Origin of the sequence: Clostridium sp. NSJ-49 (assembly GCF_014287725.1) — a bacterium.
GTDB classification, from domain to species: domain Bacteria; phylum Bacillota; class Clostridia; order Clostridiales; family Clostridiaceae; genus Clostridium; species Clostridium disporicum_B.
On sequence record NZ_JACOOP010000031.1, the window covers coordinates 1 to 44,747 of the forward strand.

Genomic DNA, 44,747 nt, shown 5'->3' on the forward strand with positions numbered 1-44,747 from the left:
AATGCAAATCCTATTTGTTGCATAGGAATCACATTTTTTGTGAAGTTTTTCATATTATTACTATGCGCAAAAAAGGAAGTTCAAATTCGAACTTCCTTTTCTTTATCGGCAAATATCAAATTTTTTTTGATACAGCCCCCTCTATTTCTTTACTAAATCATTTTCTTCTATTTCTTTTTCTTGTACTTTCAGATTCTTATTTTTATTTTCTACATTTTCCTTCCATAGTGGTTCTGCTCTCTTAGCCCAAGTTAATCCATAATTTATAGTTTTCTTACATAAATCATCTACATCTTCTGGATCTATAAACTCTGTTGATTTAGCTCCTGAATTTTTAACCATCTCTGCAATTTTAGGTGCATTATCTAATATCGGACAAGGTCTAAACTGATTATTATTGAATGGTTGATTTTTTTGATATTCTCTAAACAAAGGTTGTCCTAGAGCTTCAAGTAAAGATACCTCTTTTATATTAGCATTTGAATAATGACAGAATACACAAGGTTCTACATCTCCATTAGCATTTATATGGCAGTATCTTCTTCCCCCTGCAACACATCCACCAACATATTCTGCATCATGCCAGAAATCCATATTAAATATAGGTTTTGTATTACGCCATGCTCTTATAGTTCTATACAGTTTTTCTCTTTGGTCTGGGGTTGCCATCAATGAAGTATCTGTCTTACATCCTATTGGCATAAATGTAAAATACCAAGAGAAATAAGCCCCCTTATCTATCATTAAATCTATAAATTCTTCTGATAATACGCTATCACAGTTTGCAGTTGTAAAACATGTTGAAAAACCAAAAGGTATTCTATTAGATTTCATTAAATCCATAGCTCTCATAATGTCTTTCCATGAACCTTCACCTCTTCTACCATCTGTGGCATCATCAAAGCCCTCAACACTTATTGTTGGCACTAAATTTCCAACTTCTATTAAATCTTCACAGAATTTTTGGTCTATTAATGTACCATTTGTAAAAAACATAAATACACAATCATTATGTTTTTTTGCTAATTTTAATATGTCATTCTTTCTGACTAATGGTTCTCCACCAGTCATTATATAAAAATATATTCCTAACTCTTTACCGTCTGTAAATAGTTTATCTAATTCATCATAACTCAAATTTAATGATTTATTATAATCAGCAGCCCAACATCCTATACACTTCTTATTACAAGCTGTAGTAGGGTCTACTAATATTGTAAACGGAGTTTCATACCCATACTTTTCTTTACTTTGTGCAACTACTGACCATCCCTTAATTGATGCATTTAATAAAAAGTTTGTAAATACAGTTTCAACTATATGAGGGTCTACATTATTAACTAAATTACACATAAGTCTTGTCCAATTGTTATCTGGGTCTTTTAAGTATTCATCTACCATATCATATTGAATTGTATATAAATTCTCAGTATCGAATTTCCTAAGCCATGATACAACCTTTGGTAAATTTTTTTCAGGGTCTTTTCTTAAATATCCTAGAACTTGCTTTATAGCTAATTGTTGAATTTTAAATTTTGGACTTATCATAAATACACCTCTCCTTTAAATAATTTGAAAATAATTTAAAATAACTTTTATACCAATACTTAATAAAATAATACCACCACAAATATCAATTTGTTTCTTATATTTATTACCGACGCAGTATCCTACCCACAGTCCGTAAGCAACCAACATCGTAGTTATTATAAATTGAATAATTATAGTACTTATAAATCTAGTTTGCAATAATCCTAATCCAATTCCTAAAATAAGTGCATCTAAACTTGTTGCTAATGCTAAAGTTACACTACCTTTATACCCAAAAAACTCTTCCCTTCGTTCATCTATATTCGTATTTACGAATGCATTTTTAAAAAACTTAAAAGCTAAGAAAAATAAAATTATTGCTGAAAACCACTGATTCATCGATATTATTTTTTGATTTTCTATATTTAACATCGGGAATATAGCAATAAGCATTCCTATAATTAACATCAAAGTCTGAACTACACCAAATATAATCCCAACTATAATAGCATTTGATTTTTTTAAGTTTCCTTGATTAGATCCCCTACATATAGCTACCGTAACTGAATCAAGGGCTAATCCAATGGCTACAACAATAACTTCCCATAAATTCATCTCATCTAATCACTCCTTTCTATTTCATTATAGATAGTCATATATTTTTTCTATACATATGATGTTTCTAAAATGTATTTAAAAATAAACAAAAGGACGGCTTTGTAGCCGTCCATATACAAAAATACTAAATTGTATTATCTCTCCATGGTTAATTCATCTTTATTAATACATTGAATCCTCTCATGTATGATATCATCTAATGAATTAGTAACTAATATCTCATATTTTTTTGTTAAAGCCTTTGCCGATACCTTTATTCCATCTTCAATCCATCTCTTTATTATAAAGGTTAATCCTCTTGAATAATATTCAGCAATATCATCTATAGTAAACTGTTCTTCATGATTTATTGTGTTATTACCATATTGATCAAATAATTCTTTAAACATTTTTGTTAGATTACTACTTATTATTTCCTCAAAAGAATTTTGACCAGTCACTTTTATTGCTTTAAGGTAAAATTCCTTATTATTTTCTATCCTAGAAAACATATAATGAATAGCTTCATATGGCATTTTATTATTTATAAGCATTTCACTACCTTTAAATATGTCGTTATAACATATTTGATCTAAAACCTCATATTTATCAGCAAAATGATTATAAAATGTTGGTCTAATAAGACCTGCCTCGTCAGTAATCATTTTAATAGTTATTTTATCAAAATTATTTTTCAATATTAACTTTTTAAAACTTTCCAACAATGCTTCATGAACATCTTCTCGTTTGCTATTCATACCTCACCTACACCTATATAAAATCTAATTCTTCTATAATTAAAGTCTAATAATTAAATGTTACTTGTTTATATTAAACCATATTTTGTAATTAACAATCAACATTTCAATAAATTTAACCATATCAAATACTAGTTTAGTGATTACTTAGTATTAATATAATTTTTATTAGTTTAAAATTAATTTTATACTTATAATGCTGTAATTCCATTATCAACTATAGTTAAACCAACTATATCATTACTATTATCTAATAACTTTAAGAACATCCTAATAAATATAATAAATCTAAAATTATAAAAATAGAGTGTTGAAATTTCATATTTAATAAAATTTCAACACTCTTAAATTAAAGTTTAAACTCTATTTATATAATTATTTTAAGATATATTTAGCAGCTTCTTCACCAGATATTCTTCCGAATACTACAGCAGCACAGTAAGCAGCACTTGAGTTAGCAACTTCACCAGCAGCATATAAACCTTCAATAACTTCATCATTGTTGTTTAATACTTCTGCCTTTTCGTTAGCAGCAACTCCACCTTTAGTCATGTGAACACCAGCTTCGAACTTAACACCATAGTATGGTCCTTTGTCTATCTTATCAGATAAAGCTTTTTCTCTGAATGGATCAGCTATTTCACCATCAACAGCTTTGTTAGCAGTTTCAACAGTCTTAACTAAGTTTTCGGCATTTATTCCTAACTTTTCAGCTAATTCTTCTAAAGTATCAGCTTGTACATGATATCCTAAAGCATTGTGCTTTTGTAATCTGTATGAATTTTCATATAAATCTTGATCGTAAATGTAGAATGCTCCACCTTCTTGATCTAATACAGCGTTACCTAAAGTTAATCCACCCTTAGTTTCGTCTATGAATCTTTCACCGTTCTTGTTAACATATATAGTAGATCCACCACCAGTTAAGTCTCTTCTACCACTTATGATGTTAGGGAATATTCTTATGTTGTCCATTTTTTCTAACTTAATATCATTTTCTATGAATACTGGAATGAAATCACCAGTAGTACCCATTTGGTTAGAAGTTTCTAATCTTTCTGTTCCTGGAGCGTATTCAGCTAATAATTCTTTATTGTTAGAGAATCCACCTGTTGCCATTATTACAGCATCAGCTTTTATGTCATAGTATCCTTCTTTACATTCAACCTTAACACCAGTAGCTTTTCCGTCTTCTATTATTAAATCAAGACCCTTAGTACCTGTTCTAACATCTATTCCTAATTCATTAACCTTTTCTTCCATCTTAGCTTGGATGTGTTCCCCAGCATAAGCATCAGCTTCAGCCATGTGGCTTCTTCCTGAATAGTTGTAGTTTAAGTTAATTCCCATTTCTTTTAACCATGGTTCAAGTTCATAAGAACCTTGTGCTTGAGCCATTAATCTTTCATCTGTATCCCAAGCTCCACCATCTTTTAAATCAGCTACTAAAGCTTCTGGAGTATCTTCTATACCGTTAGCTTTTTGAGCTTCTGTGTTTATTAAGTCATAGAAGTTCATATCGAACTTACCGTTACCACTTAATATATCTAATTTTTCTATAACTATTACATCTTCAACACCATTTTGTTTAGCTTCTATAGCAGCAGATAAACCAGCAGGTCCTCCCCCTACAACAACTAATTGTGTCTTAACTTCTTCTAAATCTTTCTTTTCAACTTCTGGACCTTGAGTATCGAATGATATTTTGTATTCTCCCATTCCAGCTTCTTTCATAGCTTCAGCTACTGCAGCTTTAACACCAAATGATGTGAATGTTGCACCTGATACGCTATCTACTACTGGGCTTTGAGCTTCGATTATTCTTTCTGTTAATAATGGTAACGCTCTGTCAAATACAACTGAAGTTTCATGGTTAGATACAACATTAATACCTGTTATCTTTCCGTCTTCAGTAGATAATTCAACCTTAATTTCTCCGCCATAACCGTGTCCAGTTCCTTGGCTTGTCTTAGCTCCTTGGCTAGTTGTTGAACAACCAGCTAATAATAAAGAAGCCATTGTTACTAAGCAAATAATTTTTTTCATAGTTCCCCCTAAAAAATACCTTTTCTCTTTTATTATGTTAAATTGTTCACAAACGAGAACATTTTACAGAATTATATTACCATAAGTTTAGACAAAGTCAACAAACTTTCCACATTAACTATAGCTTTAATACATCCATTTTTCATGTTTAATTATACTTTTTTTAATAAACCAATAATACTTTTAGTTATTATTTTAACAAATCATTATATTTTTTATATATTTTTTATTATAATATCAAAAAAGAGTATGAAAAACATTCATACTCTTTTACGCTAAAATTATTATTTGTTTAAAATATGTTTTGCAGCTTCTTGTCCAGAAATTCTTCCGAATATTACTGATGCTGAGTAAGCTCCTGATGTATCAACAACTTCACCTGCAGCATATAAACCATCTACAACATTTCCATCATTGTTTATAACTTGTGCTTTTTCATCAGCTACAACTCCACCCTTAGTCATGTGAATAGCTGTTTCAACTTGAACTCCATAGTATGGACCTTCAGCTCCAAATGTTTCTGTGAATGCTTCTTTTCTAAATGGATCAGCAGCTTCACCAGTTACTCCTTTGTTGTAACCTTCAACAGATGCTTTTAAGTTTTCAGCATTAACACCTAATTTTTCAGCTAACTCTTCTAAAGTATCAGCTTTTACGTGGTATCCTAAGTCATTATGTTTCTTTAATCTGTAAGCTGAATCATATAATCTTTGATCATAAATGTAGAATGCTTTTCCACCTTCTTGATCTAAGATAGCATTACCTACCGCCATTGAAGCAGAGCTTTCGTCAACGAATCTTTCACCATTCTTGTTAACTAGTAAGAATCCATCTCCAGCACCAGTTAAATCTCTTCTACCACTGATTATAGTTTTGAATACACTTAGTTTATCCATGTGATCCATCTTTATATCATGATCTTGGAATACAGAAACGAAATCTCCTGTAGCACCCATTTGGTTAGATGTTGCAAGTCTTTCTGCTCCTGGAGCATACTCAGCTAATAATTCTTTATTATGAGAGAATCCACCAGTTGCAACTATAACAGCATCTGCCTTTATATCATAAGTTCCTTCTTTAGATTCAACCTTAATACCAGTAGCTTTTCCATCTTCCATTATTAAGTCAAGACCTTTAGTTCCTGTTCTAACGTCTACACCTAACTCTTGAACTTTCTTTTCTAAGTTATCTTGAATATGTTCTCCAGCATAAGCATCAGCTTCTGCCATATGACTTCTTCCTGAATAGTTGAAGTTTAATTGTATTCCCATGTTTCTTAACCAACCATCTACAACAGAAGCTCCTTCAGCTTGTGCTTGTAAACGCTCTGCAGAATCCCAAACTGAATCCTTTTTGTCTTCAATAAACTTTTCAACTGAATCTTCAATACCGTTTGCTTTTTGAGCTTCAGTATTTATTATATCAAAGAAGTTCATGTCGAATTTACCATTACCACTTAATATATCTAATTTCTCAACTAATATTACGTCTTCAACTCCGTTGTCTTTAGCTTCTATTGCTGCTGAAAGCCCTGCAGGACCTCCCCCTACGATAACTAATTGAGTTTTAACTTCTTCTAACTCTTTCTTTTCAACCTCTGGACCTTTAGTATCCATAGATATTTTTTCAACTTCTATTCCAGCTTCTCCTAAAGCATTAGCAACAGCACTCTTAACAGCAAATGATGTAAAAGATGCTCCTGATACGCTATCCACTACTGGAGTTTGAGCTTCTACTATTCTATCAACTATTATTGGTAGAGCTCTATTACTTACTGGTGCAGTTTCATGATGTTCTACTACTTCAATTCCTTTTATAGTTTCACCTTCAACTTCAACTGCTACTTTGACTTCTCCACCATAACCATGTCCTATTCCTTCATAAGTAGCTAATCCTGACCCTGCATTTGTAGTTGTACCGTTTTCAGTCTTCGCACAACCAGCTAAAACAACAGAACTCATAATTAATAAACAAATAAGTTTCTTTTTCATAATTATCCCCCTAAAATTACGTTCTAAACAATTAAATTTTCTTTCATTTCAGAACTAGATATTGTTAATTATTATACAAACAAATCCGTAAAATAATATTTTCTTATCTATCTATAATGTTACATTGTTCAAAACTTTTTTTATAGTTGTCAAAAGTCCTTACTATAAAAAAAAAGTCCCTTAAATTAGGGACTTTTGCCTTATCCAGTACATAGCAGCCTCTGTTCTATTATCTACATTAATCTTCTTTAAAATAGTACTAACATAGTTCCTAACTGTCTTTTCTGCCACATATAATTCAATTGATATCTCTTTATTTGTCTTACCTTCACTTATTAATTCTAATATATTTCGTTCTTGTTTCGTTAATAAAATATCATCGTTATCAGTATTTTTGTCCTTGTTTTTAACTATATCTATAAATTTATTTAAAACATTTTGATCTAATATTTTATTACCATTTACAACATCTCTTATAGATGAAATAATTTTTTTACTATCTATATTTTTTAGTAAATATCCATCAGCACCTACTTTAATAACTTCTACTATTAACGAATCCTCGCCATATGCAGTAAGTACAATAACCTTCGATTCTGGTGAAAGCTTTTTAATGTTCCTACACCCTACTATTCCATCTCCATCAGGTAGCTTCATATCTAATAAAACAACATCTGGTTTTATCTCTTCAATAATCCTGTACCCACCTTCTAAAGTGCCACTTTCTCCGCATACTATCATATCTTCATTTTTTTGAATTAGAGTCCTAATTCCTAATCTTACGATATCATGATCATCTATTAATAAAACCTTTATTAAATCATTCGTCATCTTTTATATCCTCCCATGGGACTATTAAACAAACTGTTGCTCCATTTCTTTTACCATCAATACTTAATACCCCATTAATTGATGTAGCCCTTTCATTCATGGATAGTATGCCACAATGTCCTTCTTTTCTTATGTTATTATTATTTAATCCAATTCCATCATCTTTAACTATCACAACTAATTCTTCTAATGTAGATTGTATCTTTACACAAATTCTACTTCCTCTTGAATGCTTAATTGAGTTACAAATCGCTTCTTGAATAATATAATATATCTGCTCTAAGGTATTAGATGATAGATTTCCTATAGTAGCTTCAGAAACTTTATAGTTAAGCTTTATTTCTATATCACTAATATTACTCATTTTTTCAATGAGCCCAGCTATCTTAATTTTAAAATCATTAATTTCAAGCTTTTCTAATGATGATTTACTAATAAATCCTCTTATTTCACCTATTACATTATTGAGAGTTGACTTAACATATATTAAACTTTCTTTTTCAGTTCCATCTTTATCTTCTATAATGCTTTCTAAAGCTAATCCACTTGCAAATAAATCCTGAATAACTCTGTCATGCAATTCATATCCAACTTTTCGTCTTTCTTGCCATATTAACTTTTGCTTAGTTAGTTTCTCAATTTTATATTCTGCTTCCCATATAAAAATATCTATTACATTTATAAATAATAAAGCTATTACTACAGCTACAATAGTTCTTGAAAGTTCAAGTCTAAATCCATATCTACAATAAAAAGTTTCAGTATTTATTATTCTAACTGGATATAAATCAACATTCGAAACCATCAATCCTGCTAATATACTATATAGTCCAAAAAATATTGATAGAATTTTAAACTTAATTACTACCTTTCTAGCCTTTATCTTACTCATTATTTTACCATTTCTATAAAGTCCTATACATACAGTTATCCCTGCTGGTAACCCTATAAAGTATCTACCTATAACTCTAAATACATAAATATACTCTACAGAACTCTGATATTTAAATTTATAAAATAAAAAATATAATATAATCCAAATTCCTATAACTATAAATGGTATTAATCTATAGTAACTTATTTTATTATACTTTTTCTTAAAAAGCCTTGTACCAAATATCCATAGTAAAGTAAATGCTATTGCATTTAGTAAGTTCGTAAAAAATAGCATATACATAACCAAACTATTATTTCTATCAATCATAATAAATATTAATAACCATTCTCCTAGTCCATGAATTACTCCAAAAGCTCCTAATATTTTAATTGAGTTTAATAAAGGAATATCTGTATCTTTAAGAGCTCTTTGTTGAAGTGCTGAAATCCCTAAAGAAAAGAATGATAGCCCATATATAAAAAACAATATACTATAAATGTCCCTACTAAACATCAAGTCCTCCTAAGCTGCTCATTAGAAAAGAAAAACCATGATTTAACGTGGTTGAGTATCTAAAATAATAGATATACATTCTTCTAAATTATTAATTACATGCTTTGTTTCTTTTTGTACATCTACTGGTGAATAAGTAAATGTAAATGAATTTTCTATAGTTTTAAACATCGGTAAATCATTCCAAGAATCACCTATGCAATTCATATTATCCTTATCAATTTTATAATAATCCATTATCATTTTTAAAGCATTGCCTTTTGAGCAACCTTTAGGCGCAAAATCTAAATTATTAACATTCTGATAAACGTCAATTATATCATTATATTTTTCAATTATATCATTATATTTTTCAATTATATCATTATAAACCTTTGTAGTTTCATCTATATCTTTAAAATGAAATGCTAATCCTTCTATCTCATCTTCATTAATCTCATCCATTGATGAAATTTCAATAATTTTTATAGGCCAATTATTTTTTCTATTAATAGCATAAAATTGATTATCTATAATAAATGTAACTTCAACTGAACTATCTACTTCATCAACAACTTTCTTTGCTACCTCAGTTTTTATTACATTCTTTTGAATTATATTTTTATCTTTATCTAAAATAATTGCCCCACTATTTACTATATAAAAATCATAATTCACTCTATCTCTTGTAGGCTCTATTATTCCATTTAAATGCCTTCCAGTACATATTCCAAATAAATTCCCTTCATCTTGGAACTTCCTTATAGCCTTTAAATCCCTAATTCTCATATCATCCTTTTCACTATGAAAAAACAGTGTTCCATCAAAGTCACTTGCCAATAACTTCATAATATTCATCCCCCTTATTGTTAATACCTTGTACTTATATACTATCATTTACTAAATAGATTTCGCTAGAATAATTTTTTCTTACCAATTTTATTTTTCATAGCATTAACAATTTATCCTATAAATTATTTCTTAATTAAAAAAGCTACTTTCTCAGCAGTAGATTGTAACAAATCATTCATTACATTCGTTCTTTAACAAGTAAAGCTACGTTCTCAGCAGTAGGATTCAGCAAATCACTCACTTTGTTCGCTCTTTGGCATCCCTTGCATGGAACGTGCTAATTACTTCTCTTCGTCGTTATCTCTCCTTGACAAGTAAAGCTACGTTCTCAATATGAGCTGTATGTGGGAACATATCTACTGGTTGAACCTCTAATGTCTTATAGCCATTTTCATCTAGTATAGCTAAATCTCTAGCTAAAGTGCTTGGATCACAGCTTACATATACTATTCTCTTAGCATCTATATTGCTTATAGCATCTAATAGTTTTTTATCGCAGCCTTTTCTTGGTGGGTCTACAACTACCACATCAGCTTTTACACCTTTATTTATTAAGTCAGGAATAACTACTTCTGATTCACCTACAAAGAATTCAACATTATCTACATTGTTTTCTTTAGCATTTATCCATGCATTATCTATAGCTTGAGGTATTATCTCTACCCCGTAAACCTTCTTTGCATTTTTTGATAAAAATAACGTTATAGTTCCAGTTCCACAATATGCATCAAATACAGTTTCATCCCCAGTAAGTTCAGCAAATTCTAAGGCCTTTGAATATAAGACTTCTGTTTGCATAGGATTAACTTGGAAAAATGATAATGGAGATATATTAAATCTAAAATCTCCTATGTAATCTGATATTGTATCTTCTCCCCAAAGAGTTTTTGACTCAAGTCCTAATATAACATTAGTAGGCTTAGAATTTATATTTTGAATTATACTTTTAATTCCTGGTATATTTTTACTAATCATTGATACAAACTCATCTTTATATGGTAACTTATCTCCATTTGTAACTATAACAACCATAACTTCATTAGTCGTAAAGCCACGTCTTATCATAATATGTCTAAGTATTCCGCTCTCATCATATTGCCCATCTACATTATATGGTTTTATATTATGTTTAATTATCCATTCTCTAGTTAATTCAACTACTTTATCTGCTATATCATCTTGAATAAGACAATTCTGCATATCTATTATTTCATGACTTCTCTCCGCAAAGAATCCTATCTTTATTTCTCCATTAACTAAACCTATAGGTAATTGCACCTTATTTCTATATCTCCAAGGCTCATTCATTCCTAATGGATACATTACTAATTCTGGGTTTAACTTTCCTATTTTATCTATACAATCTTTAACTCTCTCATGTTTAAAATCTAACTGAGACTTATATGTACTATGCTGAAGCTTACATCCTCCACATCTCTTATATACATCACATTTTGGAACACATCTCTCAATAGAAGCTTCTAATACTTCTAACAGCTTACCATATGCATAATTCTTCTTAGCTTTAATTATCTTTACCTTTACTTTTTCACCAACTAAAGCCCCTTGAATAAACACGGGAAAAGTTCCATCAATTTTAGCGACACCTTCTCCTTCATATCCTTGAGATACTATATCTAAAATATATTCCTTATTCTTTTCGATCATATATATTTCTCCTTTGAAATAAATTGTGTACTAAGTACACAGTCCAAAAATCAACTTCGTCGAGTACAATAGTGCCTACTGCACCCCAAGATATTTACTTTGTAAATGTCCAAAAGCGTTTTTAATTCATTACTATTGAATATTATAAATCTCTTGGCCGTCACAAAGTTATCTCTTGGACTTTGACGTAGTCAAACTTTTCACCTGCGAGTCTTAGCTCGCATTTTTATTCTATCATATACTAATATCCTTCTCTACTGAATTTACACTATTCTAAATTTTGCATAAAAAAAATACACCCTACGGTGTATCTTTCGGAATCAGTTGCCACACTGTTACCACTTTAATCTCTCGCGAAATTTCAATGATATTAACATTATAGCCTAAAATTACACTTTAAATTGTTAACATTCTGTTAACTTTTTATATTTTTAGTATTTTTGACATATAATCCTTCATTTTTAAATAACAACAACTTAATTTATGAAATATTTCATTCATTTTTTTGTTTTTATTTAGTATCCATATAAACTTAGTCCTTTAGTAAGTAGATTATATAAAAGAATTGCTAATATAATTAATCCTCCAATCAAAAGTAACTTACCTTGCTTTTCAACTACTGTTTTTTCTGTACAAACAAATTCATTATTACTTATTTCAAAATCAATATTATTTTCCTCAAGTTTTTTTATTATATTATCCTTACACTCTATAGTATTTTCAATAATTTTTTCTTTTAATTCTAAGGTATTTAAAGTTAAATATATCCACTCTTTATCGTTATATATAACTACCTTATTCTCTACTTCATAATGTCTCAAGTATTTGAAGTATTGTGCGGTTTCTAATAATAAAAGTCTTTTATTGGTTTTTATTAAAATCATTGCTGAACTCCAATCAAATATAGGATGCGCTATTGCACTTCCCGTACCAGCAACTATAATTCTAGTTGTATCAGCTTTATAATCACGTCCTATTATTTTTTCCTCTATATATTCATCTGATTCTAAAGATTTTCTTACTTCATCTAATGCCTTATTTAATAGCTCTTTATAAATTATATTAGCCTTTTTATTTTTTATTTTAGTTTCTATATTTTTATCAACTTCAACATTTTCAATATCTTTCATTTCTTCATCTGATACATATTCAACTTTATTATTCATATAAACTCTCCTTTACATATTCATTATTTATCAATTCTCTTACCCTCTTTTTAAGCCTACTTATCCGTTTATACATTACATTTTCACTTACTTTATATTCATTACATAATTCAACTGTGGAATTATTTAGTATATATTTCTTAACAAATAACCTTTTCTCTTCATCATTAAGCTTACTTAAAGCTTCATTTATAACATTTATCTTATTATTATTAAAAAACTTTTCTTCTGAACTTTCCTCATTTCCATAACTCTCACTTATATCATCATAAGAATAATGTTTTTTTAACTTTCTTTTATAATCTAATGCTTTATTTTTTGCTATAGTTGCAACCCAAGTTTTAAAAGATGCTTTATATTCAAAACTACTACATTTATCTAAAATTATCATTATGACATCATCATAACATTCTTCTATATATTCTTTTTCATATGGTTCATTCAAAACATAAGTTATTACTTTTAATATCAATGTTGAATAATCATCTATAAATGTTTCTAGTGCCTCTTTCTCTCTATCAATAAGTCGTTGTATTAACCTTTTTACCGTCATTAATTCTTTCCCCCTTTGCCTTTCATCTATATAGACGCATCCTTTTTCTAATTCTGACATAAAAGCATAAAAAAAAGAAGTACAGAAATTTCTGTACTTCTTCTCTTATATGAATTATTCTATTACACTTACTTTTAATAGGTTAGTTGATCCAACTTGACCCATACCAGCAGCTATAACAATTGTATCACCTTTTTTAGCGAATCCATTTTCTACTGCTAATTCTGTAGCTCTTTCTATTCTTTCATCCATAACCTTTTTGTGCTCAGCAACTATTGGGTATACTCCAAAGTTGAACGCTAAGCTCTTAGCAACTTTTTCTGTTTCAGTTACAGCAACTATAGCACAGTCTGGTCTGCATTGAGAAATTCTTCTTGCAGTAGCTCCACTCTTAGTTGAGCAAACTATTGAAGCAGCTTGTAATTCATTAGCAGCGTTGCAAGCAGCTCTTGAGATAACTCCTGATATAGCAGGAATGTGCTTCTTAGCTTTTGAAACAGCTGTTTCATAGCTTAATTGTCTTTCAGTTTCAACAGCTATCTTAGCCATAGTTTGAACTGATTCTACTGGCCAATCTCCGTTAGCTGATTCTCCTGATAACATTATAGCATCTGTACCATCTAAAATTGCGTTAGCAACGTCAGAAACTTCTGCTCTTGTTGGTCTTGGATTTCTCATCATTGAGTCTAACATTTGAGTTGCAGTAACAACTATTTTTCCAGCATGATTACATTTTTCGATCATCATCTTTTGAACTGCTGGTAATTTTTCGAATGGTATTTCAACTCCTAGGTCTCCTCTAGCAACCATTATACCGTCTGAAACTTCGATAATTGAATCTATGTTGTCAACACCTTCTTGGTTTTCTATCTTAGAGATTATTAGGATGTGTTCTCCACCATTTTCGTTTAATATCTTTCTAATAGTTTCAACGTCTGATGCTTTTCTTATGAATGATGCAGCAACAGCGTTAACTCCCATTTCACAACCGAATTTTAAGTCAGCTATATCTTTTTCAGTTAAAGCTGGTAACTTAATTGATACTCCTGGAACGTTAACTCCTTTGTGAGTAGCAACAAATCCTGTATTTTGAACAACACAGTGGATTTGATTTCCATCTATTGATTCAACTGTTAATCCAACTAAACCGTCATCTATTAATATAGTATCTCCTGGTTTAACATCATTAGCTAATCCAGCATAAGTTACTGAACATTCTTGAGTGTTACCTATAACATCTCCACCTGCGTGTACAGTGAATTTATCTCCTGCTTTTAATTCAACCTTCTTAGGCTCGAATTTACCAGTTCTGATTTCTGGTCCTTTAGTATCTAACATAACAGCAATTTGCTTATTGTGCTTCTTAGCTAATTCTTTAACTAAGTTAATTCTATCTGCATGCTCTGCGTGATCACCATGTGAAAAGTTGTGTCTTGAAACGTTCATTCCTGCTTCAATTATTTGTGATAATACTTCTGGTTTTTCACTAGTTGGACCTATAGTACATATTATTTTAGTTTTTCTCATGTAAATAACACTCCTTCTTGATTTAGTTTTATATCTATTAACAAAGCTTGTTACTTCGATATTTCCTCTGAAATAGAGAATAATTTATCATCAAATTTTCTACCTAAAGCTAAAGCTTCATCTATATCTTGGTCAAAAATTTGGTTTTCCTTAATTCCGATAACTCTTGAAGTTTTTCCTTCTAATAATACCTCAACAGCTTTTGATCCCATTCTTGAAGCTAACACTCTATCAAATGCAGATGGTGATCCACCTCTTTGAATGTGACCTAATATAGTTGCTCTTGTTTCAATTCCTGTTTGTGCTTCAACATATTTAGCTAAGTCATAAGCCCCGCCAATACCTTCTGCTAATAAAACTAGGTTATGAATTTTTCCAACTTCTTTACCTTGTTTTATTACGTTACATAATTCGTCTTTATCGAATCCTTTTTCTGGAGTTATTGTGTATTCAGCTCCACAAGCAACACCTGCATAAAGAGCTAAATCTCCGCAGTTTCTTCCCATAACTTCTACGATAGAAACTCTTTCGTGAGAACTTGAAGTATCTCTTATCTTATCTACACCTTCTATAACAGTATTTAAAGCTGTATCAAATCCTATTGTGTAATCTGTATAGCTTAAATCATTGTCAATAGTTCCTGGTAGCCCTATAGTCTTAACACCTAGTTTAGATAGTAATTTAGCTCCCATGAAAGAACCATCTCCACCTATAACAACTAAAGCGTCAACACCATTTTTTGCTAATAATTCAGCAGCTTCTTTTCTTACTTCTTCTTGTTTAAATTCTAAACATCTAGCAGTTCTTAATATTGTACCACCTCTATGGATTATGTCTGATACTGATGATCTATCCATTTCAAATAATTCACCATTAATTAATCCTGCATATCCTCTTTGAACTCCAACTACTTCTAGGCCATGATGTAGTGCAGTTCTAACAACAGCTCTTATTGCTGCGTTCATTCCAGGTGCATCTCCACCACTAGTTAAAACAGCTATCTTTTTGATACTCATAAAATATTCCTCCTCGTCACCATGGTGGTCTGTGCATGTCCCACCTAGTTTGAAATATTCCTCTATATTATTATTTTATTATTAACTTTTTATTACCTTTTTTATTTTACTTGCAAATATAAACTAATGCAACTAAAATAACCATCTTGTTTGTAGTTTTTTATTGATAAAATCTTGATTTCACTGTCTATTATACCCTAATGTTGACGAAAATATATACCTTTTTAATATGTATACTCTTATATATGCTCATTATTTAGCTATTTATTTCCATAAATGGAATTTTGTAAACTTTATCATTTTATATGTGTTACACTATTTATGTATTTTATTATTTTTTTGAGGATTTTTATAAAAAATAAAATAAGAGGTTATTATTAACCTCTTATTCTACTATTTTTATATTTTCTTCACCGTATAATTTATATAATTGGTCTAATAAATCATTATTTACTCTTACCCACATTTCTCTAGGCATCCTATAGTTTTTTCTATCATCTGCTGTAAAGATATATAAGGCAGAATCACCCTTATGTTCAGATGTTATTCCTATTAGACTTGGTTTCGTTTCTTTTGCCTTTTTAAGATTATCAACTCTTATAAATACTTTTGTTGAATTTACCTTTTCTAAAGGTTCTATAGTTTCACATATAAGTTTAACAGGTTCATCTTCCTTCATGCTTACTCTACCTTTAATTATAACCATACTATCTGGAGTAATTAAATTTCTTACCTTATCTAAAGTCTTAGGAAACACTATTACTTCTATGCTCCCGCTTAAATCTTCAAGCTTTAAAAACGCCATAATCGAATTACTTCTAGTTACTTTTTGATTCACTTCAGCGATAATCCCACCAAGTATTACCTTATCTTCATCATGAATAGAGTACTCCTCACCATCAACACCTTCTAAATGAGCTTGTTGACATTTATAAATATCATCTATACTTATTGAAGTGTACATTTTTAAGCTTTGAACATATTCATCTAATGGATGCCCTGTCAGATACATACCTGTCATTTCTTTTTCCATAGCTAATAAGTTATTTTTTGAGAATTCATTTATATTTGGGTATTTTACTTCTGGTTCATTTATATTTTCCTCAACTAATCCAAATAAGCTTATTTGTCCATCTATATTTCTCTTTTTCTCATTAGATACACTATCCATTACCTTTTCATATACAGCTAAAAGCTTTGATCTAAATATCTTAAACTCATCAAAGGCCCCAGCCTTTATTAAACTCTCAACAGCTCTCTTATTAATAGCCGATAAATCTATCTTATTTATAAAATCTACTAAAGATTCAAATCTACCTTTAGCACTTCTTGAAGCTACTATACTTTCAACTACATTAAATCCAACATTTTTTATTGCAGCTAATCCAAATCTTATAGTATCACCTTTAACAGTAAATTTTGAATAACTTTCGTTTATTGCAGGAGGAAGTACCTGTATCCCCTGACTTTCTGCAAAATTTATATAATGAGCTACTTTTTCAGCAGTTCCCATAACTGAATTTAACATTGCTGCTATCATTTCAACAGGATAATAATGCATTAGGTATGCAGTTTGATATCCAACAACTGCATATGCTGCTGCATGTGATTTGTTAAAAGCATATGAAGCAAAGTCCATCATTGAGTCAAATATTTTATTTGCAGCCTCTTCTGAAATTCCATTTCTTAAACATCCAGGAACTTCAACATTTCCATTGTCGTCAACTATACCATATATGAAGTTCTTTCTTTCTTGTTCCATAACACTATGCTTCTTCTTTGACATGGCTCTTCTAACCATGTCACTTCTACCAAGAGAGTAACCACCTAAATCTCTTACTATCTGCATTACTTGCTCTTGATACACCATTACTCCATACGTAACATCTAAAATACTTTCCAGCTCTGGTGTCTCATAGTGTACACTATCCTTGTTTCTCTTTCCTTCTATATATCTTGGTATTTCGGCCATTGGACCTGGTCTATATAGCGATATCCCCGCTATGATATCTTCTAAACAGTCTGGCTTCAATTCCTTCATGAAAGATGTCATTCCTGGTGACTCTAGCTGAAACACACCAGCGGTCTTACCTTCCCCAATCATTTTATAAACTTCTTTATCTTCAAAATCTATTTTATCTAAATCTATGTCTATATCTCTATTTTCCTTAATCATCTTAACTGCGTCATTCATAACAGTTAAAGTTCTAAGACCAAGGAAGTCCATCTTTAATAATCCAAGCTCCTCAAGAGTTGTCATATCAAATTGAGTTACTATAGACTCATCATTTTTTTGTAAAGGTACATATTCTACTAATGGTCTTGACGCTATAACAACACCAGCTGCATGAGTAGATGAGTGTCTTGGTAATCCTTCTAAAGTTTTACTAACATCTATTAGATTCCTTACTCTTTCTTCTGTATCATATATCTTCTTTAACTCTGGATTTAAATCAAGAGCCTTCTCAATTGTAATTCCAAGCATTGTAGGAATCATCTTAGCAACTCTATCAACTTCTGAATATGAGTAATTCATTGCTCTTCCTACGTCTCTAATACAAAGCCTTGCAGCCATTGTACCAAATGTAATTATTTGAGATACATTTTTCTCTCCATACTTTTCAACAGTATAATCAATTACTTCCTGTCTTCTTTCGTAACAAAAGTCTGAATCAATATCGGGCATACTAACTCTTTCTGGATTTAAAAATCTTTCAAAAAGTAAGCTATATTTTATCGGATTTATTTTTGTTATTCCTAAAGTATAAGCAACTATTGATCCTGCTGCTGATCCTCTTCCTGGACCTGTTGGAATTCCATTATCATTTGCATACTTTATAAAATCCCAAACTATCAAGAAGTAATCAACATATCCCATTTGATTTATTACTCCAAGCTCATAATTAAGTCTTTCAACATAACTTAAAGCCTCTTCATTAGAGTTACTAAACTCTCTTATCTCATCAAGATTTACTTCTTTCCCTCTAAACTCTTTAAATACATCATATCTATCTATAAGTCCGGCAAAACAAACCTCTTCTAAATAATCAAAATGTGTTTTATATTCTTCTGGTACAGGGAAATTTGGAAGCTTTGATACATGGAACTCATAATCAAAATTACATTGTTCTGCAATTTTAACAGTATTCTCTAATGCTTCTTTCGAATATGAAAATAAATCATACATTTCCTCTTGTGATTTTAAATAGAATTGGTCTGATGGATACCTTCTTCTATTAACATCATCAACGGTTTTTCCTGTTTGAATACACATCAATATGTCATGTGCTTTAGAATCGTCTTTATTTATATAGTGAACGTCATTTGTTGCTACTAAAGGTATTCCTGTCTCTTTAGATAACTTAATATTAGTATCGATAACCTTCCTTTGTTCTTGCATTCCATGGTCTTGTATCTCTAAATAAAAATCACCATGGAATATATCTTTATAAAGTAAAGCTACCTCTTTTGCTTTTTCATAGTTATCTTTTAAAATCCAGCTTTGTACTTCTCCTCCAAGACATGCACTTAATGCTATAAGCCCTTCACTATGCTGTCTTAAAAAGTCATGGTCAATTCTCGGTTTATAATAAAAACCATCTATTGAAGCTGTAGATACTATATTCATAAGATTTTGATACCCAACTTCATTCTTAACTAATAAAACTAAATGATGCGTACTATTATCTTTATCATTTATCTTTATGTCCTTAGACTTTGCAGCTACATAAACCTCACATCCTAATATAGGCTTTATGCCTTGTGCCTTTGCTTCTTTGTAAAAGGCAACACATCCATACATAACTCCATGGTCAGTAAGTGCTATACTTTCCATCCCAAGCTCTTTAGCTCTTGAGATAATCTTCTTTATCTTAGCAGAACTATCAAGCAAACTATACTCACTATGAAGATGTAAATGACAAAACTTCTTTTCACTCAAGGTATCACCTCACTTTTCCAATGCCATAAGGCGCTTTTCACTTTTAATTATGAAACTACTTCATAGTTTTACTAAATAAAAATAAATTGCTAAATTTAAATCAATTTGAATTCACTCATCAATTCTTAATTATTCATTCTTAACTATATTAGTAGTTTCCTGACCTTACTTCTTCTGCTATTTTTTCTATTTTTCGTAATCTATGGTTAATTCCTGATTTTCCTACTGGTGGATTTAGCATTTCACCTAACTCTTTTAAAGACTCATCAGGATAACTTAATCTTAATTCCGCTACTTCTCTTAAGTTTTTAGGTAATCTTTGAAGTCCTATTGTACTTTGAATTAATTTTATACTTTCTACCTGTCTTACTGCTGCATTAACAGTTTTACTTAAATTAGCAGTCTCACAGTTAACTAGTCTATTTACGTTATTTCTCATTTCCTTCATTATTCTTATATTTTCAAGTTCTAATAATGAAGTATGTGCTCCAACTATGTTTAGAAGGTCAACTATTTGTTCTCCTTCTTTTATATATATAATATGGCTGTTCTTTCTTTGAATAACTTTTGAACTTAAACCAAAAGAGTTTATTAGTTTACATAACTGAATAGCATATTCTTCACTATGAGTAACAAACTCTAAGTGATATGTTTTCTCTGGGTTACTAATGCTCCCCCCTCCAATAAATGCTCCTCTTATATACGCTCTCTTAAGTTCTTCTGTTTTAACCATCTCTGGCTCGATAGTATAATCTATAGTCAACACATCATCAACTTCTTTAAATATTCCTGTTTCTTTCAGTAATTCTCTTACGCCCATATCTTCTTCTATAAGAACCATATAAATATTGTTCTTTTTTAAAGAATTACTTTTTTTAACTAGAAGTTTTGAGTGTATATCAAAATAATCTTTTAATATCGTAAATATATGTCTCGCTGATGCTGGATTTTCTGTAGTTATTTTAAAGCTAAGTCCTTTTCCACTAAAACCAATAGTTCCACTTACCTTCATTATTGCTGATATCTCAGCTAAAGCCTCTTCTTTAGATATCTCTATATACCTACATATTTCTCCTTTAACTTTTGATGAAAATGACATACTTCTATTTCTCCTAACTATGTTTAAATATATTTTTTATTATATCATAAACTGACCCAACTGTGTCATAGAAAAACAATAACTATTAAAGGATAAATATAACTTTATTAAGAAAATGTACTTTTACTTTTAAAATAACAGGACTTAAAATAAAAACATGTCATTCAAATAGCTATAACTACTATTTAAATGACATATTTATATATCTACTTCTAATTCTTCATTAAATATTTTTATCTAACAAATAACTATTATACTATATTACTCTCTAGTATTTCTTTTTTCTCTCATTTTTTGAAGCGAATAAACATATTCCAGTATTTTTTCTTTATCCCATTTTAATTCTTTTTCTATCACAGTTTTCATTATTATATCAGCTAAATATTCTGAATCATGTTTAACATATCCTTTAGTTATCTTAACTAAGTTTTCTTCAACTATTTCTACACCTAAGCCTTTAATATTATCTCTATCCAATTCAACTAACTTTGAACCTTCTTTCAAATATCTTTCTTTAATATCATCCGGAATAGTACCATTATTAGCAATTACATAATCAACACATTTCTTGCCACCATAATTTATTAATGTTTTTAAATGATCAGCTGCTGTAAAGTCATCTGTTTCTCCTGGTTGAGTCATTATATTTGATATATATATTTTTATTGCATCACTTTCACATATTGTATCAGCTATATCAGTTACTAGCAGATTAGGAATTATACTTGTATAAAGACTTCCTGGGCCCATTATAATAGCGTCAGCTTCCTCTATTGCTTTAAGCGCGTCAACTAAAGGTTTAGCATTTTCAGGATTTATCATAAGCTTTTTTATTTTAGACTTTCTTGCTATAGCCTCATCTGGTATTCTTGACTCTCCATCAATTTCATCACCATTTTCTAATATAGCTACAAGCTTCATATCATCAAGAGTTACTGGTAATACTTTACCTGTAACAGCAAGTACTGAACTCATTCTTTGTACAGCCTCTTCGAAATTATCACTTATCCCAGCCATTGCAGCTAAAAATAAGTTACCAAAGCTTTGCCCTTCAAGACTACCTTCTTTAAATCTGTATTGCAATAATTTCTCCATAATTGGTTCAGTATCTGCTAATGCTAATATACAGTTACGAATATCTCCTGGTGGAAGCATCCCAAAATCTTCTCTTATCTTTCCAGAACCTCCACCATCATCTCCAACAGTTACTATAGCAGTTATATTATTAGTATAGTTTTTAAGCCCTCTAAGCATAGTCGAAAGACCTGTTCCCCCTCCAACTACCACTATCTTAGGACCACTTACAGAAAGTCTTTCATCATCTATTAAGTCTTCTACATTTTTATCATTAATAGTTATATTTATCTTATCGCTATTGATTAATCTTAATATAGATTTTAATCCTTCAGATATAGATATAACTATAACCACTACTCCCAATAACCCCAAAAATATACATACCATTTTTCTAGTTAAATCATATTCTTTATGAATAAATACTTCTCCTACTCCTAATGCAAGTAGTATAGTTCCGACGAAACCAAGTAATACCCATCTTTTTATTCTAGCTCCTGGTTTCATCAAGTAATCAAGTATCATAATTTTTTATCTCCCTTATGAACATCCTCTTTAATATCTCTATGCTCAACATACACATTATAGTTACTAGCATGTAACTTTTCATATATAGCATTTGCTATAGCTACAGATCTATGTCTTCCCCCTGTACATCCTATCGATACTATAAGCTGACGTTTTCCCTCTTTATTATAATTTGGTATTAAGAACTGTAACATATCTACAGCTTTTTCTAAGAATACCTTAGTTTCTTCCTGTTGTAATACATAATCTTTAACTGGTTCATCATTACCTGAATGAGGTTTTAATTCTGGAATGTAGAATGGATTAGGTATAAATCTTACATCAAATACTAAATCTGAATCTACAGGAATTCCATACTTAAATCCAAAACTTAATACAGTTATTGATAATTGCTTTTGTGGTGCTTCCACATCACCAAAATTCTTAAGCATTTCCTCTCTCAAATCTTTTATTGCGTATTTTGACGTATCTATTATTATATCTGCTTTCTCTTTTACTTCTCTTAATTTTTCTCTTTCTAGCTCTATTCCAGTTATTACTCTTCCTCCTGGAGATAATGGATGACTTCTTCTTTTTTCTTTAAATCTCTTAACAAGAACTTCATCAGAAGTATCTAAAAATAATATTTCATATTTAAATTGTTCCTTAGATAACTCCTTTAAGCTATCAAATAAGTCATCAAAGAATATACCACCACGTATATCTATTACTAAAGCTACTTTATCAATCTTTCCATCACTTTGCTTACATACTTCAGCAAACTTTGTTATTAACGTTGGCGGAAGATTATCCACACAAAAATATCCCATATCCTCTAAACTATTAGTTGCTTCTGATTTCCCTGCCCCTGATAATCCAGTTACTATAATAAATCTCATCTTTTACCTCCACTTTATATAATTAAAAGTTACTAGTTAAGAATATAAAATCACTTCTTATCTTAAAACTTATTTATTAAAATTTAACTCTCATTAATCCCATCTCAGCTTTTCTTAACTATAATTACCTTACCAATTAAATTATATCACAATATATCCTATAAACAATTTTATATATTAACATCAAAGGCTTTACACAAAAACTTTAGTAATTATTTCTATATATCTGATACTAAATTATAAAATAAAAGGCTTATCTTATTAAACAATTATAAGACGAGCCTTTTCTTATATAAAAATTATAAATCTTCACCAATTATTCTTACTTCTGTATGAAGCTCTACTCCAAACTGTTTCTTAACTTCATCTTGTATATGATGTATTAAATCAAGTATATCTTTAGCAGATGCTCCACCCTTATTTATAACAAATCCTGAATGTTTTTCCGATATAGCTGCTCCACCTATACTATACCCCTTTAATCCAGCATCCTGTATTAGCTTCCCTGCAAAATATCCTTCAGGACGCTTAAATGTACTTCCTGCTGATGGATACTCTAAAGGTTGCTTTGATTCTCTCTTATTAGTTAAATCTGCAACTAAATCCTTAATAGACTTTACTGTACCTTTTTCTAGTTTGAAAACTGCAGATAAAACTACATACCCTTTTTTCATAACTATCGATGATCTATAACCTAAATCTAATTCTTCATTATTTAAAGTAATTATCTCACCATTTTCATTTATAACATCTGCACTTTCTATTACTTGTGACATTTCTCCATTATAAGCACCTGCATTCATAAATACAGCTCCACCTACAGTTCCTGGGATACCACATGCAAATTCAAACCCTGTTAATGAATTTTCAACAGCCTTATCTGAAACCTGCTTTAGCATTGCTCCACACTCTGCTTCAATTCTTTCTCCATCTACAGTTATATTATTAACCTTAGTTAATGACATAACTACACCTCTAAATCCACCATCTTTAACTAATAAATTTGACCCATTTCCTATAACATAAAAAGGTATATTATTTTCCTTACAAATATTAACCGTTCTTATTATTTGCTCCTTATTTCTAGGAGTAACTAATATATCTGCAGGACCTCCTACCTTAAAATTTACATATTGGCTTAATTTTTCATTTATCTTAACATCTTCATCACTATAAAAACTAGTAAATAAATCCACGTAATTATTATACTTATTCATTATTGGCTCCTTATTTTTCGATATTCTCCATAGTTAAATAGTATAAATTAAATACTAATATTTAACAAGTGCTTTCACTTATATTCTATTTATTTCCATTAAAGTGATTATATATACTTTCTGCTGCTTTCTTATCTATTGATGATGTTTCTAATATTTCCTCAAGTGTAGCTTCTCTTATCTTATCAACACTTCCAAATTTCATAAGTAATGCTCTTCTTCTTTTTTCTCCTACGTATGGTATATCATCTAATATTGAATGTAACGTTCTTTTATCTCTTAAGCTTCTATGATAAGTAATTGCAAATCTATGAACTTCATCTTGTATTCTTCTTATCATCTGCATTAAATTTGATGACCTATTAATAATTAATTCTGTATTATTATATACAATTCCTCTAGTTTGGTGTTTATCATCCTTAACAAGTCCACAGACTGGTATATCTATATTAAGCTCCTTTAAAACTTCAAGAGCCACATTTACTTGACCTTTTCCACCATCCATCATTATTAAATCAGGAAATACCGAAAATTTTCCTGCTGAAAATTTTATTTTACTTTCTTGTATAGCTTTTATTTCTTCTAATCCGTGAGTAAATCTTCTTGTAAGTATTTCTCTCATGCTATCATAATCATTAGCACCTTTTACTGTCTTTATCTTAAATCTTCTATAATCACTATTTTTAGATCTACCCTCTTCAAAAACTATCATAGTTCCTACAGAATCAACGCCTTGAATATTTGATATATCATATGCCTCAATCCTTGTTGGCCAATTTTCTAAATCTAATAGTTGTTGTAATTCCTCTAAAGAAATTCTATTTATTTCTTTTTCTCTAAAATATTTATCCTTAAACTTTTCTAATGTTATCTTAGCATTGTTTTTAACCATCTCTAGCATTTCCTTTTTCATACCCTTTTGCGGCACTTTAACAAATACTTTAGACCCTCTTTTTATAGATAAATATTCTTCTATTAACTCCTCATCTTGTATAGCTGGTACATATATCATCTTTGGAACCTTGGCTGTTCCTGAATAAAATGAAGTTATAAACTCTTGAAGCAATTCTTCAAGACTTTCATTTGCTGTATTTTCAAATATAAAATGTTCTCTTCCTAAAATCTTTCCATCACGTGAAAAAAATACTTGGATACAACTATCCTTCTCATCTTGATCTACATTAATAAAATCTTCATCGCCTTCCATAGTCTTAAAAATCTTTTGTTTTTCAACTATAGCTTCAATAGCTAAAATTTTATCTCTAAAAGATGCTGCTTTTTCAAATTCTAAATTCATAGATGCTTCTTCCATTTGTGATTTTAAATCTTTAACAACTACATTATCTTTCCCACTTAATATATCTATAATGTTATCTATCATTTTTCTATATTCATCTTTTGATATATGGCCACCACAAGGACCTAGACATTTTTTTATATGATAATTTAAGCAAGGCCTGTACTTTTCACCATTCTCTTTTATTGATAACTTACAAGTTCTTATTGGAAATATCTTATTTATAAGATTTATTGTCTCATATACAGCACTTCCATTAGTATATGGCCCAAAGTACTTACTTCCATCTTTGGCATAATTTCTAGTTACAAAAACCTTAGGAAAGTCATCTTGAAGTGTTACTTTAATAAATGGATAAAACTTATCATCTTTCAATAATATATTATATCTAGGACTATATTTCTTAATTAAGTTACATTCTAAAATTAAAGCTTCCATTTCAGAATCAGTTACTATGTACTCAAATTCAGCTATGTTTTTAACCATAACTCTAACCTTTTCAGAATGATTCTTAGAATTCTGAAAATAACTTTTAACTCTATTCTTTAAAATCTTAGCTTTTCCAACATATATAACTTCACCTAAAGAGTTCTTCATCATATAAACACCAGGCTTATCAGGAAGATTCTTTAAATGATACTCAAAATCAAACACTTAACCACCTCACTCCATAGTTAAAAGTTAAAATATAAGAGTTAAGAGTTTAGGATGAAACTGTATTCAGTTTCTAAAATTATGATATCCCCAAACCTTTAACTCTACAAAATTAATTACTAACTTATTAGTTTTTTCTATTACATCTATTAATTTATATCTACTATAACCTATCTTATTAAGAAATAACTCTAAGAGTGTCGAAAAGTTTCTACACCAACGTTTATAACTTTTCACTCTTAACTAGCTTAATATCCTAAAACTGCTTGTCGTACTACTTGGCTAGCTATTACTGCTGCTGATCCTGCACCACTTTCTCCATTTTCAACTATAACTGCTACTGCAATTTGTGGATCATCCATAGGTGCTGCCGCTATAAACCATCCATGTGGCACAGCTTCACTTCCATCTGGTAAATTATAATCTGCTGTACCAGTTTTTCCACCTGCATTTGTTCCTTCAAAAGCTGGCCATCTATATATATTATTATCTACAAGATATTTCATATAATCTTTTACTGTAGCTGCTACATCTGAAGGAATAGCTTGACGTATTTCTGTACTAGCTATATTTCTAACAATATTTCCATTCTTATCAACTATACTATTTACTAACTTTGGCTTCATTAGTACCCCATCATTAGCTACAGTAGCTGTAACTAGTGCCATTTGCATTGGAGTTGATAATACTGATCCTTGACCTATTCCGCTTTGAGCCATATTTCCTTTTTCGTAATCTTCTAATGTCGGAAATTGACTCGCTGTAGCTGTAAATCCTTCTCCTCTAATTACAGAGTTAAATCCAAAGCTCTCTGCTGTATCTTTTAACTTTTCATTTCCTAATTCCATAGCCAATGTACCAAATACAACATTACTTGAAACCCTATAAGCTCTTCTTAAATCTATAATTCCGTGAACTTCATAAGCAAAGTTATTAAGCTCTGTCCCATCGTCAAATGTTATTTTACCTTCATCATCAAATTGTCTTTCAGCAATTCCTGGAATATTCTCTAAAGCACTTGATAAAGTTACTGTTTTAAATACTGACCCTGGAGGATATATCCCATCTATAGCCCTATTTATAAGAGGAGTATCATCTGCACTTCCTGAATTTGCCTTATCTATCTCTGCATCTAAATCATTTGGATTAAATGTTGGTTTAGACACCATAGCTAAAATCTCTCCTGTTTTAGGATTTATAGCTACTACTGCCCCTTTATTATCTCCTAATGCATCATAAGCAACTTGTTGAAGTGTAGTATCTAAAGTTGTTATTATTCCATTTCCCTCTTTAGTATCTGATTTCCCAACTAGCATTCCAAAATTCATATCATCAATAAATGTCTTAAAGTTTTCTTTAAAATTAAAGCTACCTGTATTAGCCTTATCTTCTTTTAAGTTTCTTATAAAATCTCTTGGATGAACAGTATCTAAAAAATCATTTATTCCATTTCTAAATGTACTATAGTTACTTAGCTCACCATCATAAGTTTCCTCTAATCCACTTAAGCCATATGTTTGATCTATATATCCTAATGGATGAACAAATAAATTTCCATATAGATAATTTCTTTGTTGAGATGTTTCATCTATTCTTTCACTTGTAGCTAAAGCTGTTCCATTTCTATCGTAAATAGTCCCTCTTAATATTTCATTTCTTTTTGCCCATAATCTCACATTCCCAGAATCATTCGCTATATTAGGACCTTTAAACACCTGAAAATATGCTATATAAGATATTAGTGCAATAAAACAAAATAAAAAGATAGTCATAACATGTCTTACACTTTTCCCTAAATCATTCATCCTTTATGCCTCCTCAGAAATCTTTTGCAATATTCCTAATGCAAAGAATGTAGTTAAAATCGAAGAACCACCGTAACTTATAATTGGTAAAGTTATACCTGTAAGTGGTATTACAGTAAATATTCCACCTATAATTACTAGTGTCTGACATGCTATCATTGTACTAAACCCTACTGCTATTAATTGTGAAAATTTATCATTAGTGACGAAAGCAGCTCTTATTCCTCTATAGAATAATAAAAAATAAACTATCATAATTCCTATAGCGAATATAATTCCAAATTCCTCACATATAACTGCATAAATAAAATCTGAATCATTAACAGGTATATACTCTGGATATCCCTGCCCCAATCCTGATCCAAATAATCCGCCAGATGCAATTCCATACAATCCTTGAACTATCTGCATTCCCTCATCATATCTATAAGCCCACGGATCTAACCATACCTTAACTCTTCTTTTGACATGAGCAAATAAAAAGTATGCTGCAGTTGCTCCTACTGCTGATAATCCCAAGCAAGTAAAAACATATTTCTTTTTAGCTGTTGCAACATATAACATGGTTACAGAAATACCAAAGAAAATTAATGCCGAACCTAAATCTGCTTGTAAAACCATACATGCTAAAGAAAACATAGTTACTAAGGCAGGCTCTAATAAACTTTTAAAATCCTCTTTAAAAGTTTCTTTATTTTCATATGTTGCTAAAGAAGATGCTAAATATAATACTAATGCAATCTTACCAAACTCTGATGGTTGAAACATAAATGGCCCTATTTCTATCCAGTTTTTAGCTCCACCTACTGTTGTTCCAAATATCAATGCTAAAGGCATAAGTATTAAAGTAATAATCATATATATCTTTTTATATTTAGCAAAACTTCTTAAATCTGGTAATATAGCTACTATCAATATGTAACCAACCATTCCCAATGTAACCCACACTAACTGCTTTATTGCCAATATCTTATCTAATCTATACAAGGTAGCTATTCCTATTACAGCTAATATACTTGCAAAAATAAGGATGAATTTATCCCCATCGGGATAAAATCTCCTTATTACAAAATGAGAATATCCTATTAATACACATAAAATAACTCCCATAATTATTGCAAATTTATCATAAGGTTGTTCTAAAAAACCTAGATTGACAAAAAGCAGCAAGCATAATAAGTATATTAGTTTTAATAGTCTTTTTTCTTTTTTCAATACCTTCATCTACTTCACCTCTAAAGCTTATCTGCTCTTAGTACTGTAAAAATAGCACTTCCTATTTTTATTTCATCTCCAGTTGTAAGTTTTATTTTTCCTTCAACTTTTTCATCATTTACATATATACCGTTGGTACTATTTAAGTCTTCAATATATAATGTATTATTTTTTGCATATACTCTTGCATGATGTCCTGATACAAATGGTTCAGATAATATAATAGCATTATCATCCATTCTACCTATTGTAACATCACCTCTTATTAACATTACTGATTCCTCTTCAAGGTCCTCATTTCCACCAGCTTTTGTAATTTCAAGACCATATTTATTTAAATTAGGATTTGTATTCTTCTTTCCTCCTGTCTTAACATCCTTGTACATTATTTTTAATGCATAATATATTATTAAGTATAGGATTATGATAAATACTATTCCTGATGCAAATGTAATCAGCCTACTTATATTCATTACTCCACCTCATATTTTTCTTATATTTACCATTATATATTAAATCTTATCTATAAAAATAACAAGATATAGCACGCTATCTTAATATCTTTTTAAGATATTTTCCAGTATAAGACTTATCAACCTTCGCTACTTCCTCAGGGGTACCTGTGGCAATTATCGTTCCACCTTTATCTCCACCTTCTGGTCCAAGGTCTATTATATGATCTGCACATTTGATCATATCTAAGTTATGTTCAATAACAACTACAGTATTTCCTGCATCAACTAATCTTTGTAATATCTCAACTAATCTATTTACATCATCTACATGAAGTCCTGTAGTAGGTTCATCTAATATATATAAAGTCTTTCCTGTACTTCTTTTAGACAGTTCAAATGCTAGCTTAATTCTTTGGGCTTCACCACCTGATAATTGTGTTGATGGTTGACCTAATCTTATATATCCCAACCCTACATCATATAAAGTTTGAATTCTATTTTTAATTCTAGGTATATTTTCAAAGAACTCTAAAGCCTCTTCAACTGTCATATTTAATATATCATCTATATTTTTACCTTTATATTTTACTTCTAAAGTTTCTCTATTGTATCTCTTTCCTTTACAAACCTCGCAAGGTACATATACATCAGAAAGGAATTGCATTTCAATTTTAATAATTCCGTCTCCTGTACAAGCTTCACATCTTCCACCTTTAACATTAAAGCTAAATCTTCCAGGTTTATATCCCCTCATCTTTGCTTCTGTTGTTTGTGAGAATAATTCTCTTATTATATCAAAAGTTCCTGTGTATGTTGCTGGGTTTGATCTAGGTGTTCTTCCTATAGGGCTTTGGTCGATATCTATAATCTTATCTATATTTTCAAATCCTGTTATTTCTTTATATTGACCAACTGGATTTTTACTCTTATTTATTATTTTATTTAGTCCCTTGTATAATATCTCATTTACTAAAGTACTCTTTCCAGACCCAGATACACCAGTAATCATAGTTAAAACTCCAAGAGGAATTTTAATAGATACATTTTTTAAGTTATTTTCCTTTGCTCCAGTTACAGTTATAAAGTTACCATTACCTTCTCTTCTTACTTCTGGAACCTTAACTTCCTTTACGCCAGTTAAATATTGACCAGTTATAGATTCTTTACAGTTTTTAATTACATCAACAGGTCCTGCTGCTATAATTTCTCCACCATGCTCTCCTGCTCTCGGTCCAATATCAACTATAAAATCTGCTTCTCTTATAGTATCTTCATCATGTTCAACTACTATAACAGTATTACCTACATCTCTTAAATTTTTAAGAGTTTCAATAAGTCTATCATTATCCCTTTGATGAAGTCCTATACTTGGTTCATCTAAGATATATAAAACTCCCATAAGAGCTGACCCAATTTGAGTTGCTAGTCTTATTCTTTGAGACTCTCCTCCTGATAAAGTTCCAGAACTTCTAGCCAAACTTAAATAGTCTAATCCTACGTTTAATAAGAAATTCAGTCTACTTTTTATTTCTTTTAATACTTGTTCTGATATTATCTTTTCTTTATCTGATAATTGTACCTTATTTATAAATTCAAGTTCTTCTTTTATTGACATTGTTGTGAATTCATAAATATTCTTATCCCCAATAGTAACAGCTAATGCTTCATTATTTAATCTAGCTCCTTTACACTTTGGACACTTATTATTGCTCATATACTGCTCTATTTCGCCTTTAATAACATCTGAGTTAGTTTCTCTATATCTTCTTTCTAATGCATTTAATTCACCTTCATATGAATAAAGATACTTAGATTTCACTCCATCCTTAACATACTCTACTGTTAGCCTCTTCCCATTAGTTCCATAAAGAATTAAATCTAACTCCTTTTTGCTTAGCTCTTTTACAGGCTTATTTAAATCTAAATCATATTCCTTAGCTAACGCCTTTAATATAGCAAATGTCCAAGAATCTTCCTTAAGTCTTCCTTCTCCCCAAGTTGCTATAGCCCCTTCCATAATACTTAATTCTTTATTAGGGATTACTAAATCTGGATTAAGCTCTATTAAAGTTCCTAATCCATCACATCTATCACACTTTCCAAATGGGGTATTAAAAGAGAATAATCTTGGTTCTAGTTCATTGATACTTATACCACAATCAGGACAAGCAAAGTTTTCACTAAATAAAATGTCTTTTCCACCAATAATATTTACAACAACTAACCCATCAGCTAATTTAAAAGCCGCTTCTATAGAATCTGTTAGTCTTCCTTCAATTCCTTCTTTAATAATAATTCTATCAACAACTGCATCAATATTATGTTTCTTATTCTTTTCTAGTTTTATTTCATCTTCTGCTAGCTCATATATTTCACCATCAACTCTAGCTCTAATATATCCATTCTTTTTAATATTCTCTAATAGCTTCTCATGAGCCCCTTTTTTTCCTCTGATTATAGGAGCTAAAACTTGAATTTTAGTTTTATCCCCAAGCTCCATTACCTTATCAACAATTTGATCCACTGATTGTTGAGATATTTGCTTTCCGCACTTAGGACAGTGAGGAATTCCTACTCTTGCATATAATAACCTTAAATAATCATAAATTTCTGTTATAGTACCAACAGTAGATCTTGGATTTTTACTTGTTGTCTTTTGATCTATTGAAATTGCTGGAGATAATCCTTCTATATAATCAACATCTGGTTTATTCATTTGCCCTAAGAATTGTCTTGCATATGCAGATAGTGATTCTACGTATCTTCTTTGACCTTCTGCATATAAAGTATCAAATGCTAATGAAGATTTTCCTGAACCAGATAATCCAGTAAACACTATTAATTTATCTCTTGGTATCTCTAATGAAACATTTTTCAAATTATGTACTCTTGCACCCTTTACAATGATTTTATCTTTCATAAACTACTCCAATCTTTCAGTATTAACCTCGTATATTACTTATTTTTCACATAATTTCCGACCTTTAACCCCGAACTTGTGTTTGTATATTATTGTAGATATTTCCACGGAAATTGTCAATTGTTATTTCTTTAGTTTCTCTATCATATCTCTAAGCTCTGCGGCTCTTTCAAATTGAAGGTTTTTAGCTGCATCCATCATTTCATCTGTATATTGCTTAATTAACTTCTTCTTATCCTTAGCTGATAATTCAACCTTTTCATCAACATTATAATCTGAAGATTCCTCTGCTACCTTAGTTGCTTCTATTACATCTCTAACAGCCTTAATAATTGTCTTTGGAACAATTCCATGCTCCTCATTATATTTATTTTGAATTTCTCTTCTTCTATTAGTTTCCTTTATAGCTCTATCCATAGAACCAGTGATTCTATCAGCATACATTATTACTTTACTTTCAGAATTTCTTGCAGCTCTACCTATAGTTTGTATCATTGATGTTTCCGAACGTAAAAATCCTTCCTTATCAGCATCTAATATTGCTACTAAAGCTACTTCTGGAATATCTAGACCTTCTCTTAAAAGGTTTATTCCTACCAGAACATCAAATTCTCCTAATCTTAAACTTCTAATTATCTTCATTCTTTCTATAGTCTCTATATCAGAATGCATATAAGTTGTTTTCACTCCTAGTTCAGTTAAATATTTAGTCAAATCTTCAGCCATTCTCTTCGTAAGTGTAGTTACAAGTGTTCTAAATCCTCTTTCAGAAGTTTTAATAATCTCTGCATAAAGGTCATCTATTTGTCCTGTAACAGGTCTTATTTCTACTACTGGGTCTAATAATCCTGTAGGTCTTATTATTTGCTCAGCAATATTAGTTGAATGATCTAACTCATATTGAGCTGGTGTTGCAGATACAAATACTACTTGATTTAGTTTCTTCTCAAACTCTTGGAATTTTAAAGGTCTATTATCATAAGCACATGGAAGTCTAAATCCATACTCTACTAATGAGTCCTTTCTTGATCTATCACCGGCATACATAGCTCTAACTTGTGGTAATGTAACATGGCTTTCATCTATAAACATTAAAAAATCGTCTGGGAAGAAGTCTAAAAGAGTCTTCGGTGCTGTTCCTGGGTCTCTTCCATCCAGTATTCTCGAATAATTTTCTATTCCACTACAATATCCCATCTCTTTAATCATTTCTAGGTCAAAGTTTGTTCTTTGTCTTAATCTTTGTGCTTCTAATAACTTATCTTGAGATGTAAGTTCCTTAAGCCTTACTTCTAATTCATCTTCAATTTTATGTATAGCTTTATCAATAGTTTCTTGTGAAGCAGCAAAGTGAGATGCAGGAAATATAGCTATATGATCTCTTTCACCTAATATCTTACCTGTTAAGATATCAAACTCTCTAATTCTTTCAATCTCATCTCCAAAAAACTCTACTCTAATTCCTTTTGTAGATGATGATGCCGGTACAATATCTAAAGAATCTCCTCTTACTCTAAAAGTACCTCTAGAGAAATCTATATCATTACGTTCATATTGTATTTCTATTAGCTTTCTAATAATTTCATCTCTTTCTTTTTCCATTCCAACTCTAAGTGATATTGTAAGCTTTTTATATTCATCAGGATTACCTAATCCATAAATACAAGATACTGAAGCTACTATTATTACATCTCTTCTCTCAAACAGTGCTGATGTAGCCGAGTGTCTAAGCTTATCTATTTCATCATTAATAGAAGCATCCTTTTCAATAAATGTATCTGTTTGAGGAACATATGCTTCTGGTTGATAATAATCATAATAAGAAACAAAGTACTCTACTATATTGTTTGGGAAAAACTCCTTAAATTCTGAACATAATTGAGCTGCTAAAGTTTTATTATGAGCTAAAACAATAGTAGGCTTTTGTACCTTTTCAATTATATTTGCCATAGTATAGGTTTTCCCTGATCCAGTAACTCCTAATAATGTCTGAAACTTTTCTCCACTCTCTATACCATTAGCTAGACTTTCAATAGCCTTAGGTTGATCCCCCATAGGCTTAAACTTAGAATGTATCTTAAATTCTCCCATTACTTCAACTCCAAACTTTTCATAATCTAATATACTAATTTTACTTTTAATTTTTACCATATTCAAATGTTTTATAAGTGAGCCCCCAAATTTATAATTTGGTTTGGCGAACTTACACATTCGAACGCATGTGAGAGGGTATTTCATTTAACCTTCAGAAATTTCATATTTGGTTGCTCGAACTTACTCATAGAAATTCATATGAGTAGTAATCTTACTTTTTTAAATTTAAATATTTAGTCTGATTCTTCGAATTTAACTGAAAGTCCAAATATCCGATTTATAAACTTTAAGTTGCACTGCAAATGTACATCTACAATGCCTTTCATTAAAATTAATATTAAAATAAAAGAAACTGCACAAAGCAGTTTCCACATTAATTCTTAACTTTTCATATTTAGTTTTTAACAAAATTTACTTCTTTTCTCTAAGTTCTTCTAATACTTTCTTTAAATCATCCGCTCCTACACCTAGTATATCCTCTTGTTTTACCATTTTAGGAACTAATAATATCCCTAACCTTTTGTTTCTAGGTTGTACCAAATATTCAACAACGTTACCTGCATCTTTTTTTATTCTTATCTTTAATTTAAAAATACTATCTTTTGCTAGTTTAAAAATATCTGTTTCTGACTTAACCACTTCATCATTAATAGCTAGAATCTTATCTCCTCTTCGTATGCCAGCTTCAAATGCTGGAGAACTTGGAGCTACTTCTAAAACAGAAATTCCTTCTTCATCACTAACATATATATATTCACCTTTTGCTTCAATTCTTCTTTGATATCTTAAGATACCTTCATAAGCAAGTGGTACATATATTATTGTTAATATTTGTCCTACTATTCCAAAACCACTTATCTGAGCTACACATATTACTGAAATGCCATAAAGTAAAGCTATTGCTCCAGAACTTAATGACTTTTCCTTCTTTTTCTTCGTAAATGTAACAGCATTGTATCCTATAACTCCATAGAAAGGTATTGTAGCTATCATCGCTGTTGTTAAAATACTTAATATATTTGTATGATTAATAATTGGCCACCAATTTGGTGCTGTCATTGTTGTTCCTGATGATATTTGATTATTAAAAATCATAAAAATAGCTATAGGCAATGCCCAATATCTATTTAATGAAAATCCACCTATTATCTTTCCTTCTTTACTTGTAAATACAGGAATTGCACCTCTACTTCCATCAATTATTATTAATATACCTTGAATAATATATATAACTCCTACAAAAGTCATAAGAGATAATATATCAACACTAATAAATGATTTCTGATTTATTAAGCTAGCTAAAATATTAAACACTAAACTTAATATAGCTAATATAGCACTAGAGTATGCAAACTCAACAAATTTAGGTTTGTAAAATAACATTAGTATAGAAATCATAAACACAAACTCTATACCTGAGTTTTCATAAAAAGTTACTCCTAATAAACTTAATATTAAACTACCTAGCGCACCTGCAATTATACCTAATACAATTTGAGATAATGTAAGTTCTAGGGGAGAGTCTAAGCTTTCCCCTAAAGTCATCTTTTGAACAATTGAGATACGTCTATTTTTAAGATAAAACATTATTCCCATAATTATAAGCATAAGCAAATGTAATGGCTCAACTATAGCTGTCGCTACGGATTTTAAAGTATATATTATTAAATCCATATTAGTCTCCTATTTACTTTTCTTTAATTACCTCTAAAGCTTTTTGAAATTGTGGGTCTATATTTCTACTATATTCTACTTCTAATACTTCTTGTGGAATTTCTACAGTTATATCTGGAGATATTCCAGTTCCATGTATATTTTCTCCATCTGGAGTATAATACTTAGAAGTTGTAACTTTTAATCCTCCTTCATTGTCTGGAAGACTTATAAGTTGTTGAACTATACCCTTACCAAAAGTAGTAGTTCCTATTATTGTAGCAGCATCATGATCTCTTAAAGCACCTGTAACTACTTCTGATGCAGAAGCACTTCCTCCATCTACAAGTACTACTAATGGCATTCCTAGTAAATCTCCACCTTTTGATTTTGAAACTACTTTCTGATCATACTTATCAATTGTATAAGTAACGATTTCACCTTCTTTAATAAAATGAGATGCTATTTCAACACATTGATCTAAGTATCCACCTGGGTTTCCTCTTAAATCTAATATTAGTTTTTTCATTCCTTGCGCTTTTAATTCATTTATTTCATCTGTGAATTTTTGGCTTACTTCTTCATCACTAAATGTAGTTATCTGAACATATGCCGTTGAATCATCCAGCATTTCACCTTTTACTGATTCATTTTTAATTTCTGCTCTAACTATCTCAACTTCAAATGGCTCACCATCACCTCTTTGGATAGTTAACGTTACCGGCTGACCTTCTTCTCCCCTTACTCTAGCTACTACTGCTTCAGTATTAAGATCAACTACTTCATAATCATCTACCTTTAATATTACATCTCCAGCTTTTAATCCTGCTTCTTCTGCAGGTGAACCTTCAATTGGTGCAATTATCGTAACTTTATTATCTCTAACACCTAATTGAGCTCCTATTCCATAAAAACTTCCTTGACTTGATTCCATAAAAGTATCAAATTCTTCTTGAGTCATATAAACAGTATATGGATCTTTAACAGCTGATGCCATACCTTTCATGGCTCCTTCTAATAATTTTTGATCATCTATATCGCCATCATATTTTGAATAGATAAGATCTCTTAATGTAAATAAGTACTTATATTTCGAAGTATCTCCTACACTTGATAAGTCCGCGATAGCTTTCTGAGGTGCACCCTTAAAAATAACTCCATTAATGGCTAATACATTTCCTAAATATAATAGTAGTCCATGTGAGGCTAATAATACTACAACTATCAACCCTATCCTTAAAGCCTTTTTTCCTCCCTTTTTAGAATTATTTTCACCTCTGTTCAAATCCTCCATACCTTATACTTCCTTTCGAAATAAATTTTGAAAAATTATCATTTTTTTATATTAAAATATTGATATGATGTATCTACTAATGCAGATACATCATATCAATAAAAAATCCCTAGAAAACTAGATTATATTAAACTATTAAGAATTTTCTTAAAGCTGCAATACTTCCTATTGCACCTACAATTACACCACCAAGTATAAATCCACCTAACATAGTAGTTAATACAAATGCTGGAGTAACTAAATTAATTAAGGACATTGATGATAGTATCCAATTAAATACCCCATTATATGCGAAGTATAAAAGAACACTTGATAAACCTGCTCCTATAGAACCAATTATAATACCTTCAATAACAAATGGCCATCTAATAAACCAATCTGTAGCTCCAACGAACTTCATTATTCCTACTTCTCTTCTTCTAGAGTAAACAGTTAATTTAATAGTATTCATTATTAAGAAAACAGATACTCCTATGAATATTACAAATAATCCTATACCTACTACTTGAACAACCTTAACGAATGAGCTTATCTTTTCAATTTGTTCTTTTTGATTTCTTATACTTTCAACTCCGCTCATTTTTTCAACTGCATTGCTTACTGCATCAGCATAACTTGGATCTTCTAAAGTTACTATAAATGAACTTGGTAATGGGTTATTTGTTAAGTCATACCCTTCTAATATACCCTTATTTTCAGCTAAACTTTCTTGTAAGTTTAAAAAAGCTTCATCTTTTGATTCATATGTAACATTTTTTACACCTGTTTGCTCATTAAGTTTTACTTCTATTTCTCTTTGATCTACCATTTTTATATCATCATTTAAGTATACTCTTATTTCTACTTGAGATGCTATATCTTCAATACTTTTATTAAAATTTAATGCTAATAAAGTAAATGTTCCAAATATAAAGAATGTTATTAAAACAGTTAGCATTGCGGCAAAACTAATAGTTCTATTTCTTTTTATACTTTTTAGGGCATCTACTATAAAATAGTTAATAGTATTAATCTTCATTTTCGTACATCCCCCTCGAATCATCTCTTACAATATTTCCACTCTCTATAGCTATAACTCTCTTTTTCATAGTATCTACTATGTCTTTTGCGTGAGTAGCCATTACTATAGTTGTCCCTGCTGTATTTATATCCTTAAGGAGATCCATTATTTCTTTAGCTGTTTCTGGATCTAAATTTCCTGTAGGCTCATCGGCAATTAATACTGATGGATTATTAACAATAGCTCTTGCTAATGAAACTCTTTGTTGTTCTCCCCCTGATAATTCATTAGGGAACATTTTATATTTATGAGATAATCCAACTAGAGATAATACTGTTGGTACTCTTTTTCTTATTTCTCTTGGTGATGCTTCTACTACTCTCATAGCAAAGGCTACATTTTCATAAACATTTAAGTTAGGAATTAATCTAAAGTCTTGGAATACCATCCCTATCTTTCTTCTGTAATATGGAACCTGCTTTCTTGTAATATCAGCTAGTTTTTTATCTGCTACTATTACATCTCCTGTTGTAGGTTCAACTTCTTTAAGTAACATTTTTATAAAAGTTGATTTACCTGATCCTGAAGGTCCAACTAAAAATACAAATTCACCTGTATCTATTTTAACATTTACATCTGATAGTGCTTTTACATTATTATTGTATATTTTAGATACGCCTTTAAACTCTATCATATCTACACCTCTCCTCCACATGTTCATCCTTATACTATAGGCTTATTATATCATAATAGCATTATTACACCAAGTTTTAAAGTTTTTCCAGTTATTTTCTCTTAATTATATGATTTAAATCCTTCACCTAATACTTCTGCAGATTCGTTTACCGTTATAAATGCTTCAGGATTTTTTTCTTTTATAAATTTCTTTAAAGTTATAAATTGTTTAGTATCTAAAACTGTATATATAATCTTAACATCACTTCCTGTAAATCCACCTTGTGCATTTAACACTGTACAACCTCTATTTATATCTTTAGTTATGTATTCTAAAACTAATTTTTCCTTATTAGTTATGATAAATACTTGTTTACAAGTATTAAATCCATCAATAAATTTATCTATTAATATTCCAATCATAACTACACTAAAGAATCCAAATAATCCTTTATCAACACCAAAAGCTCCAATAGCCATTAAACAAACTAATGAATCTGTAATAAGAACTGCACTTCCAACACCTATTGCTGTATATTTGCTTATTATAGCTGCTATTATACTAGTTCCTCCTGTTGATGCTCCTTCATTAAATACAATAGCTGCTCCCATGGCTAAAATTCCTGACCCAAAAAAGCTAGCTAAAAATAAGTTTTCTGTTAAAATTCCTGGAGTAAAAAATGTTTCAATAATATACATAAATACTGAAAGCATTATAGTTGCATAAATACTTTTAGCTCCAAATGATTTTCCTAAAACAAAAAAGGCTACCACAAATAATAGTATATTAAGTACAAATACAACTATACTTGTGCTTATTCCTGTAAGGCTATTAACTACTAACCCTATACCAGATACCCCTCCTGAGGCAATATCATTTGGAAAGAAGAAATATTCTAATGCTATAGCTGTTAACGCTATTCCAATCGTTATAAGTAAATACTCCTTAATTTTTTTCATCTTTAACCACCCATCCCATCATTAATTATTCATCTCTTACTCTTCATCAATACCTTTAAAACCTTCTCCCATAACCTCATGAACTTCCCCAACTGTTATGAAAGCATTTTTATCAACATCAGCTATAAATCTTTTCAATTTTATAAATTCATTTCTACCTAATATCGTATATAAAAGTGTTGTTTCTTTTCCAGTAAACCCACCTACTCCATTTATAAAGGTACATCCTCTTTCAAGGTCTTCTAATATAAACTTACTAATCTCTTCATTTTTAGGACTTATTATCGTAACTTCCTTACACACATTAAAACCAGCTATAACATTATCAATTGCAAATCCATTTGCTATTACAGATAGTAACGAATATAAACCTGCATTTATTCCAAAAGTAATTGCTCCTAATAGTGTTACAAAAAAATCTACCATTAATAACCCTTTTCCTATATCAATGTGCATAAACTTATTTAATATCTTTGCAATAATATCAGTGCCTCCAGTTGATGCATTAGCATTAAATACTATAGCCATACCCAAAGCTGAAATAATTGTCCCAAAAACAGTAGCTAGCATTAAATCATTCGTTATATTAAAAGGTGCAAACTTTTCCAATATATATATAAATGTTGATAATACTATGCTTGCATATATACTCTTCCCGCCAAATTTACTCCCTATAATTAAAAATGCAACTACATATAGTATAGCATCCATTATAAGCATAAGAACACCTATTGGTATAGATGGCAAATAATTATTTATAACTATTGCTAACCCTGTTATTCCACCAGCTGTAATGTTATTAGGTTCAAAAAAATAAACAACTGATATCGCTACTAATAATACACCAATAGTTAATAATACAAAATCTTTTATTTTATCCGTTCTCATATTCTCTCTCCTTATTAACCAAATTCACTTCTATTAGTTTTACTCATTTATACCTCATTTATCCAAAATATTCTAAAACTTGATAAGAGTCAAGTTTTTCTAATTAATATTTTATTAAAAAAGACCTAAATGTGTTGTAATTAATGGAAATTTTCAAATTATATTTTAACTCTTCTTTCTTTATTATTATCTTATATTAAAAAATTTCTAACTATAAAAGACTGCGATTCTTAACCGCAGTCTTTAGTCATAATTTATCTATTTCTTTAAATTAATTGCTTTTTTTACTTTAGCTACTATATCTTCTGAAGTTAAGTTATACACTTTTAATAATTCATCTGGCTTACCACTTTCACCAAAAGTATCATTTATTCCAACTCTTAAAACTGGAACTGGATAATTTTCAGCTAAAACTTCAGCTACAGCTGACCCTAATCCACCAATTATGCTATGCTCTTCAGCAGTAACTATAGCACCAGTTTCTTTTGCTGATTTTATTATTAATTCTTGATCTATTGGTTTTAAAGTATGTATATTAACAACCTTAACGTTGATTCCTTCTTTACTTAATATATCTTTTGCTTCTATAGCTGAATCAACCATTATACCTGTAGCAAATATAGTTGCATCAGTACCTTCAGAAACTACAACACCTTTACCTAATTCGAACTTATAAGTAGCTTCATCATTAATAACATTAACTGCAGCTCTACCTAATCTTACATAGCAAGGTCCATTATATTCTGCTATAGCCTTTATAGCCGCTCTAGTTTCAACATCATCACTTGGAGATATAACTACCATATTTGGTATACTTCTCATTAATGATAAATCTTCGACTGATTGGTGAGACGCACCATCTTCTCCAACTGTTAAACCAGCATGTGTAGCACATACTTTAACATTTAATTTTGGGTAACATATTGAATTTCTGATTTGCTCAAAAGCTCTTCCTGCTGCAAACATGGCAAAAGTACTTACAAATGGTATCTTACCACAAGTTGATAAACCAGCAGCTACCCCCATCATATTTCCTTCAGCTATTCCCATATTTAAAAATCTTTCTGGGCAAACAGCTTTAAAATCAGCAGTTTTAGTTGATTTTGAAAGGTCTGCATCTAAAACTACTATATTAGTATTTGTATTTGCTAATTCAGCTAACGCTTTCCCATAAGATTCTCTTGTTGCTATCTTCTTGCTCATTTTATCTGTCCCCTCCAATTTCAGCTAAAGCTTTTTCACATTGTTCTTTGCTTGGTGCAGTTCCATGCCATCCAGCTTCATTTTCCATAAATGATACACCTTTACCTTTAACAGTCTTACAAACTATTGCAGTAGGTTGACCTTTGTGATTTTTAGCCTTTTCTATAGCATCTATTATTTCATCAATATTATGACCATCAATAATCATAACATTCCATCCAAAAGCTTCAAATTTTTTATCTATTGGAGTTGGATTCATTACTTTTGTAATATCTCCATCTATTTGTAATCCATTAAAATCTATGAATGCAGTTAAGTTGTCTAATTTGTAATGAGCTCCACACATAGCAGCTTCCCAAACTTGACCTTCTTCTAACTCTCCATCACCTAGAAGTGTATATACTCTATAATCTTTATTATCTAATTTCCCTGCTAAAGCCATTCCAACAGCTGTAGATATACCTTGACCTAATGACCCAGTTGACATATCTATTCCAGGTAAACACTTCATACTTGGATGTCCTTGTAATCTTGAACCAAATTTTCTTAATGTCTTTAATTCTTCTACATCAAAAAATCCTTTTCTCGCTAAAGCACTATATAAAACTGGTGCAGCATGACCTTTAGATAACACAAATCTATCTCTATTAGGGTTTTTGTCATCTGATGGATCTATATTCATTTCTTTAAAGTAAAGAGTTGTTACTATATCAGCTGCTGATAATGATCCTCCTGGGTGCCCTGATGCAGATTCAGTCAGCATTGTTACTATGTCTGCTCTTATATTTTTAGCCATTAACTTTAATTCTTCGGTATTCATAATTTTGAACATCCTCCTTTAATTTATATATATGAAACACTTTCTCCTATTGTTGAATGTGTAAGTTCAGCTAGCCAAATTATATGTACCCTTCGAGTAAAATTTGGAGCTTCACTTATATGAAACACTTTCTCCTATTGTCGAATGTGTAAGTTCAGCTAGCCAAATTATATGTATCCTTCTAATAAAATTTGGAGCTTCACTTAAAAGTATAAATCTATTGTATGTAAAATCTTTAAAAATATTTTACCATAAATACTAATCACTGTATACTACATATTTTTAAAAAGTATATCATATTTTCTTTTATTCGTTATATTGTATATCACTTATTGTTAATTAATTATTTTTTTATCTAATTAACAATATATTTAATATGTAATTATTATATAAAATTATCATTTTACAAAATAAAAGCAGAGCAATTACGCTCCGCTTTAAATTTAATAGATAGTAAAATATTAAATCAATCCTATGCTAATAAGTAATGCTCTATCTACTTTTTTCATATCAGCATCTGTCATATGCCCTATTTTCTCTTTTAATCTTCTCTTATCTAATGTTCTCACTTGCTCTAGCAATACAACTGAATCTCTATTTAATCCATATTCTTCAGACGAAATTTCAACATGAGTTGGAAGTTTAGCCTTATTAATTTGAGATGTAATAGCAGCTACAATAACCGTTGGGCTATATTTATTCCCAATATCATTTTGTATTATTATCACTGGTCTAATTCCACCTTGCTCAGAGCCAATAACAGGGCTTAAATCTGCATAAAAAATATCCCCTCTTTTTACAACCATAGTCGTCATTAAATTCACACTCCGCAAAGCCATTTCTCATATTCATTAATACTGTCAAATTCATACTGTAAGGTTTCAGGTGACGACTCAAATAACTGAGAAATTTCTAAATTAATATTAGCCATCTCAATATATCCATTTTTCATTAATTCATAAAATTCCATATTATTTTTGTCTTCATTATATCTTATTAAATCTTCGCCGATAAATTTCCTATTTTTTTTAAATTCTAATTTATTTTTATTATTGAATCAGGACCACCCGTCAAACGGGTGGTTTGCTCTACGCCTATAAGGCTCTGTCACCGGCTGTGCTACTCGCACGTCGAACGGTTTGCCAACCGCATATTTTCACTGGCTACCCCTAAA

The 44,747-nt window shown here is 30.2% G+C and carries 33 protein-coding genes; all 33 read right to left on the bottom strand.

Annotated elements, in window-relative coordinates:
• Positions 1-141: 141 nt before the first annotated feature.
• Complete coding sequence (locus H8S10_RS11495) at positions 142-1,548, bottom strand: radical SAM protein (RefSeq protein WP_186838962.1); 1,407 nt, start codon at positions 1,546-1,548, stop codon at positions 142-144.
• Between the two features lie 15 nt (positions 1,549-1,563).
• Positions 1,564-2,145, bottom strand: a complete 582-nt coding sequence (locus tag H8S10_RS11500; RefSeq protein ID WP_186838963.1) for a manganese efflux pump — start codon at positions 2,143-2,145, stop codon at positions 1,564-1,566.
• A gap of 137 nt (positions 2,146-2,282) precedes the next feature.
• The gene (locus H8S10_RS11505) at positions 2,283-2,885 is read right to left on the bottom strand and encodes a TetR/AcrR family transcriptional regulator C-terminal domain-containing protein (RefSeq protein ID WP_186838964.1); all 603 of its coding nucleotides are present in this window, start codon (positions 2,883-2,885) and stop codon (positions 2,283-2,285) included.
• A 375-nt stretch (positions 2,886-3,260) separates the two neighbouring features.
• A complete protein-coding gene (locus H8S10_RS11510) occupies positions 3,261-4,931 on the bottom strand; it encodes an FAD-binding protein (RefSeq protein ID WP_186838965.1) in 1,671 nt (556 codons plus the stop codon).
• Positions 4,932-5,215: 284 nt separating this feature from the next.
• Positions 5,216-6,922 carry an FAD-binding protein gene (locus H8S10_RS11515; protein ID WP_207731875.1) on the bottom strand — a complete coding sequence of 569 codons (1,707 nt, stop codon included), beginning with the start codon at positions 6,920-6,922 and terminating at the stop codon, positions 5,216-5,218.
• A 180-nt stretch (positions 6,923-7,102) separates the two neighbouring features.
• Positions 7,103-7,753 carry a response regulator transcription factor gene (locus H8S10_RS11520; protein WP_186838966.1) on the bottom strand — a complete coding sequence of 217 codons (651 nt, stop codon included), beginning with the start codon at positions 7,751-7,753 and terminating at the stop codon, positions 7,103-7,105.
• Complete coding sequence (locus H8S10_RS11525) at positions 7,743-9,143, bottom strand: ATP-binding protein (RefSeq protein WP_186838967.1); 1,401 nt, start codon at positions 9,141-9,143, stop codon at positions 7,743-7,745. The genes H8S10_RS11520 and H8S10_RS11525 overlap by 11 nt, the downstream gene beginning before the upstream one ends.
• Before the next feature lie 42 nt (positions 9,144-9,185).
• Complete coding sequence (locus H8S10_RS11530) at positions 9,186-9,971, bottom strand: HAD-IIB family hydrolase (RefSeq protein ID WP_186838968.1); 786 nt, start codon at positions 9,969-9,971, stop codon at positions 9,186-9,188.
• Between the two features lie 300 nt (positions 9,972-10,271).
• On the bottom strand, positions 10,272-11,642 hold the full coding sequence (gene rlmD, locus H8S10_RS11535; RefSeq protein WP_186838969.1) for a 23S rRNA (uracil(1939)-C(5))-methyltransferase RlmD: 1,371 nt from the start codon (positions 11,640-11,642) through the stop codon (positions 10,272-10,274).
• A 515-nt stretch (positions 11,643-12,157) separates the two neighbouring features.
• On the bottom strand, positions 12,158-12,808 hold the full coding sequence (locus tag H8S10_RS11540; RefSeq protein WP_186838970.1) for a hypothetical protein: 651 nt from the start codon (positions 12,806-12,808) through the stop codon (positions 12,158-12,160).
• The gene (locus tag H8S10_RS11545; protein ID WP_186838971.1) at positions 12,801-13,361 is read right to left on the bottom strand and encodes a sigma-70 family RNA polymerase sigma factor; all 561 of its coding nucleotides are present in this window, start codon (positions 13,359-13,361) and stop codon (positions 12,801-12,803) included. Before H8S10_RS11545 ends, H8S10_RS11540 begins: the two co-directional genes overlap by 8 nt.
• 114 nt (positions 13,362-13,475) lie before the next feature.
• Positions 13,476-14,888, bottom strand: a complete 1,413-nt coding sequence (gene pyk, locus H8S10_RS11550; protein ID WP_186838972.1) for a pyruvate kinase — start codon at positions 14,886-14,888, stop codon at positions 13,476-13,478.
• A gap of 50 nt (positions 14,889-14,938) precedes the next feature.
• Entirely contained in the window at positions 14,939-15,898 is a 960-nt protein-coding gene (pfkA, locus tag H8S10_RS11555; protein WP_055267675.1) for a 6-phosphofructokinase, read from the bottom strand.
• A gap of 391 nt (positions 15,899-16,289) precedes the next feature.
• Positions 16,290-19,844, bottom strand: a complete 3,555-nt coding sequence (locus H8S10_RS11560) for a DNA polymerase III subunit alpha (RefSeq protein ID WP_186838973.1) — start codon at positions 19,842-19,844, stop codon at positions 16,290-16,292.
• A gap of 148 nt (positions 19,845-19,992) precedes the next feature.
• Positions 19,993-20,943, bottom strand: coding sequence for a DNA-binding protein WhiA (gene whiA / locus H8S10_RS11565; RefSeq protein ID WP_055267609.1), 951 nt, complete (start codon positions 20,941-20,943; stop codon positions 19,993-19,995).
• A 261-nt stretch (positions 20,944-21,204) separates the two neighbouring features.
• Complete coding sequence (locus H8S10_RS11570) at positions 21,205-22,542, bottom strand: YvcK family protein (protein ID WP_172675774.1); 1,338 nt, start codon at positions 22,540-22,542, stop codon at positions 21,205-21,207.
• Positions 22,539-23,423, bottom strand: coding sequence for an RNase adapter RapZ (rapZ, locus tag H8S10_RS11575; RefSeq protein ID WP_055267612.1), 885 nt, complete (start codon positions 23,421-23,423; stop codon positions 22,539-22,541). The genes H8S10_RS11570 and rapZ overlap by 4 nt, the downstream gene beginning before the upstream one ends.
• A 299-nt stretch (positions 23,424-23,722) precedes the next feature.
• Complete coding sequence (gene murB, locus H8S10_RS11580; protein ID WP_186838974.1) at positions 23,723-24,640, bottom strand: UDP-N-acetylmuramate dehydrogenase; 918 nt, start codon at positions 24,638-24,640, stop codon at positions 23,723-23,725.
• A gap of 85 nt (positions 24,641-24,725) precedes the next feature.
• Positions 24,726-26,591, bottom strand: coding sequence for an excinuclease ABC subunit UvrC (gene uvrC, locus H8S10_RS11585; RefSeq protein ID WP_186838975.1), 1,866 nt, complete (start codon positions 26,589-26,591; stop codon positions 24,726-24,728).
• A 248-nt stretch (positions 26,592-26,839) separates the two neighbouring features.
• On the bottom strand, positions 26,840-28,396 hold the full coding sequence (locus H8S10_RS11590; RefSeq protein WP_055267617.1) for a penicillin-binding transpeptidase domain-containing protein: 1,557 nt from the start codon (positions 28,394-28,396) through the stop codon (positions 26,840-26,842).
• Between the two features lie 3 nt (positions 28,397-28,399).
• Positions 28,400-29,620, bottom strand: coding sequence for an FtsW/RodA/SpoVE family cell cycle protein (locus tag H8S10_RS11595; RefSeq protein WP_055267619.1), 1,221 nt, complete (start codon positions 29,618-29,620; stop codon positions 28,400-28,402).
• 11 nt (positions 29,621-29,631) lie between these two features.
• Positions 29,632-30,084, bottom strand: coding sequence for an FHA domain-containing protein (locus H8S10_RS11600; RefSeq protein WP_055267621.1), 453 nt, complete (start codon positions 30,082-30,084; stop codon positions 29,632-29,634).
• Positions 30,085-30,160: 76 nt separating this feature from the next.
• Positions 30,161-32,986 (bottom strand): excinuclease ABC subunit UvrA, encoded by a 2,826-nt coding sequence (uvrA, locus tag H8S10_RS11605; RefSeq protein ID WP_186838976.1) that lies wholly within the window; start codon positions 32,984-32,986, stop codon positions 30,161-30,163.
• Positions 32,987-33,109: 123 nt separating this feature from the next.
• Positions 33,110-35,077, bottom strand: coding sequence for an excinuclease ABC subunit UvrB (gene uvrB / locus H8S10_RS11610; protein ID WP_055267677.1), 1,968 nt, complete (start codon positions 35,075-35,077; stop codon positions 33,110-33,112).
• Between the two features lie 414 nt (positions 35,078-35,491).
• Complete coding sequence (locus H8S10_RS11615; RefSeq protein ID WP_186838977.1) at positions 35,492-36,754, bottom strand: PDZ domain-containing protein; 1,263 nt, start codon at positions 36,752-36,754, stop codon at positions 35,492-35,494.
• Positions 36,755-36,767: 13 nt separating this feature from the next.
• Complete coding sequence (locus H8S10_RS11620) at positions 36,768-38,027, bottom strand: S41 family peptidase (RefSeq protein WP_055267627.1); 1,260 nt, start codon at positions 38,025-38,027, stop codon at positions 36,768-36,770.
• A 127-nt stretch (positions 38,028-38,154) separates the two neighbouring features.
• Complete coding sequence (ftsX, locus tag H8S10_RS11625; protein ID WP_186838978.1) at positions 38,155-39,045, bottom strand: permease-like cell division protein FtsX; 891 nt, start codon at positions 39,043-39,045, stop codon at positions 38,155-38,157.
• Positions 39,035-39,721: a cell division ATP-binding protein FtsE gene (ftsE, locus tag H8S10_RS11630; protein WP_055267631.1), complete on the bottom strand. Its 687-nt coding sequence runs from the start codon at positions 39,719-39,721 to the stop codon at positions 39,035-39,037. The genes ftsX and ftsE overlap by 11 nt, the downstream gene beginning before the upstream one ends.
• Before the next feature lie 101 nt (positions 39,722-39,822).
• Complete coding sequence (locus tag H8S10_RS11635) at positions 39,823-40,662, bottom strand: YitT family protein (RefSeq protein WP_186838979.1); 840 nt, start codon at positions 40,660-40,662, stop codon at positions 39,823-39,825.
• A 36-nt stretch (positions 40,663-40,698) separates the two neighbouring features.
• A complete protein-coding gene (locus H8S10_RS11640; RefSeq protein WP_186838980.1) occupies positions 40,699-41,550 on the bottom strand; it encodes a YitT family protein in 852 nt (283 codons plus the stop codon).
• A 258-nt stretch (positions 41,551-41,808) separates the two neighbouring features.
• Complete coding sequence (locus H8S10_RS11645; RefSeq protein ID WP_186838981.1) at positions 41,809-42,753, bottom strand: transketolase family protein; 945 nt, start codon at positions 42,751-42,753, stop codon at positions 41,809-41,811.
• A 1-nt stretch (position 42,754) separates the two neighbouring features.
• Positions 42,755-43,573, bottom strand: coding sequence for a transketolase (locus H8S10_RS11650; protein WP_055267639.1), 819 nt, complete (start codon positions 43,571-43,573; stop codon positions 42,755-42,757).
• Between the two features lie 461 nt (positions 43,574-44,034).
• Complete coding sequence (locus H8S10_RS11655; protein ID WP_032120348.1) at positions 44,035-44,388, bottom strand: type II toxin-antitoxin system PemK/MazF family toxin; 354 nt, start codon at positions 44,386-44,388, stop codon at positions 44,035-44,037.
• Between the last annotated feature and the right edge of the window lie 359 nt (positions 44,389-44,747).

Coding starts and splice junctions, on each gene's coding strand:
- H8S10_RS11495 (WP_186838962.1), bottom strand. CDS start 1,548: ATGATAAGTCCAAAATTTAAAATTCAACAATTAGCTATAAAGCAAGTT.
- H8S10_RS11500 (WP_186838963.1), bottom strand. CDS start 2,145: ATGAATTTATGGGAAGTTATTGTTGTAGCCATTGGATTAGCCCTTGAT.
- H8S10_RS11505 (WP_186838964.1), bottom strand. CDS start 2,885: ATGAATAGCAAACGAGAAGATGTTCATGAAGCATTGTTGGAAAGTTTT.
- H8S10_RS11510 (WP_186838965.1), bottom strand. CDS start 4,931: ATGAAAAAAATTATTTGCTTAGTAACAATGGCTTCTTTATTATTAGCT.
- H8S10_RS11515 (WP_207731875.1), bottom strand. CDS start 6,922: ATGAAAAAGAAACTTATTTGTTTATTAATTATGAGTTCTGTTGTTTTA.
- H8S10_RS11520 (WP_186838966.1), bottom strand. CDS start 7,753: ATGACGAATGATTTAATAAAGGTTTTATTAATAGATGATCATGATATC.
- H8S10_RS11525 (WP_186838967.1), bottom strand. CDS start 9,143: ATGTTTAGTAGGGACATTTATAGTATATTGTTTTTTATATATGGGCTA.
- H8S10_RS11530 (WP_186838968.1), bottom strand. CDS start 9,971: ATGAAGTTATTGGCAAGTGACTTTGATGGAACACTGTTTTTTCATAGT.
- rlmD (WP_186838969.1), bottom strand. CDS start 11,642: ATGATCGAAAAGAATAAGGAATATATTTTAGATATAGTATCTCAAGGA.
- H8S10_RS11540 (WP_186838970.1), bottom strand. CDS start 12,808: ATGAATAATAAAGTTGAATATGTATCAGATGAAGAAATGAAAGATATT.
- H8S10_RS11545 (WP_186838971.1), bottom strand. CDS start 13,361: ATGACGGTAAAAAGGTTAATACAACGACTTATTGATAGAGAGAAAGAG.
- pyk (WP_186838972.1), bottom strand. CDS start 14,888: ATGAGAAAAACTAAAATAATATGTACTATAGGTCCAACTAGTGAAAAA.
- whiA (WP_055267609.1), bottom strand. CDS start 20,943: ATGTCATTTTCATCAAAAGTTAAAGGAGAAATATGTAGGTATATAGAG.
- H8S10_RS11570 (WP_172675774.1), bottom strand. CDS start 22,542: ATGATACTTGATTACTTGATGAAACCAGGAGCTAGAATAAAAAGATGG.
- rapZ (WP_055267612.1), bottom strand. CDS start 23,423: ATGAGATTTATTATAGTAACTGGATTATCAGGGGCAGGGAAATCAGAA.
- murB (WP_186838974.1), bottom strand. CDS start 24,640: ATGAATAAGTATAATAATTACGTGGATTTATTTACTAGTTTTTATAGT.
- H8S10_RS11590 (WP_055267617.1), bottom strand. CDS start 28,396: ATGAATGATTTAGGGAAAAGTGTAAGACATGTTATGACTATCTTTTTA.
- H8S10_RS11595 (WP_055267619.1), bottom strand. CDS start 29,620: ATGAAGGTATTGAAAAAAGAAAAAAGACTATTAAAACTAATATACTTA.
- H8S10_RS11600 (WP_055267621.1), bottom strand. CDS start 30,084: ATGAATATAAGTAGGCTGATTACATTTGCATCAGGAATAGTATTTATC.
- uvrA (WP_186838976.1), bottom strand. CDS start 32,986: ATGAAAGATAAAATCATTGTAAAGGGTGCAAGAGTACATAATTTGAAA.
- uvrB (WP_055267677.1), bottom strand. CDS start 35,077: ATGGGAGAATTTAAGATACATTCTAAGTTTAAGCCTATGGGGGATCAA.
- H8S10_RS11615 (WP_186838977.1), bottom strand. CDS start 36,754: ATGGATTTAATAATATATACTTTAAAATCCGTAGCGACAGCTATAGTT.
- H8S10_RS11620 (WP_055267627.1), bottom strand. CDS start 38,027: ATGGAGGATTTGAACAGAGGTGAAAATAATTCTAAAAAGGGAGGAAAA.
- ftsX (WP_186838978.1), bottom strand. CDS start 39,045: ATGAAGATTAATACTATTAACTATTTTATAGTAGATGCCCTAAAAAGT.
- ftsE (WP_055267631.1), bottom strand. CDS start 39,721: ATGATAGAGTTTAAAGGCGTATCTAAAATATACAATAATAATGTAAAA.
- H8S10_RS11635 (WP_186838979.1), bottom strand. CDS start 40,662: ATGAAAAAAATTAAGGAGTATTTACTTATAACGATTGGAATAGCGTTA.
- H8S10_RS11640 (WP_186838980.1), bottom strand. CDS start 41,550: ATGAGAACGGATAAAATAAAAGATTTTGTATTATTAACTATTGGTGTA.
- H8S10_RS11645 (WP_186838981.1), bottom strand. CDS start 42,753: ATGAGCAAGAAGATAGCAACAAGAGAATCTTATGGGAAAGCGTTAGCT.
- H8S10_RS11650 (WP_055267639.1), bottom strand. CDS start 43,573: ATGAATACCGAAGAATTAAAGTTAATGGCTAAAAATATAAGAGCAGAC.
- H8S10_RS11655 (WP_032120348.1), bottom strand. CDS start 44,388: ATGACGACTATGGTTGTAAAAAGAGGGGATATTTTTTATGCAGATTTA.